50 protein-coding genes (2 of these 50 cut by a window edge) are annotated in these 57,396 nt (G+C 68.8%); 36 read left to right on the top strand and 14 right to left on the bottom strand.

Annotated features, from left to right (window positions below; translation table 11 throughout):
* The 11 genes from rplC to ACFXIV_RS32040 all read left to right on the top strand — a co-directional run.
* A protein-coding gene (rplC, locus tag ACFXIV_RS32090) for a 50S ribosomal protein L3 (protein ID WP_379394427.1) crosses the window boundary here: on the top strand, positions 1-41 show its end. Its footprint begins 625 nt before the window's first position; only the last 41 of its 666 coding nucleotides appear in the window; its start codon lies beyond the left edge, outside the window; its stop codon occupies positions 39-41.
* Positions 38-709, top strand: coding sequence for a 50S ribosomal protein L4 (gene rplD / locus ACFXIV_RS32085; protein WP_356996883.1), 672 nt, complete (start codon positions 38-40; stop codon positions 707-709). Before rplC ends, rplD begins: the two co-directional genes overlap by 4 nt.
* Positions 706-1,011, top strand: coding sequence for a 50S ribosomal protein L23 (rplW, locus tag ACFXIV_RS32080; protein WP_014981657.1), 306 nt, complete (start codon positions 706-708; stop codon positions 1,009-1,011). Before rplD ends, rplW begins: the two co-directional genes overlap by 4 nt.
* 33 nt (positions 1,012-1,044) lie before the next feature.
* Positions 1,045-1,875: a 50S ribosomal protein L2 gene (gene rplB, locus ACFXIV_RS32075; protein WP_379381512.1), complete on the top strand. Its 831-nt coding sequence runs from the start codon at positions 1,045-1,047 to the stop codon at positions 1,873-1,875.
* 14 nt (positions 1,876-1,889) lie between these two features.
* Positions 1,890-2,171, top strand: a complete 282-nt coding sequence (gene rpsS, locus ACFXIV_RS32070; protein ID WP_019931198.1) for a 30S ribosomal protein S19 — start codon at positions 1,890-1,892, stop codon at positions 2,169-2,171.
* Complete coding sequence (gene rplV / locus ACFXIV_RS32065) at positions 2,168-2,569, top strand: 50S ribosomal protein L22 (protein ID WP_040855202.1); 402 nt, start codon at positions 2,168-2,170, stop codon at positions 2,567-2,569. The genes rpsS and rplV overlap by 4 nt, the downstream gene beginning before the upstream one ends.
* A complete protein-coding gene (gene rpsC, locus ACFXIV_RS32060; protein ID WP_354830580.1) occupies positions 2,570-3,376 on the top strand; it encodes a 30S ribosomal protein S3 in 807 nt (268 codons plus the stop codon).
* A 3-nt stretch (positions 3,377-3,379) separates the two neighbouring features.
* Positions 3,380-3,796: a 50S ribosomal protein L16 gene (gene rplP / locus ACFXIV_RS32055; protein WP_040804212.1), complete on the top strand. Its 417-nt coding sequence runs from the start codon at positions 3,380-3,382 to the stop codon at positions 3,794-3,796.
* Positions 3,796-4,035 (top strand): 50S ribosomal protein L29, encoded by a 240-nt coding sequence (rpmC, locus tag ACFXIV_RS32050; RefSeq protein WP_040855205.1) that lies wholly within the window; start codon positions 3,796-3,798, stop codon positions 4,033-4,035. The genes rplP and rpmC overlap by 1 nt, the downstream gene beginning before the upstream one ends.
* Entirely contained in the window at positions 4,032-4,328 is a 297-nt protein-coding gene (rpsQ, locus tag ACFXIV_RS32045) for a 30S ribosomal protein S17 (RefSeq protein ID WP_354830578.1), read from the top strand. Before rpmC ends, rpsQ begins: the two co-directional genes overlap by 4 nt.
* A gap of 201 nt (positions 4,329-4,529) precedes the next feature.
* Complete coding sequence (locus tag ACFXIV_RS32040; protein ID WP_379394429.1) at positions 4,530-5,120, top strand: hypothetical protein; 591 nt, start codon at positions 4,530-4,532, stop codon at positions 5,118-5,120.
* Positions 5,121-5,186: 66 nt separating this feature from the next.
* Here the strand turns inward: ACFXIV_RS32040 and ACFXIV_RS32035 are convergent, their stop codons facing one another.
* The 4 genes from ACFXIV_RS32035 to ACFXIV_RS32020 form a co-directional block, all read right to left on the bottom strand.
* Positions 5,187-5,582, bottom strand: coding sequence for an extradiol dioxygenase (locus ACFXIV_RS32035; protein WP_379394431.1), 396 nt, complete (start codon positions 5,580-5,582; stop codon positions 5,187-5,189).
* A gap of 101 nt (positions 5,583-5,683) precedes the next feature.
* On the bottom strand, positions 5,684-7,942 hold the full coding sequence (locus ACFXIV_RS32030; RefSeq protein ID WP_379394433.1) for a caspase domain-containing protein: 2,259 nt from the start codon (positions 7,940-7,942) through the stop codon (positions 5,684-5,686).
* 5 nt (positions 7,943-7,947) lie between these two features.
* Complete coding sequence (locus ACFXIV_RS32025; RefSeq protein WP_379394435.1) at positions 7,948-8,364, bottom strand: hypothetical protein; 417 nt, start codon at positions 8,362-8,364, stop codon at positions 7,948-7,950.
* Positions 8,365-8,675: 311 nt separating this feature from the next.
* Complete coding sequence (locus ACFXIV_RS32020; RefSeq protein WP_379394437.1) at positions 8,676-9,134, bottom strand: MarR family winged helix-turn-helix transcriptional regulator; 459 nt, start codon at positions 9,132-9,134, stop codon at positions 8,676-8,678.
* Between the two features lie 139 nt (positions 9,135-9,273).
* Here ACFXIV_RS32020 and ACFXIV_RS32015 point away from each other — a divergent pair, with 139 nt between their 5' ends.
* Together ACFXIV_RS32015 and ACFXIV_RS32010 are read left to right on the top strand one after the other, a co-directional pair.
* Positions 9,274-10,473: an MFS transporter gene (locus ACFXIV_RS32015; RefSeq protein WP_379394439.1), complete on the top strand. Its 1,200-nt coding sequence runs from the start codon at positions 9,274-9,276 to the stop codon at positions 10,471-10,473.
* 79 nt (positions 10,474-10,552) lie between these two features.
* Entirely contained in the window at positions 10,553-13,927 is a 3,375-nt protein-coding gene (locus tag ACFXIV_RS32010; RefSeq protein WP_379394441.1) for an FAD/NAD(P)-binding protein, read from the top strand.
* A gap of 59 nt (positions 13,928-13,986) precedes the next feature.
* Here ACFXIV_RS32010 and ACFXIV_RS32005 read toward each other — a convergent pair whose 3' ends face one another.
* Positions 13,987-14,406 (bottom strand): DUF5997 family protein, encoded by a 420-nt coding sequence (locus ACFXIV_RS32005; protein WP_379394443.1) that lies wholly within the window; start codon positions 14,404-14,406, stop codon positions 13,987-13,989.
* A 60-nt stretch (positions 14,407-14,466) separates the two neighbouring features.
* Here ACFXIV_RS32005 and ACFXIV_RS32000 point away from each other — a divergent pair, with 60 nt between their 5' ends.
* From ACFXIV_RS32000 to ACFXIV_RS31985, 4 genes are all read left to right on the top strand, one after another.
* Entirely contained in the window at positions 14,467-15,453 is a 987-nt protein-coding gene (locus tag ACFXIV_RS32000; protein ID WP_379394445.1) for a LysR family transcriptional regulator, read from the top strand.
* Positions 15,454-15,722: 269 nt separating this feature from the next.
* Positions 15,723-16,280 (top strand): EXLDI protein, encoded by a 558-nt coding sequence (locus tag ACFXIV_RS31995; RefSeq protein ID WP_379394447.1) that lies wholly within the window; start codon positions 15,723-15,725, stop codon positions 16,278-16,280.
* Between the two features lie 35 nt (positions 16,281-16,315).
* On the top strand, positions 16,316-18,478 hold the full coding sequence (locus ACFXIV_RS31990; RefSeq protein ID WP_379394449.1) for an MMPL family transporter: 2,163 nt from the start codon (positions 16,316-16,318) through the stop codon (positions 18,476-18,478).
* A gap of 211 nt (positions 18,479-18,689) precedes the next feature.
* On the top strand, positions 18,690-19,100 hold the full coding sequence (locus ACFXIV_RS31985; protein WP_379394451.1) for a hypothetical protein: 411 nt from the start codon (positions 18,690-18,692) through the stop codon (positions 19,098-19,100).
* Positions 19,101-19,232: 132 nt separating this feature from the next.
* On the opposite strand, the gene ACFXIV_RS31980 is transcribed toward ACFXIV_RS31985, so the two are convergent.
* Both ACFXIV_RS31980 and ACFXIV_RS31975 read right to left on the bottom strand, forming a co-directional pair.
* Complete coding sequence (locus ACFXIV_RS31980; RefSeq protein ID WP_379394453.1) at positions 19,233-19,997, bottom strand: CPBP family intramembrane glutamic endopeptidase; 765 nt, start codon at positions 19,995-19,997, stop codon at positions 19,233-19,235.
* 55 nt (positions 19,998-20,052) lie between these two features.
* A complete protein-coding gene (locus tag ACFXIV_RS31975; RefSeq protein ID WP_379394455.1) occupies positions 20,053-21,012 on the bottom strand; it encodes an RluA family pseudouridine synthase in 960 nt (319 codons plus the stop codon).
* Between the two features lie 94 nt (positions 21,013-21,106).
* Here ACFXIV_RS31975 and ACFXIV_RS31970 point away from each other — a divergent pair, with 94 nt between their 5' ends.
* The 3 genes from ACFXIV_RS31970 (at position 21,107) to ACFXIV_RS31960 (ending at position 25,786) form a co-directional block, all read left to right on the top strand.
* Positions 21,107-21,964 carry a DUF4190 domain-containing protein gene (locus ACFXIV_RS31970; RefSeq protein ID WP_379394457.1) on the top strand — a complete coding sequence of 286 codons (858 nt, stop codon included), beginning with the start codon at positions 21,107-21,109 and terminating at the stop codon, positions 21,962-21,964.
* A 94-nt stretch (positions 21,965-22,058) separates the two neighbouring features.
* A complete protein-coding gene (locus ACFXIV_RS31965) occupies positions 22,059-24,053 on the top strand; it encodes an ABC transporter ATP-binding protein (protein WP_379394459.1) in 1,995 nt (664 codons plus the stop codon).
* The gene (locus tag ACFXIV_RS31960) at positions 24,050-25,786 is read left to right on the top strand and encodes an ABC transporter ATP-binding protein (protein ID WP_379394461.1); all 1,737 of its coding nucleotides are present in this window, start codon (positions 24,050-24,052) and stop codon (positions 25,784-25,786) included. The genes ACFXIV_RS31965 and ACFXIV_RS31960 overlap by 4 nt, the downstream gene beginning before the upstream one ends.
* Positions 25,787-25,867: 81 nt before the next feature.
* Here the strand turns inward: ACFXIV_RS31960 and ACFXIV_RS31955 are convergent, their stop codons facing one another.
* Positions 25,868-26,332 carry a hypothetical protein gene (locus ACFXIV_RS31955; protein WP_379394463.1) on the bottom strand — a complete coding sequence of 155 codons (465 nt, stop codon included), beginning with the start codon at positions 26,330-26,332 and terminating at the stop codon, positions 25,868-25,870.
* Positions 26,333-26,468: 136 nt separating this feature from the next.
* Here ACFXIV_RS31955 and ACFXIV_RS31950 point away from each other — a divergent pair, with 136 nt between their 5' ends.
* A complete protein-coding gene (locus tag ACFXIV_RS31950; RefSeq protein WP_379394465.1) occupies positions 26,469-27,785 on the top strand; it encodes a SidA/IucD/PvdA family monooxygenase in 1,317 nt (438 codons plus the stop codon).
* Here the strand turns inward: ACFXIV_RS31950 and ACFXIV_RS31945 are convergent.
* Positions 27,740-28,396 (bottom strand): GNAT family N-acetyltransferase, encoded by a 657-nt coding sequence (locus ACFXIV_RS31945; protein WP_379394467.1) that lies wholly within the window; start codon positions 28,394-28,396, stop codon positions 27,740-27,742. The genes ACFXIV_RS31950 and ACFXIV_RS31945 overlap by 46 nt on opposite strands.
* Positions 28,397-28,554: 158 nt before the next feature.
* Here ACFXIV_RS31945 and ACFXIV_RS31940 point away from each other — a divergent pair, with 158 nt between their 5' ends.
* The 5 genes from ACFXIV_RS31940 to ACFXIV_RS31920 are packed head-to-tail and all read left to right on the top strand — an operon-like array spanning position 28,555 to position 43,442.
* Positions 28,555-29,310 (top strand): thioesterase II family protein, encoded by a 756-nt coding sequence (locus tag ACFXIV_RS31940; RefSeq protein WP_379394469.1) that lies wholly within the window; start codon positions 28,555-28,557, stop codon positions 29,308-29,310.
* Positions 29,311-29,315: 5 nt separating this feature from the next.
* Positions 29,316-30,623, top strand: coding sequence for a polyketide synthase (locus ACFXIV_RS31935; protein WP_379394960.1), 1,308 nt, complete (start codon positions 29,316-29,318; stop codon positions 30,621-30,623).
* Complete coding sequence (gene nbtC, locus ACFXIV_RS31930) at positions 30,616-33,774, top strand: nocobactin polyketide synthase NbtC (protein ID WP_379394471.1); 3,159 nt, start codon at positions 30,616-30,618, stop codon at positions 33,772-33,774. The genes ACFXIV_RS31935 and nbtC overlap by 8 nt, the downstream gene beginning before the upstream one ends.
* Before the next feature lie 18 nt (positions 33,775-33,792).
* On the top strand, positions 33,793-38,853 hold the full coding sequence (locus ACFXIV_RS31925; RefSeq protein WP_379394473.1) for an amino acid adenylation domain-containing protein: 5,061 nt from the start codon (positions 33,793-33,795) through the stop codon (positions 38,851-38,853).
* On the top strand, positions 38,850-43,442 hold the full coding sequence (locus ACFXIV_RS31920) for an amino acid adenylation domain-containing protein (RefSeq protein ID WP_379394475.1): 4,593 nt from the start codon (positions 38,850-38,852) through the stop codon (positions 43,440-43,442). Before ACFXIV_RS31925 ends, ACFXIV_RS31920 begins: the two co-directional genes overlap by 4 nt.
* A 98-nt stretch (positions 43,443-43,540) precedes the next feature.
* On the opposite strand, the gene ACFXIV_RS31915 is transcribed toward ACFXIV_RS31920, so the two are convergent.
* Complete coding sequence (locus ACFXIV_RS31915; protein WP_379394477.1) at positions 43,541-44,635, bottom strand: AMP-binding protein; 1,095 nt, start codon at positions 44,633-44,635, stop codon at positions 43,541-43,543.
* Between the two features lie 190 nt (positions 44,636-44,825).
* Between ACFXIV_RS31915 and ACFXIV_RS31910 the strand changes: the two genes are divergently transcribed.
* The 3 genes from ACFXIV_RS31910 to ACFXIV_RS31900 are packed head-to-tail and all read left to right on the top strand — an operon-like array spanning position 44,826 to position 47,547.
* Positions 44,826-45,815 (top strand): ABC transporter substrate-binding protein, encoded by a 990-nt coding sequence (locus ACFXIV_RS31910; RefSeq protein ID WP_379394479.1) that lies wholly within the window; start codon positions 44,826-44,828, stop codon positions 45,813-45,815.
* Positions 45,812-47,176 carry a SagB family peptide dehydrogenase gene (locus ACFXIV_RS31905; protein ID WP_379394481.1) on the top strand — a complete coding sequence of 455 codons (1,365 nt, stop codon included), beginning with the start codon at positions 45,812-45,814 and terminating at the stop codon, positions 47,174-47,176. Before ACFXIV_RS31910 ends, ACFXIV_RS31905 begins: the two co-directional genes overlap by 4 nt.
* A gap of 35 nt (positions 47,177-47,211) precedes the next feature.
* Positions 47,212-47,547: an MmcQ/YjbR family DNA-binding protein gene (locus tag ACFXIV_RS31900; RefSeq protein WP_379394483.1), complete on the top strand. Its 336-nt coding sequence runs from the start codon at positions 47,212-47,214 to the stop codon at positions 47,545-47,547.
* Positions 47,548-47,577: 30 nt separating this feature from the next.
* Here the strand turns inward: ACFXIV_RS31900 and ACFXIV_RS31895 are convergent, their stop codons facing one another.
* Together ACFXIV_RS31895 and ACFXIV_RS31890 are read right to left on the bottom strand one after the other, a co-directional pair.
* Positions 47,578-49,632, bottom strand: coding sequence for a M13 family metallopeptidase (locus tag ACFXIV_RS31895; RefSeq protein WP_379394485.1), 2,055 nt, complete (start codon positions 49,630-49,632; stop codon positions 47,578-47,580).
* 78 nt (positions 49,633-49,710) lie between these two features.
* Complete coding sequence (locus ACFXIV_RS31890) at positions 49,711-51,750, bottom strand: M13 family metallopeptidase (protein ID WP_379394487.1); 2,040 nt, start codon at positions 51,748-51,750, stop codon at positions 49,711-49,713.
* A gap of 345 nt (positions 51,751-52,095) precedes the next feature.
* On the opposite strand from ACFXIV_RS31890, the gene rplN reads away from it, so the two are divergent.
* From rplN to ACFXIV_RS31870, 4 genes are read left to right on the top strand one after another with little or no spacing between them, the layout of a single operon-like run.
* On the top strand, positions 52,096-52,464 hold the full coding sequence (gene rplN / locus ACFXIV_RS31885) for a 50S ribosomal protein L14 (RefSeq protein WP_033090674.1): 369 nt from the start codon (positions 52,096-52,098) through the stop codon (positions 52,462-52,464).
* 2 nt (positions 52,465-52,466) lie between these two features.
* Positions 52,467-52,781 carry a 50S ribosomal protein L24 gene (rplX, locus tag ACFXIV_RS31880; RefSeq protein ID WP_040804283.1) on the top strand — a complete coding sequence of 105 codons (315 nt, stop codon included), beginning with the start codon at positions 52,467-52,469 and terminating at the stop codon, positions 52,779-52,781.
* A 1-nt stretch (position 52,782) separates the two neighbouring features.
* A complete protein-coding gene (rplE, locus tag ACFXIV_RS31875) occupies positions 52,783-53,349 on the top strand; it encodes a 50S ribosomal protein L5 (protein WP_354830525.1) in 567 nt (188 codons plus the stop codon).
* Between the two features lie 3 nt (positions 53,350-53,352).
* Positions 53,353-53,538 carry a type Z 30S ribosomal protein S14 gene (locus ACFXIV_RS31870; RefSeq protein ID WP_029923637.1) on the top strand — a complete coding sequence of 62 codons (186 nt, stop codon included), beginning with the start codon at positions 53,353-53,355 and terminating at the stop codon, positions 53,536-53,538.
* Between the two features lie 125 nt (positions 53,539-53,663).
* On the opposite strand, the gene ACFXIV_RS31865 is transcribed toward ACFXIV_RS31870, so the two are convergent.
* Entirely contained in the window at positions 53,664-54,209 is a 546-nt protein-coding gene (locus ACFXIV_RS31865) for a type II toxin-antitoxin system VapC family toxin (protein WP_379394489.1), read from the bottom strand.
* A 262-nt stretch (positions 54,210-54,471) separates the two neighbouring features.
* Between ACFXIV_RS31865 and ACFXIV_RS31860 the strand changes: the two genes are divergently transcribed.
* Complete coding sequence (locus ACFXIV_RS31860) at positions 54,472-55,206, top strand: helix-turn-helix transcriptional regulator (protein WP_379394491.1); 735 nt, start codon at positions 54,472-54,474, stop codon at positions 55,204-55,206.
* Here ACFXIV_RS31860 and ACFXIV_RS31855 read toward each other — a convergent pair whose 3' ends face one another.
* Entirely contained in the window at positions 55,207-56,016 is an 810-nt protein-coding gene (locus ACFXIV_RS31855; RefSeq protein ID WP_379394493.1) for an alpha/beta fold hydrolase, read from the bottom strand.
* A 172-nt stretch (positions 56,017-56,188) separates the two neighbouring features.
* On the opposite strand from ACFXIV_RS31855, the gene ACFXIV_RS31850 reads away from it, so the two are divergent.
* Both ACFXIV_RS31850 and rpsH read left to right on the top strand, forming a co-directional pair.
* Positions 56,189-56,965, top strand: coding sequence for a hypothetical protein (locus tag ACFXIV_RS31850; RefSeq protein ID WP_379394495.1), 777 nt, complete (start codon positions 56,189-56,191; stop codon positions 56,963-56,965).
* Between the two features lie 263 nt (positions 56,966-57,228).
* Positions 57,229-57,396, top strand: the 5' portion of a protein-coding gene (gene rpsH, locus ACFXIV_RS31845) for a 30S ribosomal protein S8 (protein WP_364605592.1). It continues 231 nt past the right edge of the window; 168 of the gene's 399 nt are visible here — the first part of the coding sequence; it begins with the start codon at positions 57,229-57,231; its stop codon lies beyond the right edge, outside the window.

Here is a 57,396-nt window from a genome sequence, read left to right as displayed (position 1 = left end):
TGATCGTCAAGAGTGCAGTGAAGGGTGGTGCCCGGGCATGAGCACCGAGACCAAGACCAACCTGACGCTCACGGTCAAGGCCGCTGGCGGCAAGACCGAGGGCACCGTCGAGCTCCCCGCGGAGATCTTCGACGTGACCGCGAACATCGCGCTGATGCACCAGGTCGTCGTGGCCCAGCAGGCCGCGGCTCGCCAGGGCACGCACGCCACCAAGACCCGCGGCATGGTCCGCGGTGGTGGCAAGAAGCCGTACCGCCAGAAGGGCACCGGCCGTGCGCGCCAGGGTTCGACCCGTGCGCCGCAGTTCGCCGGCGGTGGCACCGTCCACGGCCCGCAGCCGCGTGACTACACCCAGCGCCTGCCCAAGAAGATGAAGGTCGCCGCGCTGCGTGGCGCTCTGTCGGACCGGGCTCGCAACGAGCGCATCCACGTGATCACCGAACTGGTTTCGGGACAGACCCCGTCGACCAAGTCGGCCAAGTCCTTCCTCGCCGAGCTGTCGGAGCGGAAGAACATCCTGGTCGTCGTCGGCCGTGAAGATGTCACCGCGTGGAAGAGCGTGGCGAACCTGCAGGGCGTGCACCCGATCGCCCCGGACCAGCTGAACACCTACGACGTTCTCAAGAGCGACGAAATCGTGTTCTCGGTCGAGGCGCTCAACGCCTTCGTGCACGGCCCCGCCGAAGCTGCACAGGAGGAGAGCAAGTGACCACCATCGCCGATCCCCGCGACATCCTGCTCGCGCCGGTGATCTCCGAGAAGTCCTACGGACTGATCGAAGAAGGCACCTACACCTTCCTGGTGCACCCGGACTCGAACAAGACGCAGATCAAGATCGCCGTTGAGAAGGTTTTCGGTGTGAAGGTCACGAGCGTCAACACCGCCAACCGTCAGGGCAAGCGCAAGCGGACCCGCTTCGGTTACGGCAAGCGCAAGGACACCAAGCGCGCGCTCGTGACCATCTCGGCCGACAGCAAGCCCATCGAGATCTTCGGAGGCCCGGTCGCGTAAGCGGCTGGAGCTCCAGAAAGTAGAGAAGAACTCATGGCAATCCGTAAGTACAAGCCGACAACCCCGGGTCGCCGCGGTGCCTCGGTCTCGGACTTCGCCGAGATCACCCGCACGACCCCCGAGAAGTCGCTGCTGCGTCCGCTCACCAAGACCGGTGGCCGTAACGCGCAGGGCCGCATCACCACTCGTCACAAGGGTGGCGGCCACAAGCGCGCCTACCGTCTGATCGACTTCCGTCGACTGGACAAGGACGGCATCCCGGCCAAGGTCGCGCACATCGAGTACGACCCCAACCGCACCGCCAACATCGCGCTGCTGCACTTCGCCGACGGCGAGAAGCGCTACATCATCGCGCCCAAGGGCATCGCCCAGGGCACGAAGATCGAGTCGGGCGCCGGCGCGGACATCAAGCCGGGCAACAACCTGCCGCTGCGTTCCATCCCGACCGGTACCACCGTCCACGCGGTGGAGCTGCGTCCGGGCGGCGGCGCCAAGCTGGCTCGTGCCGCGGGCATGTCCATCCAGCTGCTGGGTAAGGAAGGCGCCTACGCCGTCCTGCGTATGCCCTCCGGTGAGATCCGTCGCGTCGATGTGCGCTGCCGCGCCACCATCGGCGAGGTCGGCAACGCCGAGCAGTCGAACATCAACTGGGGTAAGGCCGGCCGTATGCGGTGGAAGGGCGTTCGCCCGACCGTCCGTGGTGTGGTCATGAACCCGGTCGACCACCCGCACGGTGGTGGTGAGGGTAAGACCTCCGGTGGTCGCCACCCGGTCTCCCCGTGGGGCAAGCCCGAGGGCCGCACCCGTAAGCCCAACCGTCCCAGCGACAAGCTCATCGTCCGCCGCCGCGGCAAGAAGCGTTAAGGAGGAGGTTAGACATGCCACGCAGCCTGAAGAAGGGCCCGTTCGTCGACGAACACCTCCTCAAGAAGGTGGACGTCCAGAACGAGAAGGGCACGAAGCAGGTCATCAAGACCTGGTCGCGTCGTTCCACCATCATCCCGGATTTCATCGGCCACACGTTCTCGGTCCACGACGGCCGCAAGCACGTGCCGGTGTTCGTGTCCGAGAACATGGTTGGACACAAGCTCGGTGAATTCGCGCCGACTCGTACGTTCAAGAGCCACGTCAAGGAAGATCGGAAGAGCAAGCGGCGATGAGCACTGAAACTCAGAACCCGACCGCGCGCGCGACCGCCAAGCACGTTCGCGTGACGCCGATGAAGGCCCGCCGAGTCGTGGACCTGGTCCGTGGCCGCCGTGTCGAGGATGCGCTGAACATCCTGAAGTTCGCGCCGCAGGCCGCGAGCGAGCCGGTCGCCAAGGTGGTGGCCTCGGCCGCCGCCAACGCGGAGAACAACCTCGGCCTGAACCCGGCCACGCTGGTCATCTCGACCGCGTACGTCGACGAGGGCGCGACCATGAAGCGTTTCCAGCCGCGTGCCCAGGGCCGCGCGTTCCGGATCCGCAAGCGCACCAGCCACATCACCATCGAGGTCGAGAGCGTGCCCACCGCCGGCGCTGCCACTCGTAGCCGCCGGAAGGGAGGGGCAAAGTAAATGGGACAGAAGATCAATCCCCATGGCTTCCGCCTCGGTATCACCACCGACTGGAAGTCGCGTTGGTACGCGGACAAGCAGTACGCGGACTACGTGAAGGAAGACGTCGCGATCCGCAAGCTCCTCGCCACCGGCATGGAGCGGGCCGGCATCTCGAAGGTCGAGATCGAGCGCACCCGTGACCGCGTGCGTGTGGACATCCACACCGCGCGTCCGGGCATCGTGATCGGCCGTCGTGGCGCCGAGGCCGACCGCATTCGCGCCGAGCTGGAGAAGCTCACCAAGAAGCAGGTTCAGCTGAACATCCTCGAGGTCAAGAACCCCGAGTCGGATGCGCAGCTGGTTGCTCAGGGTGTGGCCGAGCAGCTCTCGAACCGTGTGGCGTTCCGTCGCGCGATGCGCAAGGCCATCCAGTCGGCCATGCGTTCGCCGAACGTCAAGGGCATCCGTGTGCAGTGCTCCGGCCGTCTCGGTGGCGCGGAAATGTCGCGCTCGGAGTTCTACCGTGAGGGTCGGGTGCCGCTGCACACGCTGCGCGCCGACATCGACTACGGCCTGTACGAGGCGAAGACCACCTTCGGCCGCATCGGCGTGAAGGTCTGGATCTACAAGGGCGACATCGTCGGCGGCAAGCGTGAGGTCACCGCGGTGGCCCCGTCCGGCCGCGAGCGTGACGACCGCCCGCGTCGCGAGCGTCCGAGCCGTCCCCGTCGCAGCGGTGCCCAGGGCACCACCGCGACCAGCACTGAGGCCGGGCGTGCCGCGACTGCTGTCGCGGAGGCTCCGGCAGAGAACCAGGAGGGCTGACCTATGTTGATGCCCCGCAAGGTCAAGCACCGTAAGCAGCACCACCCGAAGCGCTCCGGTATGGCCAAGGGCGGCACCGCGGTTTCGTTCGGCGAGTTCGGCATCCAGGCCCTGGAGCCCGCCTACGTGACCAACCGTCAGATCGAGTCCGCTCGTATCGCGATGACCCGCCACATCAAGCGTGGCGGCAAGGTCTGGATCAACATCTACCCGGACCGCCCGCTCACCAAGAAGCCGGCCGAAACCCGAATGGGTTCCGGTAAGGGTTCGCCGGAGTGGTGGATCGCGAACGTGAAGCCCGGTCGGGTCATGTTCGAGCTTTCTTACCCGAACGAGGAGACCGCTCGTGAGGCCCTGCGCCGCGCGATGCACAAGCTCCCGATGAAGTGCAGGATCGTGACCCGAGAGGAGCAGTTCTGATGGCTACTGCCAATCCGGCCGCAGAGCTCCGCGAGCTCGACAATGACGCGCTCGTCGCGAAACTGCGCGAATCCAAGGAAGAGCTGTTCAACCTGCGCTTCCAGATGGCGACCGGCCAGTTGCAGAACAACCGGCGCCTGCGTGTGGTCCGCCACGAGATCGCGCGCATCTACACGGTCATGCGTGAGCGCGAGCTCGGCCTGGCCTCCGGTCCTGAAGGCAAGGGAGACGCGGCATGAGTGACGCCAAGGGCCCGGCCAAGACGCCGGCCAAGCAGGAGGAGCGGGGCCAGCGCAAGGTGCGCATCGGCTACGTCGTCTCCGACAAGATGACCAAGACCATCGTGGTCGAGCTGGAAGATCGCGTGAAGCACAAGCTTTACGGCAAGATCATCCGCACCACCTCGAAGGTGAAGGCCCACGACGAGAACGAGATCGCCGGTGTCGGCGACCGCGTGCAGCTGATGGAGACCCGTCCGCTGTCCGCCACCAAGCGGTGGCGTCTGGTCGAGGTCCTGGAGAAGGCCAAGTAAGCCTGCTCCTCGACTGAAACGGTCGTAAGCGTAAGGCCCGCTTCCCATTCGGGAAGCGGGCCTTATCTCTTTTTTCCAAGTGTTTTTCTGTGGGTCGATAGGTTCTATGCGTGCCCGCGCCCGAGTGTGATCAAACCGAAACCCGGTATATCCGAACGGAATTGGCGTGTCGCCCCGGTGAAGCGCTAGTTTTGTCTGGCTATGAGGGATGCTGCGACAACTTCCGGGGCTTGGCGGATCGACGACCGGACCGCGGTGACATTCCGCGATGCGGCGGTGGGCTGGGCTCTGGCCGCCCACGAGGTGCTGGCCGAATGCGCCTCCGGCTACGGCCATTTCGTGACCATCAATGAGCTGGCCGAGCGGGTGCAGGAGATGTCGGGCATCCGTACCGACGCCCCCACCCGCACCTGGATGGACGCCATCCTGCGCAAGGTCGCCCGCCGCTGCCACAATGCCGGCGAGCCGCCGCTGACGGCATTGTGCGTCAAGCAGAACCACAAGGTCAGCGACAGCTACAAGTACGTGCTGGAGCTGGCGCACCTGCCCGTCCCGGCCGACCTCGAGGTGCATGCCGCCTACGCCCGCTGGCAGTGCTACGCCGCCTACGGCGCGGACATCCCCTCCGACGGCGGCATCCCGCCCCTGATTCCGCGCAATGGCGGCGCGCCCCGCCGGGTCACTCCCGCCGGCCCGGTCTTCACCCCGAAGCCGGAACCCGAGGCCCGCAAGGCGGTCTGCAACTCCTGCTTCACCGAACTCCCGGCCAACGGTGTCTGCTACTACTGCTGACGCGCGGTCGAACCGAAACTCGTAGGCCCGCTTCCCCCGGAGCGGGCCTACGCGTCTCCAGAGCCCTCACGCGTCCTTGTGGCAGACCGCCTCCAGCATGATCCCGTCGAAGCCGGTCCAGAACGTCGCGTAATAGGGCGGCGGGTACTGCGGGAATTCCTGTGGCGCGTGCAGGATTTCGTCTCCGCGCCCGGCCGCCCACTCGTGCACTCGCCGTACCGCCGCGCGCGTGGGCACCATGAACGCCAGGTGCTGAAGTCCCGGCAGCGCCCGCGAATACTCGCCCGACGCCGCCGGGTAGAAGAACACGTAGGTACCGATCTTCTGCGCCGCGGGCCAGTAGGCGAACTGGGTGTCGTCGGCGAGCAGCGGTTCATAGTCCAGCAGCGGCATCAGCTCGTCGTAGTACATCCGCGCACCCGCCAGATCGCTGACATTGATCCCGAGATGTCCGAGAGGCATGCCCCGAACCTACGTCCGGAACTTGTTGCGGGCGTCCCGAATTGGTCGTACTACCGCCGCTGCAGATACCGACTCATGTGAGTCCCGGTGCCGTTGCGGTACTAGCCTGCCTCTTTCTGGAACCAGGCGAGCAGCTCTGGTTCGGTGGTGATCGCGGTCGGGGGTGCTCCCGCGGCCTTGGCGCAGTACAGGGCCACGACGGGGTGGCCGTCGAGGGCCGCGAGCAGGCAGGGCTGGTGGTCGTCGGGGTGGATCGGGTCGCCGGGGAACGGATAACAGGTAAACCGGCCGATCGGTTGGTTGTTTCGGGTCCAGATGCTGTCCTGTCCCGGCCGACCGTCACAGGCGTGGCCCGAATGCAGGTTGACCACGGTTTGGTACAGCGTTCTCGCTGCGTTGGCGGTGGGATAGCTCAGGAACCCTGCGCTGGGGTAGTTCACCGGTGTGTCACAGTCGATTTCCGCGTTCGCGGGTTGTGATGGGTCTGCGTGTCGGCAGTTCGTGGGGGTGAAGTCCTGCCCGAGAAGCGGCAGCAGGTTTCTGTCGGCGTCGGTGAATACGTCCGGGTCGTTCGCCACGTCCGGCGCCAGGAACTGTCGGTAGCCCCGGGCCGCCTCGTAGTCGCGTAATTGTTCGGCGAGAGGTGCTGTCCAGTCGGTAGGCAGGTAGGCGAAAATGGCGATCGCGAGGTCGGGTTCGTCCGTCACGCTCAGCACCGACGCGGCCGGGCTGACCGAATGATCGAGGCCGCAGGTCTTGCGCCCTACCAGTTTGTGCAGATTGTCGAAGACGGGCGCGTCTGGTCCTGGCGGGTCGCCCGGGCAGTTGCTGGTATGCAATGTCCGACCGATCGTTTGGAAGAAGTCGGTGAGTTTGTCGGCGTTGGAGAATCGGTAGAACTGCGTAAAGGGCGCGCCCGCTGCCTTGGTGGTTTCACAGGCGATATGCGCGATCTGGCCCGGGTCCGGGTCGATGTGGAAGCAGTTGCGGCGGTGACTGCCGTTCGAGCCGATCAGTTTGAGCAAGTCGATGTCGGGCCCTCGGAGTGCTGTTTGTCCGGCGATGGGGTGCCCGGCCACGCCGGTTTGGGCGAGGTGCCAGCCGCCCACCGCGACTACACAAGCGATCGTCGCAGCGGCGGCTGTCATCGGTATGGCCCATTTCCGGGGTATGACCCATTTCCGGTCGCGGAGCCTGCGTCGGGCACTGCTGTCGCAGCGTTCGATTGTCCGGTGTTCCGGTGAGAGAGGCGGCCCGGGTTCACTGAACACCTGGGCGATGGTCGGCGCGTCTTCGTGTTCCGCGGCGTCGGTGCCGCGCCCCGGCGGCGTTGCCGGGATGGTCTCGCCGACCGGGCAGGGGTCGGGCTTCATGGCTGTGTCGGTGCCGTCACCGGCCGGCGGCGTTGCCGTGCCGGTGGGGTTGGTGTCGAGCCAGTGGGCGGCCGCTGCGGCGATGGCGCGGCTGTCGTCGTCCAGGAGTCGGGTGATGGCGTCGCGGACGCGGGACCGGACAATGGCGCCGCCGGTGCGGTGCAGCTGGTCCAGGTCATCGAGCGCGTTGCGCCGATCACGGACGGCCGGACTGTCGAGTGCGGTTCGAATATGTTGCGGTACTTGCCAATTGCGGTTGCGGGCCAGGAGGGTGCGGCCTTCGATATTGTCTTGTTTCTTGGGCCGCTGGCGGGGGCGTTCGGCGACGACATGGTCGTGGACGTAGCTGTAGAGCTCGTCGACGGTGATGTCGCCGTCCTGGTCGAGGTCGGCGCCGCCGTCGCGCAGACCGGCGACGAGGTGCCGGGTGAACACCGACTGCGTCGCCTGTCCGTGCGGAGTGTTGCCCTCGAAGGCGAACTGGGTGGCGTCGGAGGCGGTGAGCACGGTCCGGCCGCGGCCGCTGAAGGTTTCCAGGGCATGGACCTGGTCGTCGGCCTTGGCGATGGTGCCGACGGGGAAGGCGCCGCTGTAGCAGCAGTCCAGGATCAGCACCTGATGGTTGGAGTCGCATCCGGTCATGGCGTAGTCGATCTGATCCGCGGGGACCGAGGTGAACAGGGGGTTGAGCGTGCGGGTGTCGGTCATGGCGAGGTAGAGCTTGCCGGCGTCGTCCTTGAGTCCGTGCCCGCTGAAGTACAACAGCGTCAGATCATCGCGCCGCCGGTCCGAGAAGAAATCGCCGATCGCCGCACCGACCACGTGGTGCGGCTCGTTGATCAAGGTGGTGACCTCGAACCCGCCGATCGCGGGGTCGGCCAGCACCTCGGCGAGTGCCTCGGCATCGTGCGCGGGCGCGGTCAACTGCCGCAATCCGGGATCGTGGAACGTGTAGGTCGCCACTACCAGGGCGAATCGGCCGGTCATTGCCGTCACCCCGCCGCGACGCCGCCGTGGCGGCGAATATAGGCGTCGACCAGTGCGCGCTGCTGGTCACCGCTCGCGGCCTCGAGTTCGATGCTCTCGCCGTCGATCGTGACCGTCACCCGGTGGGTGCCCGGGTGGCGGCCCAGCCAGTCCCGCACCGTCTCGATCAGGGTGGTGAACACCCCGCCGGAAGCACTCAGCGCCAGCACGATCGCGCCGATCGTGACGGGGTCGGCCACCTTCGTACCCGGTGCCGTTCCGGCGCTGTCCCGTGCCAGCGCGGCCGATTCGACGCCGTCCATCGCGGCCAGCTCCGCCCGCAGCATCCGGGTCTGCCGGTCCAAACGCTCGTCGTCGATCTCCGTGGCGGCCATCGATACTCGAACTGTCACGCCGCGGTGGTCGTTCTGCGCGATACCCATCGGAAACCTCTTTCCCGCCTGGACGGCCGACGCCGACCAGGATGCGAATCGACAAGACCGATTCTCATCGCTGGTATCCGGCGTCTCACGGGTACGCGACTACCCGAACCTGGCAAAACGGGCAATGCGGCTCGCGCAATGCCATCGCCCGCAGCGGGATGGTGCTGGTCATCGCCCGCGCGGCGGACCGAGTCCGTTGTGGCACAACAAGATCGACAACCCACGAGTCGACCCTTCGCTGCGTGATGTAGGTAGCCGACTACTTGCGGACAGCTATCGCAGGCTTCCGCGACGCGGGTCGGTCCCGGGAATCAGGCTGGGGTGCGGAGGGATTCGAGGGTGTGGACGAGCGGCGCCAGTTCGGGATTGCGGGAGGCCGTGGTGAGCGCCTCCCGGAGGGCGATGGCATTGGTGGGGCGGGCCGCCTCCAGGAGCTCGTGGCCGGCGTCGGTGACCTTGGTGTAGATGCCGCGGCGGTCGTGGGGGCAGAGGTAACGCGTGAGGAGGCCGCGGTCCTCGAGCCGGGTGACCAAACGGGTGGTGGCGGATTGGGAGAGGACGACGGCGTCGGCCACCTGTTTCATCTGGAGCATGCCGCCGTCGCCGTCGTGCTGGCGGGAGAGGACGTCGAGCAGGGAGTACTCGCGGACGCTGAGGTCGTGGGCCGACTGGAGGGCGCGTTCGATGTGGGCCTCGATCGTGCCGTGCAGCAGGGAGAGGGCACACCAGCCCTGGGCCAGGGCGGTCATGGCGGGATCGGTGGCTGTCATCGCGTTTCCTCGGGTCGGAGGGACTCCCACCAGGATAGACCAACTCTGCAATAGCCAGCGTTTGCAAGTAATGTGCGTCTGCAACTATTGTTGGCGCACGTAAAGTGCTCTTGCAACTCTTTGCTCGGAAGGTGTGTCCATGCCACTCGCGCTGCTCGCCCTCGCTATCGGGGCCTTCGGGATCGGCACCACGGAATTCGTGATCATGGGCCTGCTGCCCGAGGTCGCCGCGGACTTCGGCGTCTCCATCCCGGCCGCCGGCTGGCTGGTCACCGGCTATGCACTGGGCGTCATGCTCGGTGCGCCGGTGATGACCGCGCTCGGCACCAAGATCTCCCGCAAGCGCATGCTCATGCTGCTGATGGGATTGTTCATCGCCGGAAACCTGTTGTCCGCCATCGCCCCGGTCTTCGGGGTCATGCTGCTGGGCCGGGTGGTCGCCTCGCTCGCGCACGGCGCGTTCTTCGGCATCGGCTCGGTGGTGGCCGCCGATCTGGTGGCGCCGGACAAGAAGGCCGGGGCCATCGCCCTGATGTTCACCGGCCTCACCGTCGCCAATGTGGTGGGCGTGCCGCTGGGCACCCTGGTGGGCCAGACCGTCGGCTGGCGCAGCACGTTCACGGTGGTCGCCGCGCTGGGCGTGGCCGGGCTGGTGGGCGTGGCCAAGCTGGTGCCGGACCTGCCCAGGCCGGAGGGCGTGCACCTGCGGCACGAACTGGCCGCCTTCAAGAACATTCAGGTACTGCTGGCCATGGCCATGACGGTGCTGGGTTTCGGCGGCGTGTTCGCGGCCATCACCTATATCGCCCCGATGATGACCGAGGTGACCGGTTTCGCCGACGGGTCGGTGACCTGGCTCCTGGTGCTGTTCGGCCTCGGCATGTTCGCCGGAAACCTGGTGGGCGGCAGGTTCGCCGACCGGGCGCCGATGCTCATGCTGGTCGCGCCGCTGGCGGGGCTCGCGGTGGCGCTGGGTCTGTTCACGGTCACCGCGCACGACAGGATCGGGGCCGCCGTGACGATCTTCGTGATCGGCGTGCTCGGCTTCGCGACCGTGCCGTCGTTGCAGAAACGGGTGCTCGATCAGGCGCACGCGGCGCCGACGCTGGCCTCGGCCATGAATATCGGTGCGTTCAACCTGGGCAATGCCATCTCGGCGTGGCTGGGCGGGCTGGTGATCGCGGCCGGATTCGGTTACACCGCCCCGAACTGGGTCGGTGCCGCGCTGGCGGTTTCGGCGCTGCTGCTGGCCTGCCTGTCGGAGGCGCTGGAGCGCCGTGCCGCACAGCAGTTTTCGACATTCCAGACGAACCAGGCGTACCGTACCGTCCATTCTTGAGCGCTTGTCCGCGCCGCGCTAACCTCGCCGACGTGCCCGGATTCGGGCACGGCTAATCGAGCGCGATCGGTGAGTTTGCATGCTCGACAATGTTTTACGGATCGCCATTGTTGGAGTGGGACCGCGGGGTCTGAATGTTTTCGAACGTATTTGCGCCAACGCTCGGCAGTTAGGCATCTCGGCCGGCGTCGAACTGGTGCTCATCGATGCGACGCGGGTCGGTACCGGCGCGGTCTGGCGCACCGGCCAGCCCGCGCACCTGCTCATGAACACGGTCGCCGAGCAGGTCACCATATTCACCGACGACACCGTCGAGATGGCGGGCCCGGTGGAACGCGGGCCCAGCCTCTACGAATGGTCGAACTTTCTGGCGAAGATCGGCAATTTCGCGAGCCTGCCCAGCGATGCTTTCGGTGCGGCCCTGCGGATTTCCCCGGAGAGCTATCCACCACGCGCCTTCTACGGCCATTACCTGCGCTGGGCCTTCGAGCGCACCCGCGACAGATACGCCGATTGGGTGCGGGTGAGCGAAATCGTGGCAACCGTGGTGGATATGTGCGACGGCCCCGGCGGATTCCAGGAACTGGAACTCGATACCGGCGAACACGTGCGCGGATTGCACGCGGTGGTGCTCACCCAGGGCCACCTGGCCGAAGCGCCGCCCGGCACGTGCGGTTCGCTCGCCGACACCGCGGATCGCCTGGGCCTCACCTACATTCCGCCCGGCAATGCCGCCGATGTGGATCTGGACCGCATTCCCGAGGGGGACCCGGTCATCATTCGCGGCCTGGGCCTGACCTTCTTCGACTACCTCGCCCTGCTGACGGTGGGTCGCGGCGGCCGGTTCAAGGAGTCCGAGGCCGGGCTGGAGTACGTCGCCTCGGGCCGGGAGCCGCTCATCGTCACCGGCTGCCGCCGCGGCGTCCCGCATCACGCGCGCGGCGAGCATCAGAAGGGGGTGGCCGGCCGCTACGAGCCGCTGCTGCTCAACGCCGACCGCATTGCCCGATTACGCCACCGCGCACGGAAATTCGGCGACGTCTCCTTCCGCCGCGACGTCTGGCCGCATATCGCGCGCGAGGTCGAATCGGTCTACTACACCCGCCTGATCGCGGACCGGGTGAGCCCGCACCGCCTGGCCTCCTTCCGCGACCGCTACCTGATCGCCCCGACTGCAGCGGACGCCGAGGAACTGCTGAACCGCTTCGGCGTGCCCTCGCAGGACCGCTGGGACTGGAGCGCACTCGCCGATCCCACCGGCGGTCGCTGCTTCACCGATCCCGCGGATTTCCACGCCTGGCTGCTGGCCTACCTCGACGCCGATGTGCAGCAGGCCCGCCTGGGCAATGTGCACGGCCCGGTGAAGGCGGCCCTGGATGTCCTGCGCGACCTGCGCAATGAGGTCCGGCTGGTGGTCGACCACGGCGGCATCACGGGCTCCTCCTACCGCGACGACCTGGATCGCTGGTACACGCCGATGAACGCCTTCCTGTCCATCGGGCCACCGGCGCACCGGATTTCGGAACTGGCGGCATTGATTCGCGCGGGTGTGGTGCGAGTCGCCGGTCCCGGCATGCGGGTCCGGGCGGACACCAGGCACGAGTGCTTCGTCGCCGATTCACCCCTGGTGGGTGATTCGGTGGCGTCGGCACAGACTCTCATCGATGCCTGGATGCCCGCACCGGACCTGCATCGCACCGCGGATCCGTTGCTGCGCAACCTGTTGCACCGCGAGGAGGTGCGCGGCTACGTCATCGCCTCCCCGGACGGCAGCCGCTACCGCACCGGCGGCCTGGCGCTCGCGCCGGGTTCGTTCCATCCGGTGGACACGATCGGGCGAATCCACCCGCGCCGCTACGCCTTCGGAGTGCCGACCGAGGCGGTGCGCTGGGTGACGGCGGCGGGCGCGCGCCCCGGGGTCAATTCGGTGACGCTGGCCGACGGCGATGCCATCGCCCGCGAGATCCTCACCGCCCACCGGTACGAGGGCCCGGCGATCCCGCCGGATCAGCATGGGGTGCAGCGGCATTTCGAACTCCAGCACGACAGTGAAAGGCACGATGACATGGCGCTGGAATGTGGTCTGCTGGCCCCCGTCGGGGTGGGCACGCCGGTGGAGTCCCTGCTGAGCGACGACGCCTGGATCGAGGCCATGCTGGAGGTGGAGCTGGCGCTGGCGCGCGCCGAGGCCCGACTGGGCATGGTGCCCGACACCGTCACCGATCATCTGGCGGTGGCGGTGCGCGAGCACGCGTTCGACGCCCGCGAGATCGCGCAGGCCTCGCGCGGCGCCGCGAATCCGGTGGTGACCTTCGTGGAGCGCCTGCACGACGCGGTGGCGGACGTGGATCCGGTGAGTGCGAACTACGTGCACTACGGCTCCACCAGCCAGGACATTCTCGATACCGCGACCATGGTGATCGCCGCCCGGGTGCTGTCCGTGCTCATCGCGGACCTGGACACCATGGTCGGCTCCCTGGCCGAGCTGGCCCACCGCCACCGCACCACCCCGATCGCCGGCCGCACCCTCGCCATGCACGCGGTGCCGACGACCTTCGGCGCGAAGGTGGCGGTGTGGATGCAGGGCCTGCTCGACGCCCGCGAACGCCTGGACCGCGTGCGCGGCACACTGCCGGTCCAATTGGGAGGCGCGGCGGGCACTTTGGCGTCCTATATCGAATGCGCGCGCTGCGCGGATTCGGAACTGTCGCGGGCGCCCGCCGGCGAGATCATGGAGCGCCTCACCCGCGAGTTCGCCGCGGAACTCTCCCTCACCGTGAGCGCCACCCCCTGGCACACCGCGCGCACCCCGATCGCCGATCTGGCCGCGGCGCTGGCCCTGACCTCCGGCACCCTGGGCAAGCTGGCCGTGGACGTGATCTCCCAGTCCCGCAACGAGACCGCCGAACTGCTCGAGCCCGCCGCCCCGGGCCGCGGCGAATCCTCGGCCATGCCGCAGAAGCGAAACCCGGTGCTGAGCACCATGATTCGTGCGGCGGCGCTGCAGGTCCCCGCGCTGGCCTCGACGCTGTTCGGCGCGCTGCTGGCCGAGGACGAGCGTCCCGCCGGCGCCTGGCACGCCGAATGGCAGCCGCTGCGCGAATGCCTGCTCCTGGTCGGCGGCGCCGCCCACACCGCGGTCGAACTCGCCGCGGGCCTGATGGCCGATGCCGACCGCATGACCGAGAACCTCTCGCTCACCGAGGGTCAGATCGTCGCCGAACGCCTCTCGATTCGCCTGGCCCCCTTGCTCGGCAAGCCGATCGCCAAGAAGGCCCTGCAGGCGGCCTCTTTCGAGGCGCGGACCACTACCCGGCCGCTGGCCGACATCCTCGCCGAATGCCCCGATATCGCCCTGCACCTGACCAAACCCGAACTGGCCGAACTCCTCCGCCCCGAGAACTATCTCGGCGCGGCCCCCGACCTGGTCGACCGGGTGCTGCGCCGGATCTGATCCGATTCGGCGGTGGCGGAAGGGAGTTCAGCGCAGATGACCGGGCCGGGGCGTCGTGTTCAGTTGCCGAAGCGGTTCTTGGGCGGGCGGTTGGAGGCGGCGCGGCGGGCGGCCTCCTTCTCCTTGACGCGCTCGGCTTCCTTGCGGACCGCGACCAGATTCTCCCGTTCGCGGAGCAGCCATTCGGGCGGGTCGGCCAGCAGGGCCGCGATCTCGTCCGCGGTGAGGGCGTCGGCGACGGCGGCACGGGCCAGACCGGAGTTGGAGATGCCCAGCTTGCGGGCCACCACATCGCGCGGGAAGGGGCCGTTGGCCCGCAGCTCGAGCAGCCACTGCGGGGGATCGGTGCGCAGTTCCTCGAGCTGGGCGCGGGTGACGGGTGAGTTCCGGAACTCCGCGGGGGTTGCCGGGAGGTAGATGCCGAGTTTGTTCGCCGCGGTGAGCGGCTTCATGGTCTGGGGGTTCTTGTCCGGGCTCACCGATCAAGGGTATCGGGCGGGTGGGGTGAACCTGCTGGCCGGTGCAATACCGTGGACGCCATGAGCCGGTTGGAGTCCATCGATCTGACGCGCCTGCGCTGGTTCGTCGCGGTTGCCGAGGAATTGCATTTCGCCCGGGCGGCGCGTGGCCTCGGTATTTCGCGGCAGCGCTTGAGCGGGACGGTCATCGAGCTGGAGGAAGAGCTCGAAACCAGACTGTTCGTGCCGGGCGCGCAGCCCACCCAGCTGAGCGAGGACGGGCGGGTGCTGCTGGACGAGGCCCGCGCCCTCATCGCGGCCGCCGCGGCCGCGGAGCCGGAGCCGGCACCGGCCGCGGCGGACCGCCTGCGCGTCGGCTTCGTCCCGGGCGTGACCGTCACCAAATGGGAGCGCATCTGGCGCGAGCGGTTCCCCGAGGTCGCGCTGGAGCTGACGCCGATCCCGATGAAGGAGCAGGAGCAGGCCCTGCGCACGGACGCGGTCGACATGTGTTTCGTGCGGCTACCCATCGATCGCGATGGGGTGAGCGCGATTCCGCTCTACCGCGAGGTCCCGGTCGTGGTCGTCCCCAAGGATCATCCGATCGCCCTGTTCGATCAGGTCGCCACGGCCGATCTGGCCGATGAGCGCATGCAGGACGCGGCCGACCTGGACGACGCCGCCATGACCATGGAGCTGGTGGCCGCGGTGAGCGGGGCGGCCATCGTGCCGCACTCGATCGCCCGCCTGCACCACCGCAAGGACCTGGTCTACCGGACCGTCACCGATGTGCCCGAGACCGAGATCGCGCTGGCCTGGCCCGCCGACCGCACCACCGAGCTGGTGGAGGAGTTCGTGGGTGTGGTGCGCGGCCGCTCCCAGCGCAGTTCCCGTTCGCCGTCCGGGCAGCAGCCGGACAAGCCTGCGCGGCAACAGAATTCGCCCAAGCGGACGGGTGTGGCCAAGGCGGGCGGGACGCGCAGTCAGGCCGGGGGGAAGAAGCCGCAGACCGCCGCGAAGCCGAAGCAGGGCGGTGCGAAGAAGCCGGGCAAGCGGCGCGGGCGCTAGCGCGCAGCTCCGCGCGGACGACCCACGAGGGCCCGCCTCCCGTTCGGGAGGCGGGCTCTTTCGTGTCCGGATGCTCAGGGAAGCATCTGGAGAAAGTTCAGGGTCGAGTCAGGGTTGCGCTATACGTATACGTCTACTTATAGTGGCTGAAGACGGGGAATGACCGTCCGGAACCCTGAGAAGTGCAGCGGCACAGCGGGTATCGACCCACAGCGCCGTGCTGTACATGCATGCCGATATGCGCATTCACTGATGATTTGGAGCACCCCATGGCCCTCGATATGGACAAGTCCAACGACGCCGACCCGCAGGACGCCCCGGAGGCCCCGGCCGCCACCGGCACCGATCTGGTGCCGGACCCGCTGCCCGAGGGCATGCGCGAGATCACGCTGCGCGTCGGCCCCGGCGGTGGCCGCACCCAGCGCTTCGTCGGCCGGTTGCTGGCCGAGGCCCAGCATGTGACCAAGGAGGGCAGCGAGTCCGTGCAGGTCTTCCTGAGCCGCAAGGGCAAGCTGGTGGTCCACCGGCACTATGTCGAGTGGTCGGATTTCGCCCAGGCCTCCAAGAACGCCGCGCGCGAGCGGAAGGAGGAGTTCCTCACCGCCCGGCACAGTTCCGACCAGTCGGATCTTGCGGTATTCACGGACTGGGCCAAGGGATTTAAGAACTGGCGCGAATTCCTCGGCCTGGGCGAGGATGGTTACGGCGACTTCACATTGGAGATCGTGGACTCGCTCACGGAACTGCGCGACCGCATTCCGGCGAAGGTCTATCGCATCGTCGCCGACGTGGTGGAGAACCCCTCCTCGCAGGTCCTCGACATCTGAATAACGCGGCCGAACCCGGAAAGGACTTCTCCCGCATGTTCTCCCGCTTGGGGCGCTTCGTCGTCCGATTCCCGTGGCTGGTGATCGCCGCGTGGCTGATCGCCATTGTCGCGGTCGTCGCCACCGCGCCGAAGCTCACCGCCACCACCGACCAATCCGACTTCCTGCCTTCGCATTACGAATCCATCCAGGCAGCGAAGTTGCAGCAGCAGGCATTTCCCAACAGCAATACCCCCGCTGCGCTCATCGTCTTCGAACGCTCCGACGGAGCCCCGATGACCGATGCCGACTCGACCGCGGTGGCCGCCGCCGCGACCAAGCTGTCGGAACGGAACATCAAGGATGTCACCGGAATCCAGGTGGTACCCCCGGCGGAGAACCGGGCGGTCGAGGTGGTCGCGGTGCAGATGACCAAGGTCACCAGCGCCAATGACACCCACCAGTCCGACGCGGTGAAGTCCCTCCGGGACGCGCTGAAGGAACAGGTGAACGGCACCGACCTGAAGGCCGGCATCACCGGCACCGCCGCCCAGACCCTGGATCAGCAGGATTCCAGTACCAAGGGCCTGATCATCATCGGTGTGGCGACCGTGGTGCTGATCCTGGTGTTGCTGCTGCTCATCTTCCGCAGCCCGATCATCGCGCTGCTGCCCATCCTGGTCATCTTCATCGCGGTGTCCCCGCTGGCCAGCGGTCTGATCGCGATCGCCAGCAACACCTTCGACCTCAAGATCGACAGCTCGGTGCAGTCGCTGCTGGTCGTGGTGCTCTTCGGCGTCGGCACCGACTACATCCTCTTCCTGATGTTCCGCTTCCGGGAGCGCCTGCGCGCCGGTGAGGACGCCAAGACGGCCGTGGTCAGCGCGGTCACCCGGGTCGGTGAGGCCATCACCTCGGCGGCCGCGGCGGTGATCATCGCCTTCGGCGCGCTGACGCTGTCCACCCTGGGCATGTTCCGGTCCATGGGTATCGCCCTGGCCATTGCGGTCGCGGTGGCGCTGCTGGCCGGGCTCACGCTCATCCCCGCGATCGTTTCCCTGTTGGGCACCAAGGTTTTCTGGCCCTCGAAGGCCTGGCAGGTGGAGCCGACCGGGGCTCGGTTCGCGGCCGTGGGTGGCGCGCTGGGCAAGCGGCCGGGCCTGTTCGCCGTGGCGTCCGGTGGTGTCCTGATCGCCCTGGGCGTCTTCGCATTCGGCTTCAATCCGACCTTCGACCTGAGCTCGGGTTCGACCTCGGGCAGCTCCGAATCCGTGGTCTACGGCAAGGAATTGCTCAAAGGCATGCCCGCGGGCAGCACCCAGCCCTCGCAGGTGTATCTGCGCAGCGAGCACGGCGCGCTGAGTGCCGACGAGCTGAACGCCTTCGGAGCGGCACTGCACGTCCACGGTGTGGGCGAGGTGGGTCCGCGGCCGGCACTGTCGGCCGACAAGACGGTCGCCGAATATCAGGTGACGCTGTCCGACAAGCCGGAATCCGATGCGGCCCTGAAGACCGTGAAGGGTCCGCTCCGGGATGCCGCGCATGCGGCGGCCCCGGTCGGTACCTCGGCGGTGGTGGGCGGCATGACCTCGGTGTTCGTCGACTTCCAGCACGCCATGAACCGGGACTACATGGTGGTGTTCCCGGTGGCGGCCATCCTGATCATGATCGTGCTGGCCCTGCTGCTGCGCAGCGTGGTGGCGCCCTGGTACCTGATGGCCTCGGTGTTCCTCGGCTTCGCCGCGACGCTGGGTTCGGCGGTGCTGGTCTTCCAGCATCTGCAGGGGGATTCGGGTCTGATCTTCACGCTGCCGCTGATCATGTACCTGTTCGTGGTCGCCCTCGGGACGGACTACAACATCCTGATGGTCGCCCGGTTGCGGGAGGAGGCGCGAGAGGGCCACGACCCGCACCGCGCGGCCGCCCTGGCCCTGCGTCACACCGGCCCGACGGTGGCGGCGGCCGGTGTCATCCTGGCGGGTACCTTCGCCTCGATGATGCTGGCGGGCAACGACACCCTGTCGCAGATGGGCTTCGCCATCTCGGTCGGCATCGCCATCGCCGCGTTCGTCATGGCGATGTTCTTCACCCCCGCGGTGACCGCGCTGATCGGCCGCCGCGCCTGGTGGCCGGGCCACGGCGGTGATGCGGAACAGCAGCAGCCGCAGTGGGATGCGGAATGGACGCCGTCCGATGTGGTGAGTGACGCTCGCCGCTGACGATCCGAGTTTGCTCCGAACGGTTCGGCCCGCTTCTCCTCCGGGGAGGCGGGCCGATCTCGTTGCTGCGATCATGCCGCTGACCTGCATGGGACCGCGTCTGACAGAAACGTGTTTCAGTATTTTCTCAAAAGTGCCACGCAATGAACTGGACAACCGATACAGTTCGCCGGACCGCATCGAAGCGGGTTGGCACCAAGGAGTTGAAGACATGACAGTGTCCCTGAGCAAGCGCATCGCCCGGCGGGCCGGCGTCGGCCTCACCGCCGTCGCCGCGATGGCCTGTTCCGTGGGCCTGACCGCCTCCACCGCCTCGGCCGTACCCACCGGCCTGTCGGTGAACGCCCGCAATATCTACATGGGCTGCGTGTACCAGATCACCGCGACCTACGACAACTGGATCCAGGCCTGGTTCTACGACAATGGCGCGATCATCTCGGGCAGCCCGATCACCCCGAGCAACGGGCAGGCCACCATTCAGTGGACCCCGCACAGCGCGGGCACCCACACCCTGTCGACCCTGCAGGGTTCGGCCTGGGAGCTGAAGGTGAACGTCCTCGAGCCCACCCTGACCGGCAGCGCCACCTGCGGCGCGGGCCCGCTCGGTTTCCTGGGCTCGTAGCAGAGCTTCCCCCGGCTCGTAAAAGACTCGGTTCGGTGTGGGCCCGACCCGCCGAACCGTCCCGGGCCGGCTGACCATAATCCTCTGTTCCCAGGTCAGTCGGCCCCTCTGCGTTCGCGCGCCCGGCCGCGGTCAGTGCACGGTCACGTGCCAGACCACGGCCGCGGCCAGCGCGCCCGCGCCGTTCACCGCCCAGTGCAGTGCGATGGGCGCGAGCAGGCTGCCGCTGCGGCGCCGCAGCCAGGTGAAGACCACGCCCGCCCCGGCGGTCGCGAGGACCGCGAGCCCGATGCCGAGGAGCTGTCCGGCCGGGCCGCCGCCGAGGAATCCGGTCAGTCCCTTGTTCCCGCTGGTCAATCCCAGCGATGAGGCAATGTGCCAGAGCCCGAACAGCATTGATCCCGCCGCGAATACCCCGCGTGCCCCGGCCACCCGGTCCAGGGTGCCGTGCAGCACGCCGCGGAAGGCGAGCTCCTCCGGGATCGCGGTCTGCAATGGGATCACGATCATGGACGCGATGAGCGCGCCCGAGACCGCGGCGTAGCGGTCGTTCAGGAAGAAGGGGCGGGTGATCGGCAGCGCCGCGCCGATGACCACGGCCGCGAGCACCACGCCCACCGCAGCCAGCGCCCACAGCGACCCGCGCCGCCACTGTCGCGGCGACAGGCCGAGGTCCTCCCAGCCCAGCCCGCGGCGGCGCACCAGGGCGACCAGCACCAGTGCGGCAATCGGCACCGTGAAGATGCCGGCCCACCGGTTGGTGAAGTGCGCGATGAGATTCGTGCAGATCAGGACCACAACGACGACGGCCACATCCACGTAGGCGTGCAGCTTGTGGCCGGGCAGCGTGGGCGGGTCAGGGAGCACCGCGACCGCGCCGTTATCGTTTCGCGACATCCCGGCCAGTCTACGAGCGGATTCTTGGAACGGCCTTCGATTGTGGTTAATCCCGCTATGCGGAATACCCGGCGGCCGGCGCTCGTCCGCTCGCCCAGCCCTCGGGATCGTCCCAGGCCTGCAGCGTGCGCGCGGTGTCGAAGCGGCGCGGTTCCCGGGTGATCGGATCGATGAATTCCAGTGCCGAGGCCAGCAGTTGCAGTGGCCGGGTGTAGTCGTCGACCGGTTTGTCGGTGAGTTCGGGATAGAAGTCGTCACCGAGGATCGGGACCCCGAGGCTGTTCATGTGCAGCCGGATCTGATGCGTCCGCCCGGTCCGCGGCCGGAGCCGGTAGCGCCCCAATCCGTCCCGCTGCTCGGTCAATTCGACGAGGGTCTCCGCATTCGGTTCGCCCGCGGTCTCGTAGGCGCGCAGCACCTGCCGCTCCTTGACGATCCGGCTGATGATCGTGCGCGGCAGTCCGAGCTCCGGATCGAAGCGCGCGACGGCCTCGTACTCCTTGTGCACCAGCCGCTTGTGGAACATGGTCTGATACGCCCCGCGCACGGCCGGATTCACGATGAACAGCACCAGCCCGGCGGTGACCCGGTCGAGCCGGTGCGCGGGCACCAGATCGGGCAGGTCCAGGTCGCGGCGCAGTTTCACCAGGGCGGTCTGCAGAATGTGCTGCCCGCGCGGGATGGTCGAGAGGAAGTGCGGCTTGTCCGCGACGAGGATGTCGTCGTCGCGGTAGACGATGCCGATCGGGAACGGAACCTCGGTCTCGTCCGGCAGATCGCGGTGGAACCACACCGCGCCGCCGGGGGCGTACGGCGTGTCGAGGGTGATCGGGCCGTCCAGATCCACGATGCCGCCGGTGGACAGCAGTTCGTCGATGCGTTCGGGGCGTACCCGCGGCAATCGCTCCACGAGGTGGTCGCGAATGGTCGCCCAGTCGCCGTCCTCGGGTAGCCGCAACCGGGCCGGGTCCAGCCCGTGCCGCTTGGGTAGCGGTGGTTGCTGCCTGCGTCTCACTCGCCAAACCCTAGTCCCCGAGTTTGTCCGGACCAGGGGGTACGGTTGGCCAACGCCCGGAATGTCCGGGTCGAAACGAGTGATCGGGGGTCTCGTGTACCCGAACGACCAACAGCCGCAAGGGTATCCGGGCCAGCCCGGTCAGCCGGACTACGGCCAGATTCCACAACCCCCGCAACCGGAATACGGCCAGCCGCAGCCGGGATACGCTCAGCCCGCCTACGGCCAGCCGGGTCAGTGGGATTACAGCCAGGGCGGTCAGCCCGGCTACCCGCCCGGGTATCAGCCGATGCCGCCGGGCTATCCAATGGCTCCGCCGCCTCCGCAGGGCACCAATGGCCTGGCCATCGCCGCCCTGATCCTCGGCCTCCTCGGCGCGTGTCTGCTCGCCATCCCGTTCGGCATCATCGCGCTGACCCAGATCAAGCAGCGCAATCAGAACGGCAAGGGGCTGGCCATCGGTGGCCTGGTCGCCTCCGGCGTGTGGGCGCTGATCGTCGTGATCCTGTTCGCCGTGGGCGCGGTGAACAGCTCGGATACCTCTGCGTCACAGGACAATACGACCCGCGCATCGGCCCTGCCGGATTCGCCCACCTCCATCTCGGTCGACGAGGTGAAGGTCGGCGACTGCCTGCAGACCGTCGAGGAGAACAACCACATTCGCAAGGTGACGGTGCTGCCCTGCGATTCCGCGCACGATGCCGAGGTGATCGCCCAGGTGCATCTGACCGGTTCCTGGCCGGGTTCGCTGGATGCCTCGTTCCAGCAGGCCAATGACGCCTGCCTGGACGAGATCGACAAGCAGCTGAGCAAGAGCTCGATGTACGACCAGCTGGAGACCTTCATTCTCTACCCGGCCAACGAGACCCAGTGGAACAAGCTCAATGGCCGCGCGACGTGCATGGTCCACGACGCGAGCGGCAAGAAGCTGACCGGAAAGGTGCCGCGCTGACCGACGGTATGGTCGTTCAGCAAAAGTTAGCCTAACCTATCTTCTCGCCGGTGTTCGTGGGAGCGCCGGACCGAGGAAGGTGGGAGGCGGACTGATGACGGTCGAGTCACCGCCCGCGGTCGAGGCGCACGCCATCGATCCGGGCCCGGCGGCAGCCGACCCGGGCGGGCCCGACGCGAAAGCGGAGGTGAAGGCGCGCCGGCGGCGAGAGGCCGCCGCGCGCAAGGAGATTCTCGCCCCGGTGCGCGACCCGCTCACGGTGGCCGGGCTGATCGTGGCGGTCGCCGCGGTGTGCTCGGTGCTGCCGTTCCTGCTGATCGTCTCGGCCTGCCGTGAGCTGCTGCGGGATGCGCCCGGCACCGACCGGGTGTGGCGGCTGCTGTTGATCGCGGTGCTGGTGCTGGTGGCCCGGGCGGTGCTGCAGGCGGTCGCGCTGACCTGGTCGCACGCCGTGGACGCCCGCTACCAGCTGACCCTGCGCCGGCTGCTGGCCGACAAGCTGACCCGGGTGCCGCTGGGCTGGTTCGGCGCCCGCACCTCCACCGAGGTGAAGAAGTACCTCCAGGACGATGTCGAGGCGCTGCACTACCTGGTGGCGCATGCGCGGCTGGACTTCATCGGTTCGGTGACGGTCCCGCTGGTCACCCTGGTCTACCTGGCGACCGTGGACTGGCGGTTGACGCTGATCCTGCTGCTGCCGCTGGTCGTCTACGCGCTGTGCATGCGCGCGATGCTGGACGAGCCCGGCCGCGAACGCCTGCTGGCCTATAACGCCGCCGAGCAGCGCACCCGTGCCGCGACCGTCGAATTCGTGGACGGCATCCAGGTGGTGCGGGCCTTCGGGCGAGCGGGCAGGGCGCACAGCGAGTTCCGGGCCGCCGTCGAGGAGCAGACCGAGCGGCTGCGGCGGCTGAAACTGCCGGTGATGACGGTGCAGTCGATCTCGGACACAGTGGTGTCGCCGGTGTTCGTCATGCTGCTGGTCGTGGTGGCCGGGCTCGCGGGCGTGGGCCTCGAGTGGATCGAGCCGCTGGATGTGCTGCCGTTCCTGCTGGTCGGGCTCGGCCTGGGCAGTTCGCTGCTGGGTCTGGGCTACGGCACCCAGGCGCTGCGCACGGCCGGTGACGCGGCGCTGCGGCTGCACGATCTGTTGCAGACCGCCGAATTGGCGTCCGGCACGGGCGATTCCGCACCGCAGCAGGCTCCCGCCGGGCTGATCCGTTTCGAGGGCGTGAGTTTCGGCTACCGCGCCGACCATCAGGTGCTGCGCGACCTCGACCTCGAGCTGGCGCCCGGCACCATGACCGCCCTGGTGGGCCCCAGCGGTTCCGGCAAGTCGACGCTGGCCAAGCTGCTGCCGCGCTTCTACGACGTGGACGCGGGCCGGATCACCCTCGGCGGCCGCGATATTCGCGACTTCCCGAGCGAAGAGCTCTATCGCACGGTCGGATTCGTCTTCCAGGACGTCCGCCTGATCCGCGGCACCATCGCCGACAATCTGCGCCTGGCCCGCCCCGGCACCGATGCCGCGGCCCTGGAGCGCGCGGCCCGCGCGGCCCGCATCCACGACCGCATCCTGGCGCTGCCGCGCGGCTACGACTCCGAGATCGGGGTGGACGCCGTGCTGTCCGGTGGTGAGGCGCAACGGCTTTCGATCGCCCGCACCCTGCTGGCCGACACCCCGATCCTGGTGCTGGACGAGGCCACCGCCTTCGCCGACCCCGAATCCGAGGCGGCGGTGCAGGACGCGCTGGCCGAACTGGTGGCCGGTCGCACCGTGCTGGTCATCGCGCACCGGCTGCACACCATCACCGGCGTGGACCGAATCCTGGTGCTGGAGAACGGAACCCTGGTCGAACAGGGTGACCACGCCAGTCTGCACACCGCGGGCGGGGTCTACCAGCGGCTCTGGGAAATCAATGAGGCGGCCCTGGAGGCCGTCGCCGGCGCCGACCGCGCCGCCGGGAGTGCCGATCGGCCTTCGGGCGCGTGGTCGGACGGAACCGACCCGGTGGCAGGCGATCTCGGGGACGGCCGGGCCGGGACGAAGGCCGGCCTGTCCGCCGCTGCTGAGGAGGGCAATCGATGATCCGCAAGGTGCTCGGCCTCGTGCCGGGTGAGTTCGCGCGGCTGACACCGCGACTGCTGCTGGCCATCGTGGTCCAGGCGCTGTCGCAGGCCGCCGCCTATGTGCTGCTGGTGCCGGTCTTGCAGGCCCTGTTCGACAAGGATCTGGGCCGGGCCTGGTTGTGGACGTTGTGGCTGGCGCTGGCCGTGGCCGGGGTCGTGGTGTTCGGTTACCTGCAGTCGGTGCTGGGCCTGCGCGTCGGTGTGGGCATGCAGCACGGATTGCAGACCCGGCTCGGCGATCACCTGAATGCCCTGCCACTGGGCTGGTTCGACGACCGGCACGCGGGCGAGCTGTCGCGGGTGATGGTCGAGAACGTCCGCGAGGTGCAGGGCCTGATCGCCTATCTGCTGGCGAAAATGCTGACCGGCGTGCTGGTTCCGCTCGGTGTGGCGGTGGGCATGCTGGTCGTCGACTGGCGTATTTCGCTGGCCATGCTGGTGACGGCCCCGGTGCTGTTCCTGGTGAATCTGTGGGCCAACCGCTCCTATGTCGCCGCCGATGAGCGCATGCACGAGGCCGCCGCCGAGGCGAACGCCCGGGTGCTGGAATTCGCGCAGGCGCAACCGGTGCTGCGTTCGCTGGGCGCGGTCGGCGCGGGTAATCGCGCGCTGGACGCGGCATTGGCCCGCCAGCGCCGGGCCGCCGATGGCCTGCTGATCGCCGCGGTGCCCGGCCTGATCGTGTTCTCGCTGGTGGTGCAGGCCGTCTTCCTGGTGCTGGTCTACCTGGTGGCAGGCCGGGCCACCGACGGCGCACTCTCCGCCGCCGCGGCGATCGCCCTGATCGCGGTGAGCTCCCGTTTCATCGAGCCGCTGACCCAGGCCGCGCAGCTGGGTGGCGCCCTGCGCTCCGCCGCCGCAGCGGCCGACCGGGTGAGCGCGCTGCTGACGGAACCGGCACTGCCGCAGCCGGATTCACCGGTGCCGCCGGGTGCCCCGCAGGTGGAGTTCGATCGGGTCAGCTTCGGCTACGGCCCGGACAGGACGGTGCTGCAGGACATCTCGTTCACTGCGGCACCCGGCACCACGACCGCCATCGTGGGCCCCAGCGGCGCGGGCAAATCCACGCTGCTGCGCCTGGCCGCCCGCTTCCACGACACCGATTCCGGTCGTGTCATGGTCGGCGGTCACGATGTCCGTGAGCAGCCGGCGGCGACCCTGCTGAACCAGCTGGCGCTGGTCTTCCAGAACGTCTACCTCTTCGATCGCTCTGTGCTGGAGAACATCCGGGCGGGCCGTCCGGACGCGACCGAGGCCGAGGTCCTCGCGGCCGCCCGGGTCGCGCGGGTGGACGAGATCGCCGACCGGCTGCCCGACGGCTGGCAGACCGCGGTCGGCGAGGGCGGCTCCGCGTTGTCCGGTGGTGAGCGCCAGCGTGTTTCGATTGCCCGCGCCCTGGTCAAGGCTGCTCCGATCGTGCTGCTGGACGAGGCCACGAGCGCCCTCGACCCGCACAACGAGGCGGCGGTGGTGCGCGGTGTGCACGAACTCACCCGTGGCAGAACCGTTCTCGTGGTGGCGCATCGGCTCGCGACCATCGCGCACGCCGATCAGATCCTGTTCATGGACGGCGGTCGCATCGTCGAGCGCGGTACGCACGCCGAGCTGCTCGCGCTCGGCGGCCGCTATGCCGCCTTCTGGACCGAGCGCACCCGTGCCTCCGGCTGGCGTCTGGCGCCGGTACCCGCGTAGCCGGACGGCCCCGGATTCCGCGCGAGTCCGGGGCCGTTCGGAGTGGGTCACTCTCGAATTGTGAGAGTCATTGTCGACGGGTCAGAGGCTGCAGGGCAGCATGGCGACGCTCGCGACGGTGCACTCGCCCTCGCGGGACAGCTTCCAATCGCCGTCGACGAGCTTCCAGGTCAGCGGGAAGGTGAACGGATCGAAACCGTCCACGGCCGTCTGCAGCGTGGCCGAGAGGGTGTCGCCGTTCTCGGTGACCGGGCCCAGGATGGTCCAGCGGAAGCTCGGCGGGGCGGCGTTCATGGCGGTGCCGATCTGGTCCAGCAGCGGCAGTCCGGCCTCGCCGGCCTCGAGCTCGGCGGCCCGGGTGCCGGCCGGGGCGCCGGTGTTGAGGGCCGTCTGCAGCTTGGCCTTCAGGTCGCCGGTGCTCGGGGCGGCGGTGTGAACGGGGGCGAAAGCCGGTGCGGCCGTGGCGGTGACGGCGCTGACGCCGGTTCCGGCGAGCAGGGCGGCGGTGGCGAGGGCGGCACCGAGGAGGCGCGAGGTACGGGGCATGGTTTCCAGTCCAATCGTTTTCGTCACGAGCGCTTCGCAAGCGCTGCCAAGCAATATAAGGTAAGGCTATGCAAACCTAAGGTAGTTGGTGGGTTGTGCGAGGCGGACAACAGTGAGCAACTGGGACGGAGAAGCGGTGGAGACACTTCTGGTGGTCGGTGCGGGGCCGAAAGCCCTGGCGGTAGCGGCCAAGTCGCATGTGCTGCGGGAACTCGGCCTGCCCGCACCGCGGGTGACCGTGGTCGAGGCGCAGACGGTCGGCGGCAACTGGCTACCCACCGGCGGCTGGACCGACGGCCGGCACCGCCTGGGCACCAGCCCCGAGAAGGACGTCGGCTTCCCGTACCGCTCGACCTGGGCGCGCGGCCACAACCGCGAGATCGACGCGGCCATGCGGGCTTTCGGCTGGACCGCCTTCCTGGTCGAGCACGGCACCTACGCCGAGTGGATCGACCGCGGCCGGCCCAGCCCGCAGCATCACGTGTGGGCCAAATACCTGCAGTGGGTGGCCCGGCGCATCGACCTGGATCTGGTCCAGGGCACGGTGACCGGCATCGCCGCCGCGGCCGACGGCTGGCTGGTGTCGGTCGCCGACACTGCCGGCCGCGCAGACGACACCGCCGGCCACGTGGATGAGATCGATTGCGACGCGGTCATGATCACCGGACCCGGCCGCAGCGACCGGGCCCTGGCCGAGCACCCGAAGGTGCTCAGCATCTCCGAATTCTGGGAGCTGGCGGGCCGCCGCGAACTGCCCCCGTCCTCGCGGGTGGCGGTGATCGGCGGCGGCGAGACCGCGGGTTCGGCGCTGGACGAACTGGTTCGCCACGAGATGCTCACCGTCTCGGTGATCTCACCCAAGGCGACGCTGTACACACGCGGCGAAAGCTATTTCGAGAACTCGCTCTACAGCGATCCGACCAAGTGGGCGGGCCTGGGTATGGCCGAGCGCCGCGATGTCATCCGGCGCACCGATCGCGGGGTGTTCTCGGTGCGGGTGCAGGAAAGCCTGCTGGGGGACAACCGGGTTCACCATCTGCAGGGCCGGGTGGTGAACCTCGCCGACCAGGACGACCGGGTCGCCCTCACCCTGCGCAACGACCTGCGCGCCGATCAGGTGCACACCTTCGATCTGGTGGTGGATGCCACCGGCGGTCAGCCGCTGTGGTTCCTGGATCTGTTCGATTCGGCCGCAACCGATCTGCTCGAACTGGCGGTGGGCGGCCCGTTGGAGACCGCGCGCATCGAGGCGGCCATCGGCTTCGACCTCGCGGTGTCCGGGCTGGACGCCAAGCTGTACCTGCCGAACCTGGCCGCCATGGCGCAGGGTCCGGGCTTCCCGAATCTCAGTTGCCTGGGCGAGCTTTCGGACCGGATCCTGCAGCCGGCGGTGAATCCCGCACCGCGCTACCGGATCTCGGGCAGGTCGGCGGCGCTGCGCGGCAGCGCGTAGAGCGAGATGCGCCGATCCGGCCGGATGTCGAAGTCGCCCAGGTAGTGCCACCCGATCTTCTCCAACGCTTTCCGCATGGGGGTGTTGCGATGATCGGGTTCGCACAGCAGCCGGCGGCATTCGGGTTCGGCCGCCAGGATCTCCTGCCCCAGCAGGCGCATCCAGCCCGATATGACGCCGCGGCCCAGCAGCGTCGTGTCCGCGGTGGCGATGTGGAAGCCCATGTCGCGGGCGTCGGCGTCGTAGAGGCGCGCGATCTCGTCCTTGGCGGGGCGGTACAACTCCACATAGGCCACCTCGCGGTTGCCCAGGTCGGGGCGGTCCAGCGCGGCGAAGTCGTATTCGAGAATGCATGGGCGGGAGAAGGTTCCGGCGAGCTGGGCGGCGCAGTCGGCGCGGCGGCGATCGGCGTCCCAGGCCTGTTCCCAGGTCTCGAGCAGGTGCGGCCGGTGCATCCACTCGGTGATGGTCTCCGGGTCGCGGGAGTCGACGTCCACCGGCCGCAGCGTGAACGGTGCGGCGAATTCGGGCAGCACCGGTGCGGGCGCGCGGCGGATGTGGTCGGGAAGGTCCGTGAGTTCGCGCGCGAGGACGTAGGTCGTCCGATTCATCGCTGTGGCGCTCCGTTCGTCGGTTAGCTTGATCACCCTGATTGGTAAGGCTAGCCTATACTAAGTAGGTGGTGTTACGGTTGCCCGGACATTGCAAGGGGGACAAGCGGAACCGACGCCGAATGCGGTCGGGCAGTTGCGTAGGAGAGATGCGGGAAATGCCACGGGAACTCGGCTGGATCAGGCAATTTCAGGCCCCGAGTGCGGAATCCGCGCCACCGCTGCTGATCTTCCCGCACGCCGGTGCGGGCGCCTCCGCCTATCGGGTTTTCGCCAAGACGCTGGCTACCGAATTCAATGTCGTGGTGTTCCAGTACCCGGGCCGTCAGGACCGGGCCCGCGAGGCAGCCCTGGAAACGCTGCCCGACATCGCGGCCGGAGCCTTCGCCGAATTCCGGGAATCCGCGCATGAAACCGGTGTTCCCCTCACAATTTTCGGGCACAGCATGGGCGCGGTGATCGCGTTCGAATTCGCCCGCCTGGCCGAGGCCGCGGGGCTGAGCGTGCGACTGCTGGTCGCCTCCTCGGCTGCCGCACCCGCCCGGGTCGCCGCGCTGCCGGGGCATCCCACCGAGGACGAGGCCCTGCTCGATCACATGTCGGCGCTCAACGGCACCGGTGCGGAAGTGCTGGGCAGTCGCGAGGTGCTGCGGATGGCGCTGCCGGTCATGAAGGCCGACTACCGTGCCTTCGACGCGTATTCGTGCGCGCAGGATATTGCCGTGGACACGCCGATTCTGGTGCTGGGTGGCGACGAGGACGAATTCGTCGCGCCGCGTGATCTGTACGCGTGGGAAAGTCACAGCCGCGGCGGAATTCGGGTGACCCTGTTCGCGGGCGGGCATTTCTATCTCAACGATCATGTCGACGGCATCGCCGAACTGCTGGCCGGCGAGAAGAGCGTCGTCGCGTGAGCGCGCTGGATTCCGGCGATCCCATTGTGATCGTCGGCATGGGTATCGAGGCGCCCGGTGGCATCGACACCCTGCCGGAATTCTGGGCGGCCCTGGCGTCCGGGCGGGAATTGCTCGGCCCCTTTCCCCGTGATCGGGAATGGCCGCTGGCGGAATTGCTGACCCTGGACCGGCACGAGGGCTGGGGCGCGGTGCCGGACGCCGGCGGGTTCCTCACCGGCGCCGCCGACTTCGATGCGCTGTTCTTCGGCATCACTCCGCGCGAGGCCGTGGCCATGGATCCGCAGCAGCGGGCCGGCCTGCGGGTGGCCTGGCGGGCACTCGAGCAGGCCGGGATCAATCCCGGTGCGGTGGACGGTGATTCGGGCGGATGCTGGATGGGCGCCTCGGTCATGGAGTACGGGCCGCGGGTGGCCTCGGTCAACGAGTACAGCGGGTACCGGGCCACCGGCACCGCGCTGGGCGCGGTGGCCGGGCGGATCTCGCACGGGCTGGGCCTGATCGGGCCGTCGGTCACCGTCGACACCGCGTGCGCGTCCGCGCTCACCGCCGTGCATCAGGCGGCCGCCGCCATCCGGGCGGGGGAGTGCGAGTGGGCGCTGGCGGGCGGGGTGTGCGTCATGGGTTCGCCGGGCGCGTTCTACGAGTTCTCCAAGAACAATGCGCTCGCCGCCGACGGCCACTGCCGGTCCTACTCCGCCGACGCCACCGGCACGCTGTGGGGTGAGGGAGCGGGAGTCGTTGTACTGGAACCGGAGTCGCGGGCGCGGGCGCTCGGGCATCGGGTATACGGGCGGCTGCTGGGTTCGCGCGTGAACCACAATGGCAAGGGCGCGCCGATCGCGGTGCCGAGCGCCGCGGCGCAGGAACGGCTCATCCGCGACACCCTGGCCGCGTCCGGGATTTCCGCCGGACAGGTCGGGCTCATCGAGGGGCACGGCACCGGCACTCCGGTGGGCGATCCGCTCGAATTGGCCGCGCTCGCAGCCACTTACGGTCTCCCGTCCGCCGCGGGGGCTCGGCTGGGCTCGGTGAAGTCCAATGCCGGTCACGCGCAGGCCGCCTCCGGGGTCCTGGGCCTGATCAAGGTGCTGCTGGCAGGAGTGCACGGGCAGATCCCGCCCACCCTGCACGCCGACCGGCCGACCGCCGAAATCGATTGGGCCGAGACCACTCTGCGGCTCGCCACCGAACTCGAACCCTGGCCGGCCGTGGACGGCATGCGATACGCGGCCGTGTCCTCGTTCGGTGTCGCGGGCACCAATGCCCATGCCCTCGTGAGCCTGCCCGAGCTGGAGGAAAGCGATGTGTAGCCACCGGCTGCCCGATGGCAGCATCCCCGTCCTGCTCTCGTCCGACACCGCCGACGGCGTGCGCGCCGAGGCGGCGGGCATCCTGGCCTACCTGGAGCAGCGGCCCGCCGTTGCCCCGGATGGGGTGGCGGACATGCTGTTCCGCACCCGCACGGCCCGCCGCTACCGGGCGCTGGCCATGGTCACCGGGCGCGCGGACCTGCTCGATGCCCTGCGCGCCGTCGCCGGCGGGACCTCGCATTCCGCGGTGGTGCTGGGTGACGGGCCTGCCACCGCGCGCCGGATCGGCTTCGTGTTCCCCGGTCAGGGCAGTCAGCGTCCCGGCATGGGCGCGCTGTACTACGACCAGTCCCGGCACTACCGGGCCGCGGTCGACGAGTGCGCGGCCGTGCACGCCGAGCGCTTCGGCCACGATCAGCCGCTGCACTATCTGCTCGGCACCGCGGGCGCGTACCAGGACACCGTGTGGGAGGTGCAGCCCGCCTTGATGTTCCACATGGCCGGTCTGGCCGCCATGTGGCAGGCCGCCGGCGTGCGCCCGGCCGCCACCATCGGCCACAGCCAGGGCGAGCTGGCCGCGGGCGCGGTCTCGCGGGTCATGTCGGTGCGCGACGCCGTGCTGGTGGTGACCCACCGCGCGCGCCTGGTGGAGCGCCTCTCGCCGCGCGGCTACGCCATGGCGGTGCTGGCCATGAACCGTGAGGACTGCGAGGCGCTGCTGGCCCGCCATTCGGGCTGGGCCGAGCTGTCGGTGGTGAACGCCCCGCACATCATGGCCATCTCCGGCGACCGCGACACCATCGCCGACATGGTCGCCACCGCCACCGAGCGCGGCCATTTCGCCCGCGAGATCGGCGTCGCCTACCCCGCGCACACCTCGATCGTGGCGGAGCTGCGCGCAGAATTCGAAGGCTTCCTCGGCGGCGAGCTGAGCGACCCGACCTTCATGGACACCGACATCCCTTGCTACGGCGCGACTCTCGGCACCCCCATCACCGCAGACCTGATCCAGGAACAGTACTGGTACTGGAACCTGCGCAACCGGGTCCGCTTCGACCGCGCCGTGGTCGCCGCCGCCACCGACGGCATCGACACCCTCATCGAGGTCGTCGAACACCCCGTCCTGCAACTGGCCCTCCAGGAAAACCTCGCCCTGGTCCCGCGCGACCCGTCCCGCGGCCCCCGCGACTTCAAGGTCCTCGGCACCTCCCTGCGCACCGCCACCTCCCTGCGCGAATTCACCCGCAACCTGGCCGCCATCGCCGTCCACGACCTCGCCTACGACTGGACCGCCCTGCGCACCGACGCGCCCCCGGCCCTCCCGTTGCGCGACTTCCCCCACACGGTCATGAACCCCAAGCGCCTGTGGGCCGACCCGGGCTACGCCCCCGAGGCGGTACACCCGCCGACCCCGGCCGTCCCCGAACCCCAACGCCTGGTGGAGAAGTGGACCCCCTGGGAGCGCCGCTCCCTGACCCCGCCCCGCCGCCTGGCCTTCCTCGACCCCACCGGCCTCTGCGCCGGCCAATTGTCCGCCCTCCTCGCCGCGGCAGACCGCTACGGCGCCACCGCTACCGCCCTCGAGCCGACCGCGGTCGCCTCGGGCATCGGCACCGGTCAGGCGTCGCCGCAGCAGGCGGACTTCGACAGCGTGGTGATTCTGTGGCCCGCGCTGCCCGAGTCGACCGCCGCGGACGCGGTGGCGGAGTTGACGGAGTTCTTCGTCGCGCGCGCCTGGCTGTCCGCGGTGTCGGATGTGCGTGCGGGCGGTGAGGTCTGGCTGGTGACGGTCGGGGGCGAGGTCGTGGTGCCGGAGGATGCGGTGCCGCAGTTGTTCCACGGGGCCGTGGCGTCCGGGTTCCGGTGTGTCGGAGTGGAGAAGCCCGGGGTGCTGTTCCGGCATCTGGATCTTGCGGCCGATGCGGGGGCGAGGGAGGCGAATCGGGTTGTCGCGGCGCTGCATACGGCGGGTGAGCCGGAGGTGGCGCTGCGTGGCGGAAAGGTGTTCGTCAAGCGGTTGGTCGCAGACGGGTCTGCGCCAGGGGAGGCCGCTGAACTCGATCATGTGCTGATCGTGGGTGGCACCGGCAAGCTCGGGCTGTTGTTCGCCGAGCATTTCGCTCGGCAGGGCGCCGGGCGGATCACGCTGGTGAGCCGGTCCGGCGAATCCGGTTCGGCCGCCGCGGAAGTGGCGCGACTGCGTGCGCACGGTGCCACCGAGATCGTGGTCGCGGCCTGTGATGTCAGCGATACGGACGCCGTCGCGCGCCTCGCGGCAGGGCTGGCGGAGCGGCCGGTGAGCCTGCTCGTCCATGCGGCGGTCAACTATGTGGACGCCGGGATCGAGGAGATCACCGCCGAGATGGTCGCCACCGCCGCGGCGTCGAAGGTGCTGGGCCTGGAGGCGGTGCTCGACGCGGTGCCGTTGCGTCCGAATGGCCGGGTGCTGCTGTGCTCGTCCATGGCCGCGACACTCGGCGGGCGCGGACAGATTCTGTATGCCGTCACCAACCGGATGCTGGATATTCTCGCCCGCCGCCTGCGCGAACGCGGGATCGATTGCGCCGCACTGGAGTGGGGTCTGTGGAGTGTCGCGGGTCCGCTCGACGCGGCGGGTATGGCGCGGGTCGAGGGCGCCGGGGTGTACCCCATGAATCCGGCCGACGCCATCGCCGCGGGATTTACCGGGCAGCCGACCGACGCGGTGGTGATCTCCGCCGACTGGCCGTTCCTGCGTGACGTCATGGGAGCCTTCGGCCAGGCTGCTGTGCTGTCGGAGGTGCCGGAGCCCGAGACGATTACACCATCGCGCATCGCGGATACGGCAGCTGCGGATGTGAGCGTGAATCAGCCTGTCACAGAGACGAATCCGTCAGCGCCTGCCGCTGATCACCAGCCGGTGGCGTCGGCGCCGGGCCGTCCGCTGGCGGACCAGGTGCTCGCCGAACTCGAGCGGGTGATGGGCATCGATGCCGGCGACACCATCGACCGCTCCACGCCGCTGGTCGCACTGGGCCTGGATTCGTTGCAGGCCTTGGACTTCCGCAAGCGGGTTCAGGCGTCGCTGGATCGGGAGCTGCCGGTCGCGGCGATCCTGGGCGGCGCGTCGCTGGACGATGTCGTGCTGCTGATGGCAGAGAACACCAACTAGGGCTAGGGGCCAGATTTCATGTCAGACACCGATGCCACCGTGACCGTGGCCGGAACCTCCGCCGCCGACCGCCGCCGGGAACTGCTGCGGCGCAGGCTCGCCGAGCAGGGCCTCGCCGCCGCCACCGCCGCGCCGGTGCGCCGCACCCGGGCCGGAGAGCAGCGGCCGCTGTCGGCCGGGCAGCGCCGCATGTGGTTCCTGCAGACGCGCGACCCCGAGGACACCACGCTGAACATCTGTGTGGCGTACCGGCTCACCGGCGCACTCGACGAGCAGCGCCTGCGGACCGCGGTGGCGGCGGTGTTCGCGCGGCACGACGTACTGCGCACCACCTTCGGTACCCACGCGGACGGCGAGCCGTTCCAGGTGTTCGCCGACGACATCACGCTGCCGTGGCAATCGCACGATCTGACCGACCTGGCCGAGTCCGCCCGCCCGGTGCGGGTGGAGGTGCTGGCCCGCCGGGAATTCGGCCGCCCCTTCGACCTCGCCACCGAGCTGCCCCTGCGAATCACGCTGGTGCGCACCGGAACAGCGGAGTGGGTGCTGTTGCTGGCCGCACACCACAGCTGCTGGGACGACGACGCCTGGGGCGTCTTCTTCACCGACCTCAACGCCGCCTACAACGGAGCCCGGACCGCCGCCCCAGCCGCGCAGTTCGTCGATCTCGAGGTCCTGGACGCCCCGGCCGAGGACGAGGCGGACATCGCCCACTGGCGGAACACCCTGCGCCCCTTGCCGGAACCCCTCGAACTGCCCGGCTCGGCCGTGGTCGCGCCGTCGAAGCGCGCCGACCGCTGCACCGTCGCGCTGCCCGCCGATCTCCTGAAGCGGGTGGACGTCGTCGCCCGCGAGCAGGCGGCCAGCCCGTTCATGGTGCTGCTCGCCGGCTTCGCCGCCCTGATCCAGCGCTACACCGCCGCCGACGATTTCCTGGTCTCCATCCCGGTCACCAATCGCCGGTCGGCGGCCGCCGAGCAGCTCATCGGCTACTTCGGCAACACCCTGCTGCTGCGCGAAACCTTCGACCGCGCCGAGACGTTCACCGGCCTGGTCGCGGCCACCAAGCGCACCTGCCTGGACGCCTTCGCCCATCAGGCCGTCGGCATCGACCGGGTGGTGCGCGAGGTGAACCCGGAACGCGTCGCCGGACGGGACGGCATGGATCAACTGGTGCGCCTGGGCTTCAGCGTCCGCAAGAGCGCCGACGGTTTCGCACTGGACGGCGTCACCTCGACCCAGCTGGACGAACTGGGCGCCCCCACCGCGCAGGTCCCCCTGGCCGTCGCGGTCGTGACCGAGAGCGCGCCCGGCGCGATGCTCGAGGCCGAATACCAGGTGGACGTGCTGCCCCGGCCGCTGGTGCAGCGCATGCTGGAACACTATGTGCGACTGCTGGATCGGGCGCTGAGTACCCCGGGCGGCCGGCTCGCCGACCTCGACATGCTGGGCGGCGACGATCGCCTCGCCATCCTGGAACAGTCGCGCGGCGCGGACGTGCCGGCCGGCCCGGCCACCATGGTCGACCTGTTCGAGGCCAGTGTCGCCGCCGGACCCGGCACCCTGGCCCTGGTCTCCGACGACCTCGAATTCACCTACGCCGACCTGAACCGCCGCGCGAACCGCCTGGCGCACTGGCTGATTCGCGAGGGCATCGGCAGCGAGGACATCGTCGCCCTGCGCATGAGCAACTCGATCGAGTTCATCGTGGCCGTCTACGGCGTGCTCAAGGCGGGCGCGGCCTACCTGCCCATCGACCCGGCCTACCCGGACGACCGCATCGACTACCTGATCGCCGACGCGGGGCCGCGCCTGGTGCTGGGCCGCGTCGAACTCGACGCCGCCGAGGACGCCGCCGCCGGGCTGCCGGACACCGATCCCACCGACACCGACCGCGTCCGCCCGCTGCTCCCGGCGAACCTGGCCTACGTCATCTACACCTCCGGTTCGACCGGCAAGCCCAAGGGCGTCCCGGTCTCGCACGCCGCCATCGCCGAGCACGTGGTGAGCTTCACCGCCGAATGGGGCATGACCGCCGATGACCGGCTGCTGCAATCGTCCTCGGTGAGCTTCGACGCCTCCCTGCTGGACATCTTCGTCACCCTGGCGCTGGGCGCGCGGCTGATCGTGCCGAAACCCGATGCCTTCCGCGACATCCGCTATGTCGCAGACCTGATCACCCGCCGCGGCGTGACCGTGCTGCACATGGTGCCGTCCATGCTCGGCACCTTCCTGCTGCTGCCCGAGGTGAGCGAATGGCGGGCGCTGCGCCATGTCCCGGTGGGCGGCGAGGCGCTGCCGGGTGAGGTGGCCGACCGGTTCGCCGCCGTCTTCGACGCCGAACTGCGCAATCACTACGGGCCGACCGAGGCCGTGGTGTGCGCGACCCATCAGCCGGTGGCGGGCCCGCAGGGCACCGGGATCGTGCCCATCGGCGTACCCAATCAGAACGTGCACGCCTACGTGCTCGACGAGGCCCTGCAGCTGGTGCCCGCCGGGGTGGTCGGCGAGATCTACCTGGGTGGTGCGCAATTGGCGCGCGGCTACCTGGGCCGGCCCGCACTCACCGCGAGCCGCTTCGTCGCCGACCCCTTCACCGCCGGCGCGCGACTCTACCGCACCGGAGATCTGGCCCGCCGCAACGAGTTCGGGGAACTGGACTTCGTCGGCCGCGCCGACGAGCAGGTCAAGGTGCGCGGCTTCCGCATCGAGCTCGGCGAGGTGGAGTCGGCGCTGACCGCGCATCCGAGTGTCGGGCACTGCGTGGTGATCGTGACCGAGGATCCGGCCGTGGGCGCACAGCTCGCCGCCTACCTGGTGCCCGCGGCCGATGCGACGGTCGAGGTGGACCAGGTGCGCGCCCACGCCGCCGCCGCGCTGCCGGAGTACATGGTGCCCAGCGCTTTCGCCGTCATCGACGAGATCCCGCTGACCGTCAACGGCAAGCTGGACAAGCGGGCGCTGCCCGCGCCGGCGGCCGCGGTCGAGCGGGTGCACCGCGCGCCGGCCACCGCCACCGAGCGCCGCCTGTGCGCGATCTACACCCAGCTGTTCGGGATTCCGACGGTGGGCGCGGACGATTCGTTCTTCGAACTGGGTGGGCATTCGCTGCTGGCCGCGCGCCTGGTCGCGCAGATCCGCGCCGAATTCGGTGTCGAGCTGGATGTGCGGATCGTGTTCGACACCCCGACCCCGGCCGGGCTGGCCGCCGGGCTGGTCGCGCGGTTCCGCGACGAGTTCGGCATCGACCTGGATGCCATGGACGACGACGTGGAGACGGTCGAGACCACCGTCACCGCACCGGCTTCCGGGCGTCCGGCCGTCACCGCGCGCCCGCGTCCGGACCGGCTGCCGCTGTCCTACTCGCAGCTGGCCATGTGGTTCCAGTACCGCATGGAGGGCCCGAGCGCGGTCGGCAATCTGCCCTTCGCCGTCCGCTTCGACGGCGGCATCGATATCGCCGCGCTGCGGGCCGCGCTCGCCGATGTGGCGGCCCGGCACGAGGCGCTGCGCACCGGCTTCGGTGAGCAGGACGGCGTTCCGTACCAGGTGGTGCGAGCCGCCGGGGCGGTCGAGCTCGAGATCACCGGCATCGATGCCGACCGGTTGACGGACGAGCTCGCCGAGATCGGCCGCTACCCCTTCACGGTCGAAGCCGAGCCGCTGCTGCGGGCCCGCCTGCTGGTCATCGACCCGGGCACGCACGTGCTGTCGCTGCTGGTCCATCACATCGTGGCCGACCACGCGTCGCTGGGCATCCTGCTCGAGGACCTGGTCGCCGCCTACCGTGCGCGGGTCGAGGGCGGGCGGGCGCCGCAGTGGACCCCGCCTGCGGTGCAGTACCCGGATTACGTGCTGTGGCAGCACGATGCGTTCGCCTCCGGTGCGGATGGCCTGCCCGGCGACTACGGCCGGGCGCAGCTGGACTTCTGGCGCGCCGCCCTCGCTGGTCTGCCGGACCAGATCGATGTCGCCCCTGATCGGCCGCGCCCCGCGGTCCTCGGCAAGCGCGGCGAAGTCGCCACCTTCGCGGCGCCCGCCGCCCTGCGCTCCGGGCTGGCCGCGCTCGCCGAGGCCTGCGGCGCAACGGAATTCATGGTGTACGAGGCCGCCGTCGCGACCCTGCTGCACAAGCTGGGCGGCGGCACGGACATCACCCTCGGCACCCCGGTGGCCTGCCGCGTCGACGATGCGACCGCCCCGCTCGTCGGTCTGTTCGCCAATATGGCCGTGCTGCGCAACGATCTGTCGGGCGCCCCGACCCTGCGCGACACCGTGCTGCGCGGCCGCGACGTGGTCCTGGATGCCCAAGCGCACCAGGAACTTCCGATCGAACGCCTGGTGGAGGCGCTCAACCCGCCGCGCTCGCGCTCCCGGAACCCGCTGTTCCAGAGCATGCTGCACTTCCGCGGCGCGGACTGGGCGCCCGCCACCCTGGCCGTGGCGGGCACGACCACCGCCACCGTGCTGCCGGTCGACTTCGACGTCTCCTTCCTGGACCTCAATATCTCCGTGAACGTCACCGGTGACGGCGGCCTGGCCGTGCGCGTGGTCGCCAATGCCGACCTGTACGACCCGGAGACCGTGCAGCACATCGCGACCGCGCTGGCCACCACCCTGGAGGCGTACGCCACCGCGCCCGACCGCACCGTGGCCGAGCTCGAGGTGCTGCCCGTCGACCGGCTGGAGCGGCTGCTCGCCCCGCCCGCGCCCGCCGCGGCGACCCGCGCCGCCGCCACCGGCGACCACGCCCGCACCGAACGCGCGCTCATCGAACTGCTCGAAGAGCTGCTGGATATCAGCGAGGTCGAGGCCGGCGACAACTTCTTCGCCCTCGGCGGCGACAGCGTCATCTCCATCCAGTGGTCGGCCCGCGCCACCGCACTCGGCCTGCCGCTCAGCCCGCAGCTGGTGTTCGAGCACCTCACCATCGCCGAACTCGCCGCCGCGGTCGACGCCGCCGAACCCGTTGCCGCGCAAGCCGAGTCGATTCCGCAGGAGGAATCCGCCCCCATGAGCGCCTCCGGCCTCGACGCCGCCGCCCTCGCCGCCCTCACCTCGTCCTGGCAGGCCCGATGACCACCACCGAAAACCGCACCGCGCCACCGCAGATCGAGGACGTGCTGGCGCTTAGCCCGCTGCAGGAGGGGCTGTTCTCGCTGTCGCGCCTCAGCGGCGACGGCCTCGACCTGTACACCATGCAGTTCGTGGTCGACATCGACGGACCGCTGGACACCGAGCTGCTGCGGCGCAGCGCGCAGGCCATGCTGGACCGGCATCCCAACCTGCGCGCCGCCTTCTGGGACGAGAACGTGCCGCGACCGGTGCAGATCGTGCCCGCACAGGCCGAACTGCCCTGGACCGAGAAGCCGTCGCGGCCGGCGGAATTCGACGCCATCGCCGCGGCCGAACGCCACGCGCCGTTCGACCTGAGCCGCGGTCCGGCCCTGCGCATCCTGCTGCTCACCGTGCCGGACACCGGCACCCGGCGCATGATCCTCACCGCCCACCACATCCTGATGGACGGCTGGGCGGTGGCGGTGTTCTTCACCGAACTGCTCGCCGTCTACCGGTCCGGCGGATCCGTTGCGGCACTGCCGAAACCGCGCCCCTACCGCGACTACATCGCATGGCTGGGCGCACAGGACAGCGCCGCGGTCACCCGGCGCTGGGTCGACTACCTCGCGGGGGTGAGCGGTCCGCTCATGCTGGCGGACGGCGCGCCGGTCGGCCCGAACGCCGTGCCGGAGAAGACCCGCCTGCTGCTGTCCGCTGCCGACACCGACCGGGTCCGTACCTGGGCAGGTGCGCACGGGCTGACCCTCAACACCGCCGTGCAATTCGCCTGGACGGTGCTGCTCGGGCGGCTCACCGATCGCCGCGACATCGTGTACGGCACCACCATCTCCGGTCGGCCCGACCAGCTTCCGGGCGTGGAGGGCATGGTCGGGTTGTTCATCAACACCGTGCCCGTCGCCCACCATCTGGACTCCGGCACCTCCATCGCCGACCAGTGCGCCCGCCTGCAGCGCGAGTGCGCCGCCATGCGCGACATCGGCTTCCTGAGCCTGTCGGCCGTGCAGCGCGCCGCCGGGCACGGCACCCTCTTCGACACGCTGTTCGTCTTCGAGAACGCCCCCATCGACGACGCCATCCGCACCGTCACGGCCCCCGACGGCGCCTGCTTCCGTCCGATCGAGATGGAGAGCCTCGCGCACTACCCGCTCACGGTGGTCGCGCACATGAGCGGCGACGAGCTGCTGGTCCAGCTCGAGGTGATGCCCGCCGCGCTGCCCTACTTCCCGGCCGCGGACCTGGGCGAGCGGCTGCTCGCGCTGCTGCGGCAACTACCGGAAACCGGCACGGCCACACCCGATTCGCTCAGCGTGCTCACCGCGTCGGAGCAGGAGATGTCCGCAGCGCCGATCAGCCCCGTCTCGCCCGCCGCGATGACGGAAGGGTCCACGACCGCGGTCGCCGACGCTGCCTCGGTCTGGGAGTTGTTCGAGCGGCAGGTGGCCGCCACGCCGGAAGCCGTTGCACTCCAGGACAGCTCCGGCTCCCGGTACACCTATCGCGCCCTGCACGACGCGGCCGTCCGGCTGGGCGCCGAGTTCGCCGCGCAGGGTGTCGGCCCGGAAACAGTGGTAGCGCTGGTGCTTCCACGCACCGTGCGATCGATCGTCGCGGTGCTCGCGGCCTTCGCAGCGGGCGGAGCCTATGTGCCGGTGGATATCACGCTGCCGGCCGCACGCATCGAATCGATCCTCCGGCAGGCGCGGCCGACGCTGGTGGTCACCGACGACAACACCCGCGGCCTGCTCGAAACCGCCGGTGCCCCACAGTCCGGCACAGGTGTCATTGTCGTCGGTGAGCAGCGGGTGCCGGTGCTGCTCCTCGGCGATCCCCTTGCCGCCGAACAGCCCTCGGCCGCCCCTGTCGAACTCCCGCGCGTCGTCCGCCACCCGGACCAGCTCGCGTACCTCATCTTCACCTCCGGCTCGACGGGCGAACCCAAGGGCGTCGCCGGAACCAATGCCGCCCTCATGGCCTACTTCGCCGACCATCGCGACCGGGTCTATCGGCCCGCCATGGCCCGCCTGGGCCGGCCGCTGCGCATCGCGCACGCCTGGTCGCTGAGCTTCGACGCCTCCTGGCAGCCCATGGTGGGCCTGCTCGCCGGGCAGACCATCCACCTGTTCGACGCCACGGAAATGCGTGACGCGCAGCGCTTGTGCGCGGGCATGATCGCCCACGACATCGACATGATCGACACCACCCCGTCGATGTTCGCGCAGCTCAACGCCGCCGGGCTGGTGGACCGGGAGCTGCCCGTGCTGGCGCTGGGCGGTGAGGCCATCGACGCCGCGCTGTGGGCGCGGCTGCGCGCGCTGGCCCCGTCCGAAGGCCGGTCCGGCACCGCGGTCTACAACTGCTACGGACCCACCGAGACCACCGTCGAGGCCGTGGTGGCCCCGGTCGCGGACTTCGACACCCCGACCATCGGCACCGCGAACGCCGGAATGTCCGGCTACGTCCTGGATTCCAGGCTGCGCCCGGTGCCCGGCGGCGTCGTCGGCGAGCTGTACCTGTCCGGGCCGCAGCTGGCCCGCGGCTATATCGGCCGCGCCGCAACCACATCCGACCGCTTCGTCGCCGACCCCTTCCGGCCCGGCCGCCGCATGTACCGCACCGGCGATCTGGTCCGCCGCCTGCCCCACGGCGGCTTCGGCTACCTGGGCCGCGCCGACGCGCAGGTGAAGGTGCGCGGCTACCGCATCGAGATCGGCGAGATCGAGACCGCCCTGCGACGACTGCCCGGCGTGGACACCGCCGCCGTCACCGTGGTGCGCCGCGCGGGCGGGGCGAGCCTGGTCGGTTTCGTCGTGGGGGAGCGGGGCGAGTCCGTCGATCCCGCGCGCACCCGCGCCGCGCTCGCGGAACGCCTGCCCGCCTACATGATTCCGGCCCGGGTGCTCGCCCTGCCGCGGCTGCCGGTGAACGCCAACGGCAAACTCGACGGCCCCGAGCTGACGCGGCTCGGCGAAGCCGCCCTCGCCGATACCGGATCGGGCGCCGCGCCGAGCACCGCCACCGAGAAGGAGCTCGCCGAGGTCCTCGCCGAACTCTTCGACGGCCGCAGCCCCGGCCTCGACGACGACTTCTTCGCCCTCGGCGTGGACAGCATCGTCGCCATATCCCTGGTCAACAAGGCCCGCCGCCGCGGCCTCACCCTCACCCCGCGCATGGTGCTGGCCACCCCGACCCTGCGCGAACTCGCCGCCGCCCTCGACGCCGCGGACTCGACCATCACGGAGCGGGTGGCGGATTACGGTGCAGTGCAGCCGCTTCCGGTCGTCTACTGGATGTACGAGTACGGCAACTACCGTCGCTTCACCCAGACCGCCCTGCTCCGGCTGCCCGACGGCATCGACCGCGACACCCTCGAGGCTTCGCTGCAGACCGTTCTCGACGGCTACGACACCCTGCGCTCACGCCTCGTCGACACCGACGACGGCCCGCGCCTGGTCACCGCCGCGCCGGGCACCGTCCGCGCGGCCGACATCCTCACGCACACAGTCGATCCCGCCGACACCGCTGCGGCCGTCCACGCCGCGGCCCGGACGGTCATGGACCAGATCGACCCGCGCACCGGCGATATGGTGCGCGCCGTCTGGTTCTCCGGCACCGAGCACGGCGATGTCCTGCTGCTCACCATCCACCACCTGGCGGTGGACGTGGTCTCCTGGCACCTGCTCATCGCCGCCCTGAACGAGGGCGCCGCCCTCCCCGAATCCACCTCGTACCGCGAGTTCTCCCGCCGCATGGCGGAGCGGGCCGAGTCCGCGGAAGTCCGTGCACAGCAGGACTATTGGCGCGACCAGCTCGCCGCCCCCGACCCCGCCATCGGCCGCCGCATCCCCTACCCGCACACCGACACCTGGTCCGCCCTCCGGGTCGCCACCGCCGTGACGCCGGTCGAGGTCACCGCCCGCCTGCTCGCCGCGCTCACCCGCGACGAGGGTGCGCGCGAACTACTGCTCACCGCCCTGACCATCACCCTGGCGAGCTGGCGGCGTGAGCGCGCCCAGGATCCTTCCCACGGCGCCCTGCTCGCCCTGGAGGGCCACGGCCGCGCCGACGACCTGCTCGGCACCGACACCAGCAACACCCTCGGCTGGTTCACCACCGTGTTCCCGATCCGCCTCGGCGCGGGCGAGACGGTGGATGCCGAACGGGCGGAACAGGATCCGGCCGCGGCCCGCGCCCTTCTGGAGTCGGTGACCGCGCACCTGTCCGCCATCCCCGGCCAGGGGCTGGACTACGGCCTGCTCCGCTACACCGCCCGCGTGCCCGAACTGGCCGCCGCGCGGCACCCCCAGATCGAGTTCAACTACCTCGGCCGAGTCGACCTCAGCGGGCAGGACCCCCGATCCTGGTCCCTGCTCACCGGCCCGCTCAACGAGGCACTGCCCCTGGACCCCGAACCCGACCTACCCCTGCGCTACGCGCTGGATGTCATCGCGGGCATCGGCTCGACCCCGGAGGGACCGCAGCTCACCACCAATTGGCGCTGGAGCGAAACCCTGTTCACCGCAGCGGAAGCCAGCCGCCTGACCGAACTCTGGCAGCGCAGCCTGGCCGCCCTGGCAGTCGCCGTGTCCTGATCACCCGGGCGGTAAGTGCCGTCCGCCGCAGGAGAGCAGGCGGGCGGCCGGTACCGCGGGAGAAGCTGCGCGGTCGGCCGAGGATACGTGCGGGGTCGTCAGGCCGCGGCGTAGCCGGTGGTGTCGTCCCGGCCCGGCGCGGGGATCGGCTCGGTGGCCGAAGGCGCTGCGGGAGACACGGATTCGATCATGTCCAGCAGCAGCCAGCCGTCGGCGGTCCAGCCGCCGTGCGTGTCGGTGCGCACCAGCCTGCCGCCGGGCACGAACGGGTCGTCCACGAAACCCTCGGCGGCACCGTCCAATTCCAGTGCCAGCGCGGAACCACCCATGTACACCCGCCCGGAGTGTCCCGGCGGCACCAGCCGCAGCGACTCGTCCAACACCAGCAGCCGCGCGCCTGGAATCGGCCGCACCCGGCCGGAGCCGTCCAGCGGTCCGCGTGCCGCGACGCCCGCGTATTCCGGTGTGGTGTAGGCGAATCCGGCGCACGACCCGGGGGCCAGTTCGCGAAGCAGGGCGGAAAGCGCGGCCGGGCAGTCATTTCCGAACACATCCCAGCGCCGCACGGTCGGCAGAGCGGGGGAGGGCAGGAAGGCCAGGTTCGCGAGGGTCCCGGCGTCGGCCACCACATGGGTCGAGGCGCTCAGGGCGATCAGCTCGGCCAGGGCGGCCGCGTCCGCGCGCTGGGCGGCGGTGGCCAGTACCAGGGTCGCGCCGTCGGCCAGCGTGGCCAGCAGTTCCACCGCGGCGTCGGTGGTGTCCCAGCGGATGGCCAGCAGCCGCACATCCGGCGAGCCGTAGGCCCGGTCGATCGGGCAGGAGCGCTGATCGGCGGCAACCGCGCGGCGATCGTCGGCGGCCGCGGCCACCGCGACCGGCTTCATACCGGTGCCGTCCGGCCCGAGTTCGGCCAGCACCGCGCCGAATTCGGCGGCCGCGGCGATATCGCACAGCACGCGGGCCAGATCGTCGAGCGTGGGCCCGGCGGTCCCGGTGACGCCGCCGTCGAGGCGTTCGAAGAGTTCGGCATAGGTGAGGATGTGATCGCCGCAGCGCACGGCGGTCCGCAGCGAGGGCACGCGGCGCCCGCACTCGATGAGCATGGAGACCGACGGCACGTCGTACAGTTCGACGCCATTGGCCCATTCGTCCACGAGCCGATGACGCTCGACGGCGGACAAGATTTCCGGCACCGCTCGCTCCATCGTTCCAAACCCCCGGGTTCTAACTTATGCAACCCTAACCTAATCGATCGAGGGCACGATCGACCACCCCTTAGGGGATCGAATCGGCGACAACGGTCCCCACCCGTCGAGAAAATTAGGCTAGGCTCACCTACCGCTCACTCCGAACGGGCGGGCATCGGCAGACAGGAGAGTCACGATGAAGTCGGCGTTCACCGCGCGTAGCGGGCGATCGATCACCGCGCGAGCCGCCATTGCGGCCGTGGTGAGCGTGCTCGCCGTCGCGGCCTGCGGATCGAAGTCCGACGACTCTGCCGCCGGCGGCGGCGAACCGGTCACCATCACCCACGCCCTCGGGCAGACCACCGTGAACGGGACCCCGTCCCGCATCGTGGCGCTGGGCAATCAGTGGCTCGACACCGCGCAGGCGCTCGGCGTCACCCCGGTCGGCTACATCGACAACATCGCGGTGCTCAGCAAGGGCGCACCGCCGTGGGAACCGGCCGCGCTGGCAAAGTCCACCGCACTGCAGACCACCGGCAACCTCGCCGAACAGGTGGCCGCGCTGAACCCGGACCTGATCCTGGCCGATCCGTTCATCGCCGACGCCAAGACCTACGGCGACCTGTCCAAGGTCGCGCCCACCCTGCCCGGGCTCACCGAGGAGGCCGTCACGCCCTGGGCCGACCAGGTACGCGCGCTCGGCCGGGTGCTGCACAAGACCGACGCCGCCGACAAGCTCGTCGCCGACCTGAACGGCCGCATCGACGGTATCGCGCAACGCAATCCGGGCCTGAAGAACAAGACCTTCATCAGCTCCTGGCTGGCCGGGCCGTCGCAGCTCATGGTGCTCACCGACCCCAAGGACGGGTCCAGCCGCCTGTTCACCCAGCTCGGCATGACCATCCCGCAGCACCTGGTGGACCAGGGCGGCTCCGGCGGCCGCCTGGCCCTCTCGCCCGAACGCCTCGACGAACTCGACTCCGACCTGCTGCTGGCCGGCTACTCGCCAGGCATGGACGAGAAGTACCGCGGCCTGCCGGGATTCGGCGCGCTGCCCTCGGTCGAGAAGAACTCGGCGGTCTTCCTCACCGTCCAGGAGATCAGCGCCATCAACCAGCCCACCCCGCTGGCCCTGCCCTACCTGCTCGACAAGCTCGAACCGGCTCTCGCCAACGCCGCCAAATGATCCGCACCGACGACATCCGCTACGCCCTCCGCCCCGGCGTCACCTGCCTGACCGTCCCCGGCGGCGCGGTCCTGTTGAACCCGCCGCACAACGAGAAGCTGACCGGGCTGACCCCGGCCCAGAGCCAGGCGCTGAAGACCCTCAATCAGGGTCCGGCGACGACGAGCGAGCTCGCGTCCGAATCCGACTCGGTGGCAACCCTTCTCGACCGGCTCGCCGGGGCGGGCTGGCTGGAGATCACCGTACGCGACGGCGACCGGGACCTCTACACCCTGCGCCCCTTCACCACCCCGCCCGCCCGTCCGAGCGCAGGAGGCGGGTCGCGCACGGTCCTCTCGAAATTCACTGTCATCCACCGTGATCCGGACGGCCTGGTCCTGGAACACCCCACCTCGTGGTGCGACCTCCGCGTCCACGACCCCCGCCTGCTGGCCCTCGCCGCCGGCGCCGATCCCACCGAACTCGGCCTGCCCGAGTCCCTTTCGGCCCGCATCACCGCCGACCTGCGCTGGGGCGGCTTCACCGCCGACCCCACCGCCGAGGACCGCGACTTCACCACCCGCAGCTGGAGCGCCCCCGACCTCTGGTTCCACCGGCGCAGCACCCTCGGCTCCCGCACCGTCACCTGGGACAACTTCGGCCCCACGGCATGGGCGAAGGACGAATTCCCGCAACGCCCGGCGCAGCGCGCGCCCTACCCGGGCGCCCCGATCGCGCTCCCGGCGCCGGACCTCGCCACCCTCCGCGCCACCGACCCGGCCCTCACCGCCGTCCTCGAGGACCGTCGCTCCTGCCGGTCCTTCGACGACGCCCGGCCGATCACCATCGCCCAGCTGGCCGAACTGCTCTACCGCAGTGCCCGCACCCGCTCGGTGGAGTCCACCCGGGATGGCAGCGAACTCCCTTCCCGTCCTTACCCTTCCGGCGGCAGCGTCCACGAACTGGAGCTGTATCCGGTGGTCCGCACTGTCGAGGGCCTGGCCCCCGGCATGTACCACTACGACTCCTTCGAGCATGCCCTGCGCCCCGTCGCCCCCGCCGAATCCCCCGCGGTCCAGCGACTCCTGCGCACCACCACGGCCACCCTCGCCAACGCCGCCGAACCCCAACTGCTGCTGCTGATCTCGGCTCGAGCAGGCCGGGTCATGTGGTCCTACGAGTCGGTCGCCTACGCCAATATCCTCAAACACGTCGGGGTCCTCATGCAGACCCTCTACCTCACCGCCACCGCCATGAACCTCGGCGCGGTGGCCCAGGGCTTCTCCGACACCGCCGCCTTCACCGCCGCCACCGGTGCCGACGAACTGGAGGAATGCAATGTGGGCAGCATGATCCTCGGCACCCCGGCCGGGGACCGCTAGTCCGGGTGTCATACGGGGCTGGGAGCATCGAGATCATGACGGCGACCGGGGATCAGGTGCGGGCGGTGGCGCTCGCGCTGGCGCGCACCACCGAGCAGTTCGAATGGCAGATGCCCACATTCCGGGTGGCCGGGAAATTGTTCCTGACCCTGCCCGAGAACGAGGCCTCCATGGCGGTCCGGTGCCCCATCGTGGATCGGGACGAACTGGTGCAGGCCGAGCCGGAGAAATTCTGGATCGCCCCGCACGAGGCCGGGAACGCGTGGGTGCGGGTCCGACTCGCCGCCCTGGACGACCACGACGAACTGACGGCCATCGTCACCGACTCCTGGCGTCTGGCCGCACCCCGGGAACTGCTGGATCCGGCCTGAACGACCGGATCCCGCCGCGATCGGGGTGGGTCAGAAGGTGACGCGCTGGTCCTCGGCCAGGAAGAGTTTGTCGCCGTCCTTGGTCGTGAAGGCCGCGTGGTACTCGGCCTGGTTGCGGACCACCTGGTTGGCGCGGAACTCGTCGGGCGAGTGGGAGTCGTTGGCGAGCAGATTCTCGGTGTACTGCGGGGTCTGCTTGGACCGCCAGTTGCGGCCCCAGGATTCGAGCATGGGCTGATAGTCGGGGTTCTCGACGCCGGCGCGCTTCTGATTGATGCGATAGGCGGCGAAGGCCATCTGCAGGCCGCGGTTGTCGGCCACGTTCTCGCTGAGGGTGAGGGTGCCGTCGACGTGGTGCGCGGGGTCGAGACCCGGGGGGACCAGGCCGTTGTACTGGTCGACGAGCTTCTTGGTGCGGGCGTCGAACTTCGCCCGGTCCTCGGCGGTCCACCAGTCCTTCAGGTTGCCGTCGGCGTCGTACTTGGAGCCCTGATCGTCGAAGCCGTGGCCGATCTCGTGACCGATGACCGCGCCGCCCGCGCCGTAGTTGACCGCCGCCTCGGCCTTCGGGTCGAAGAACGGCGGCTGCAAAAAGGCTGCGGGGAACACGATTTCATTGTTGACCGGCTGGTAGTAGGCGTTCACCGTCTGCGGCGTCATACCCCACTCGGTCTTGTCGACCGGCTTGTCCAGCTTGTCGAACATCTTCTTGGCGCCGAAAACATTGGCGGCGCGCAGGGATTGAATGAGCTGGCCGCGGGTGATCTTCAGCCCGGTGTAGTCCTCCCACTTGTCCGGATAACCGATCTTCACGCCCATCTTGCCCAGCTTGACCAGCGCGGCGTCCCGGGTGGGCTGCGACATCCACGTCGAATTGGTGAAGTTGTCCCGGTAGGCCGCGACCAGGTCGGCCACCATGTCCATCGCCCGATTCTTGGCCTCGGGCGGGAAATGCTTGGCCACGTACAGCTTTCCGAGCTGCTCGCCCACCGTGCTGTCGACGGTGCCGACCGCCGACTTCCACCGCTCCGGCCGCTGCTGCTGCCCGCTCATCACGGTGCCGAAGAATTCGAAGTTGGCGTCGGAGAGCGTCTTCGGCAGGAACCGGGCGAACTCCCGCACCAGCGCCAGTTTCAAGTAGTCCCGCCACACCGCGATATCCACGTCGTGCCACAGCTGCCCCGCCGCCGTGACGAACGAAGGCTCGCCGACGATTACCGTCGCGAACAGGCTCTTGGGCCGATCGGTATTCCCGGAAAGCCAGGGATCCCAATCGAATTGCGGCGCCAGCGCCACCATGTCAGTCCACGACATCCTGTTGTAGCTGGCCTCGGTGTCGTGCAGTTTGATGTTGTCCCAGAATCCGGCCGCGATCCGCTTCTCCAGATCCAGTACCCGGCCCGCCATGGCCACCGGGTCCGGGAATCCGGCCCCGGTCGCGATCTTCTCCAGATAGGCCTTGTAGCCGGCCAGCTTGTCGGCGTATTCGGGCTTGCGATAGTACTGCTCGCTCAAGCCGATTCCGGACTGACCGACCGAGGCGATGTACGCGCTGGAGTTCTTCCGATCCACCGAGACGCCCAGCCCGATCAGCCCGCCGATCGGCAGCGCGCCCATCACCTTGGCCAGCTCCGGCTTGCCCGCGGCCTTGTCGATGTCGGCGAACATGTCGGCGAGCGGCGTGAGGCCCAGCTGCTCGATGGTGTCGACATCCATCCGGGCGTCGTACAGATCGCGGATCTGCTGCTCGGGTGTGTCCGGCTTGGGATCCTTGATGTCCTCGATGATCTCGCGCAGCTGGCCCTGGACCCGATCCGCGACATCGTCGAAGGTCCCGAACGACACCTTGTCCGCCGGCAGCTGGTACTCCTGCAGCCACTTGCCGTTGACGAACCGGTACAGGTCGTCCTGCGGCCGCACCGTCGCGTCCGACCCGGACATGTCGGGGCCGGTGAGCTGGGTCGAGGTGACCGTGTTCTTCGTATCGCTGCTACACGCCGCCAGCGTGGCGACGGCCGGCGCGAGACCGAGCGCGATCAGAAAACGACGACGGTCCATACCGGCCGGACGATCCGACGAACTCACAGGCACTACCTCTCCCCGAAGCTGCGATACCGACGCGAGGCTACCGGGGACGGCGGCCTCGCGCGGGTTGTCGGATTCTCAGAGGGTGACGCGCTGGTCCGGCGGCAGGTATTCCTTGTCGCCGTCCTTCAGGTGATAGGTGCTGTAGAACTCGCCCAGATTCCGAACCACCTGATTGCACCGGAATTCGGCCGGGGAGTGCGGATCGGACGCGATCTGACTCTGCAGCGCCTCGGTGGTCATCTTGGTGCGCCAGGTCCGGCCCCAGGATTCGAACATCGGCCGATAGTCGGGAGTATCCGTCCCCTTGCGCTTCTCGGCCATCCGATAGGCCGACAGGGAAATCTCGAGTCCCCGCAGATCCGCCAGATTCTCGCCGACCGTGAGCTCGCCGTTGACGTGCTGATCGGGCGGCAGGCCCGCCGGCACCAGCGCGTTGTACTGCGCGATCAGCTGATTGGTCTTGGCTGCGAAGGCCGCCTTGTCCTCCGGTGTCCACCAATCCTTCAGATTGCCGTCCCCGTCGTACTTGGAGCCCTGATCGTCGAACCCGTGGCCGATCTCGTGCCCGATCACCGCACCGCCCGCACCGTAGTTCACCGCGGGCTGGGCATCCGGATCGAAGAACGGCGGCTGCAGAAAGGCCGCGGGGAACACGATTTCATTGCCGCTGGGGTTGTAGTAGGCGTTCACCGTCTGCGGCGGCATGATCCATTCCGACTTGTCCACCGGCGTCCCCAGCCGATCGAACATCCGCTTCGCCTCGAAAGCGTCCGAGGCGCGCAGGGATTCGACCAGCCTGCCCCTGGTGACCGTGAGTTTGGAGTAATCCTCCCACTTGTCCGGGTAGCCGATCTTGGCATTGATCTTCCCGAGTTTCGCGATGGCCGCGTCCCGGGTGGGTGGCGACATCCACGTCGAATTCTGGAAGTTGTCCCGGTACGCCGCGCGCAGATCGTCGACCATCTCGAGTGCCCGCTTCTTTGCCTCGGCCGGGAAATGCTTGTCCACGTACTGCTTTCCGAGCGCTTCGCCCACGGCGTCGTTGACCGTTTCCACGGCCCGCCGCCACTGCTCCGGCTGTTCCCGCAGCCCCTTGACCACCTTGCCCATGAAATCGAAATTGGCGTCGGCGATCGCCTTGGGCAGATAGGGCGCGTACGCGCGCACCAGGCTCAGCTTCAGGTACTCGCGCCAGGCGGCGAGGTCGACGTCGGCCCACAGCTGCCCCGCGCCGGTCATGAACGACGGCTCAGCGACATCGACCTTGTCGAACATGGTCTTCGGCCGGTCTGTGCTCCCCGAAAGCCAAGGGTCCCAGTCGAATTGCGGTCCCAGCGTGGTCAGCTCGGTCCAGGTCATCAGGTTGTAGGTCGCGTCGGTATCGCGGGTTCTGACATTGTCCCAATGGAATCCGGCGATGCGGGTCTCCAGGTCCACCACCCGGTCGGCCAGCGCGGTCGGGTCCGGGAACCCGGCTCCGGCGGCGAGGCGCTGCATGAACGTCCGGTACGCGGCGAGCCGGGCGGCGTATTCGGGCTTGCGGTAGTACTGCTCGCCCATACCGAGCCCGGACTGCTCGACCGAGGGCAGATAGGCATTGGAGTTCTTCGGGTCCGGGCCCACGCTCAGGCCGATGAGACCCACATTGGTGAATCCGCCCATCACATGCGCGAGATCCGGTTTGGTCGCCGCCTTGTCGATCTGATCGAACAGATCCTGCAGCGGCGTCATGCCGAGCGTCTCGATCTCGTCCAGGTTCATCCGCGCGTCGTAGAGGTCGCGGATCTTCTGCTCGTCCGACCCGGCCTTGGGATCGCGGATCCCCTCGATGATCTCCCTCAGCTGCCCCTGGACCCGCTCCTGCACGTCGTCGAAGGTCCCGAACGACGACTTGTCCGGCGGCAGCTGATACTCCTGCAGCCACTTCCCGTTGACGAACCGGTACAGATCGTCCTGCGGCCGCACCGTCGGATCCGACCCGGACATGTCCGAGCCCGTCGGCGGTTTCGACGACTGGGAGTCCGGGGAGCAGGCGGGCAATACGGCCACTGCGGGCGCCAGGCCCAGGGCGATCAGGAACGTACGGCGGTCGAGAGCGATGGGGCGCTCGGACAACGCGAATCTCCTCTACCGGATGATCGGAACAGCTCGGACGTTGCTCGCGCCGACGCTAGTTGACCCGACTGAGGAAAATCTGAATCCGCGCCGAGCCATCTGCTCCGCCCCCGATTTCACCCTGAACAGGGTCTTCGCTAAACTGTTCCGGTTGCCTGCGGGAGCTATGCCCGCACTTCGGCCGCGAACCCACAGTGGTTGTTCTCCTGTTCGGTGAAAAACCGCTGGCAGGCGCTGCCCCGCGTACCCGCGGAGCGGGCCATTGGCTCAGCTGAAGGGCAACTGACCATGCCCGTCGGGTCGGCAATCCGGCGTGCATATCGTCCAGGTCTAGGAGGAGCTGAAGTGATTCAGCAGGAGTCGCGGCTGCGCGTCGCCGACAACACGGGTGCCAAGGAGATCCTCTGCATCCGCGTTCTCGGTGGTTCGTCGCGCCGCTATGCCGGCATCGGTGACATCATCGTCGCCACTGTCAAGGACGCCATCCCCGGCGGCAACGTCAAGAAGGGCGAGGTCGTCAAGGCCGTCGTCGTGCGCACCGTCAAGGAGCGTCGTCGCCCGGATGGCTCGTACATCAAGTTCGACGAGAACGCTGCGGTGCTGATCAAGGCGGACAACGATCCGCGTGGCACCCGCATCTTCGGCCCGGTCGGCCGTGAGCTGCGTGAGAAGCGCTTCATGAAGATCGTCTCGCTGGCCCCGGAGGTGCTGTAACCATGAAGGTGCACAAGGGCGACACGGTCATCGTGATCTCGGGCAAGGACAAGGGCGCCAAGGGCAAGGTCATCCAGGCCTACCCGGCGACCGGCAAGGTCCTCGTCGAGGGCGTGAACCGCATCAAGAAGCACGTCGCGAACTCCGCGAACCAGCGTGGCGCCAGCTCGGGCGGCATCGTCACCCAGGAAGCGCCGATCCAGGCCTCCAACGTGATGGTCGTCGACTCCGACGGCAAGCCGACCCGCGTGGGCTACCGCACCGATGAGAACGGCAAGCGGGTCCGCATCTCCCGTCGCAACGGGAAGGACATCTGAGATGACTTCTACTGAGAACAAGGTGCAGCCGCGCCTGAAGACCCGCTACCGCGAGGAAATCAAGCCGGCCCTGAACAACGAGTTCAACTACGCCAACGTGATGCAGATCCCGGGCGTGGTGAAGGTCGTCGTCAACATGGGTGTCGGCGACGCCGCCCGTGACGCCAAGCTGATCAACGGTGCGGTCGCCGACCTCACCCTGATCACCGGCCAGAAGCCCGAGATCCGCAAGGCGACCAAGTCCATCGCGCAGTTCAAGCTGCGTGAGGGCATGCCGATCGGTGCGAAGGTCACCCTGCGCGGCGACCGGATGTGGGAGTTCCTGGACCGTCTGATCTCGATCGCGCTGCCGCGTATCCGCGACTTCCGCGGTCTGTCGCCGAAGCAGTTCGACGGCAACGGCAACTACACCTTCGGTCTCTCCGAGCAGTCCATGTTCCACGAGATCGACGTCGACAAGATCGACCGTCCGCGTGGTATGGACATCACCGTGGTGACCACCGCCACCAACAACGAAGAAGGCCGGGCCCTGCTCAAGCACCTCGGCTTCCCGTTCAAGGAGAACTGATCCATGGCTAAGAAGGCTCTGATCAACAAGGCCAACGCCAAGCCGAAGTTCGCGGTGCGCGCCTACACCCGCTGCCAGCGCTGCGGCCGCCCGCACGCCGTCTACCGCAAGTTCGGCCTGTGCCGCGTGTGCCTGCGTGAGATGGCCCACCGCGGCGAACTCCCGGGCGTCCACAAGTCGTCCTGGTGACTTGCCGGTCCTGGTGACCTGGTAATACCGAACCCGAAGGCCCCCACCGAGTTCCGACTCGGCGGGGGCCTTCGGCGTTCTTCGCGCCAACGTTGCTTGGGCAACGCTTCCGGCTCCATCGCCACCTACACCGGTACGACGGTCAGCAGCGGTTCCAATCCTTTGAAATCGTCGGCATTGCGGGTGAACAGAGGCAGGTCATTCGCCGAGGCGATGGCCGCGATCATCAAATCCATTTTGCGGGGTTTTGAGCTACGGCCTGATGCGACAACGAGTTTCGCCATTGAGGTGAACCGTCGAGCGGACGCGGTGCAGAACGGCAGCGCGTCGAAGCCGTGTTCGATCGCTAGTAGACGCTCCGTTTGCAGGGCCAGTGCTCGAGGTGTGGTCGCGAGAGCTATCCCCAAACCGAGTTCGGCCAGGGTCACCGTACTGATCCGCGGTCGCACAGGCAGCTTGGAATCCTCGATGAGATATACGTCGATGAGAACGCGCGTATCCAACAGTCCTTCGGGGAACTGTCCGGCTGATGTCGGATCAATCATCGAGGCGCAGCGCAGGCGTCGCCGACCTCCTGGTCGCGGTGACCCGCCGCAGCCCAGAACCTGACCATCCTCCACTGCGACCGTGATTTCGAAACCGTCGCCGAGGTGACCGGTCAGCCCACCCAATGGATCTCGGCACCCGGCTCAATCTCCTGACCCCCGCGATTCTCGCTACGGTGCCGGTCCCCTGCAGCCGCCGGTGGTTCGAATGAGGGCGAAACCTGACCGTCCCCTCCAAAGTGCGGCCAGAGCATCGCCGGGAACCAATCTTTCCAATGCGGCGATTGCTCCAGCAAGATCATGGGCTGTCCCAACCTGGTGGTAGCCTCGGGCGCTCTACCCCCAATCCGGGGGAGTCGAGTCTCTCACCGGTGCAAAGGGTTCACAGATGCAGTTGGGCGATGAGACCGAGGTCGAGATGCCGACGCTGGCTGCGTTCGTGAAGCAACTGCGGCTGCGGCGTGGGTGGACGCAGCGGGAGTTCGCGCAGCACGCGCACCTCGGCCTCGGCACCGTGCAGAAGCTCGAGCAGGGCGACAAGGTCAGTGTCGGAGATCGGGCGCTGTCCGCCCTCGCCGACGCGGTCTGCGACGACGAACACGAGCGAGAGCACCTGCGGGCGCTGGGCGGGCGGCCCGGGTTCACCCTCGGTGAGGCCGCCTCGGCCCAGGACGTGGCGACGCTGCTCGACCAGCTCACCTCGATTCCGGCGGCCTGGGTGGTGAATTGGGGCGTCGCCGCCGCGAACGATCGCTATCGCCGGCTGATGCCGGGGCTGGCCGAGGCAAGATCCATGCCGCACTGGCTGTTCGGCGATCCGCGCGCCAAATTGGTGCTGCCCGGTTGGCAATTCGAGGCCACGGTCGTCGTGGGCCTGCTGCGCCACTACTCCGCCGTCGCCCCCGAAGCCGGTATCACCGCCGAGATCATCCGGGAACTCCTGGCGAGCCATGGCGACTTTCGCCGGCTCTGGGCATCGGGCGCCGTTTATGTCCGGCGGCCCGAGAGCACCCGTCGGATCTGGTCGCCGGCCACCGGGACCATGACTGTGGTACGGGAATCGGTGATTCCGGCCGCCTCGGGCTGGCTGGCCATCGGCTTCCCGGCCGGCGACGGAGACTGATCAGGCGGGCAGGCCGTCCAGGAATTCGCTGATCTCGGGATTCACCAGCTCGGGATGGGTGAGGTTGCAGATATGGGTGACCGTGTCGGCAGAAATCGTCCGCATCCGTGTCGGACCACCCAATCCTGTTGCGAGACTCTGCAGGTGCCCATGGTTGAAGGCCTGGTCGCCGATGCCACGGAGCAGCAGCGCGGGCACCGTGATCTCCGGGAGCAACTCCGTGATGGCCTCGCGATCGATGAGGCAGCGCGCGGCCTGCGCGAGCCGCCCGCGGTCACTCGCCCGCCACTTCTCCACCCACGGCCGCTGATGCCGATCCCGGTCGCCCCCGATCATCACCGCGGCCATCGGCAGCGCGATGTCGTCGATCGGCACCGCGCCCCCGACCCAGCTCTTGACGATGACCCGCTCGTAGCCCTCCCGTTCCTGCTCGGTGTAGGCGGCCGCGGTGGTGCCGATCAGTACAAGCCCGCGCGTGCGCGCCGGCTGCAGCAGCGCCATCCGCAACGCGGTGAATCCACCCTGCGAGAGTCCGCCGAGGACAGGGCGATCCAGGCCGAGCGCATCCACGACCTTCCACGCATCCCAGGCGAGATCCCAATAGGTGAACGGATTCCCGGCATCCTCGGTCCCGCCGTGCCCGCGCGCATCCACCGCGATCACCCGATACCGGTCGGCCAGCGCGTCCAGCTGCGGCCGCCACATCTCGGCGTCCATGAAGAACCCGTGCCCCAGCAGCAGCGCCGGCCCGTCGGTCTCGGTGTCCAGATAGTGGACCTTGGTTCCGTCGTCGGTGGTCACGTAGGGCACCGGCCCAACTCCCTTGCCATTTCATCGAATTCGCATGCTGAATCGTCAGATTAACCGCACTCCACCCGGCCGGGCGGGGTGGAGCGGCGTTCGGCGATTGGTGGTCGTAGCCGCAGAACGCTACGGTGGCGATTCGTCGTGATCGACGGTTTGAATCGGGGGAGGATTCCGAATGCGTTGGGTGGTGGCCGTTTCGGCGCTGCTGTTGGCATTGTTCACGAGCGGGTGCGGTCTGATCGGCGGTTCCGCGAGCGCCGTCCAGCAGGGCGATTGCCTGAAGAAGGCCGGCGACGACGGTTTCGACAAGGTCTCCTGCTCTTCGTCGGACGCCGGATTCGTCGTGCTCGACCGAGCCGGCACCGGCAAGACCCACGACCGCTGCGTGGACGTCGCGGGCACCGAATACGTCTACACCGACAAGGGAAGCGGCTCCATCTGCGTGGGCATCAAGGGCGCCGACCCGGCACACGCCGCGAACGCGGCCCAGAAGGGCGACTGCCTCACCGACACCGGCGGCAGCACGGTGCAGAAGGTGGACTGCGGCGACCGCACGGCCGTCTACCGCGTCCTGGCCCGCCCCGACGGGTCCGAGTTCATGACCGACATGGCCTGCAAGAACGTCCCCGGCACCCAGACCACCTACAGCTACCTGCTGAAGGCCAAGAAGGGTATCGGAGCATTCGGCACCGGCATCGTCTTCTGCCTGATCGCAAAGGATTCCGACGCGACCCGCACCGTCGACAACGCCAAGGAAGGCGACTGCCTGCGGAAGTCGGGCGCCAACGATGTCGAACTGACCCCCTGCGCCGGCCCCGACGCCGAATACAAACTCCTGGCCTCGCTCCTCGACAAGTCCATGTGCGACCACATCAAGGGCTCCATCGCCACCTACTCCTACGAACGCCCCGGAGACATCCCCCGGGCCCTCTGCCTCGGCGCAGCCCACTGATCTGCGGCGTCGGGTACGGGCGCCGGCGGGTGTGACGGGGGCCTCGATTTGGCCGCTGATCAGCCCTTGTCTACACTAGACCGGTTGCTCGGGCACACCTGTGTCCGCACGCGCCTCGCGTGCGCGGCTTTTTGCTCCGGGCGCAAGCGTTTTCTCCAGTCGGGCGTTCCCGGCTGGACCGCCCCGAATTGTCGTAGGCCCACGACCGCCGATCTCAGACGGTGCTGAATGGGAACCGCGGCAGGAAGGTACCGGTCAAACACATGACCATGACTGATCCGATCGCAGACTTTCTGACCCGTCTGCGCAACGCCAACTCGGCGTACCACGATCAGGTGAAGGCTCCGCACTCGAAGCTCAAGGCGAACATCGCCGAGATCCTCAAGCGTGAGGGCTACATCGCCGACTTCCGCACCGAAGATGCGACCGTC

Source organism: Nocardia sp. NPDC059236 (assembly GCF_042754085.1).
GTDB lineage: Bacteria > Actinomycetota > Actinomycetes > Mycobacteriales > Mycobacteriaceae > Nocardia.
Note: the sequence above shows the minus strand (reverse complement) of the source record. Positions and strands in the feature narration are given on the sequence as shown.

Excerpts from the sequence above, each read along its gene's own strand:
- rplD (WP_356996883.1), top strand. The coding sequence starts at position 38 with ATGAGCACCGAGACCAAGACCAACCTGACGCTCACGGTCAAGGCCGCT.
- rplB (WP_379381512.1), top strand. The coding sequence starts at position 1,045 with ATGGCAATCCGTAAGTACAAGCCGACAACCCCGGGTCGCCGCGGTGCC.
- rpsS (WP_019931198.1), top strand. The coding sequence starts at position 1,890 with ATGCCACGCAGCCTGAAGAAGGGCCCGTTCGTCGACGAACACCTCCTC.
- rplV (WP_040855202.1), top strand. The coding sequence starts at position 2,168 with ATGAGCACTGAAACTCAGAACCCGACCGCGCGCGCGACCGCCAAGCAC.
- rpsC (WP_354830580.1), top strand. The coding sequence starts at position 2,570 with ATGGGACAGAAGATCAATCCCCATGGCTTCCGCCTCGGTATCACCACC.
- rplP (WP_040804212.1), top strand. The coding sequence starts at position 3,380 with ATGTTGATGCCCCGCAAGGTCAAGCACCGTAAGCAGCACCACCCGAAG.
- rpmC (WP_040855205.1), top strand. The coding sequence starts at position 3,796 with ATGGCTACTGCCAATCCGGCCGCAGAGCTCCGCGAGCTCGACAATGAC.
- rpsQ (WP_354830578.1), top strand. The coding sequence starts at position 4,032 with ATGAGTGACGCCAAGGGCCCGGCCAAGACGCCGGCCAAGCAGGAGGAG.
- ACFXIV_RS32040 (WP_379394429.1), top strand. The coding sequence starts at position 4,530 with ATGAGGGATGCTGCGACAACTTCCGGGGCTTGGCGGATCGACGACCGG.
- ACFXIV_RS32035 (WP_379394431.1), bottom strand. The coding sequence starts at position 5,582 with ATGCCTCTCGGACATCTCGGGATCAATGTCAGCGATCTGGCGGGTGCG.
- ACFXIV_RS32030 (WP_379394433.1), bottom strand. The coding sequence starts at position 7,942 with ATGACCGGCCGATTCGCCCTGGTAGTGGCGACCTACACGTTCCACGAT.
- ACFXIV_RS32025 (WP_379394435.1), bottom strand. The coding sequence starts at position 8,364 with ATGGGTATCGCGCAGAACGACCACCGCGGCGTGACAGTTCGAGTATCG.
- ACFXIV_RS32020 (WP_379394437.1), bottom strand. The coding sequence starts at position 9,134 with ATGACAGCCACCGATCCCGCCATGACCGCCCTGGCCCAGGGCTGGTGT.
- ACFXIV_RS32015 (WP_379394439.1), top strand. The coding sequence starts at position 9,274 with ATGCCACTCGCGCTGCTCGCCCTCGCTATCGGGGCCTTCGGGATCGGC.
- ACFXIV_RS32010 (WP_379394441.1), top strand. The coding sequence starts at position 10,553 with ATGCTCGACAATGTTTTACGGATCGCCATTGTTGGAGTGGGACCGCGG.
- ACFXIV_RS32000 (WP_379394445.1), top strand. The coding sequence starts at position 14,467 with ATGAGCCGGTTGGAGTCCATCGATCTGACGCGCCTGCGCTGGTTCGTC.
- ACFXIV_RS31995 (WP_379394447.1), top strand. The coding sequence starts at position 15,723 with ATGGCCCTCGATATGGACAAGTCCAACGACGCCGACCCGCAGGACGCC.
- ACFXIV_RS31990 (WP_379394449.1), top strand. The coding sequence starts at position 16,316 with ATGTTCTCCCGCTTGGGGCGCTTCGTCGTCCGATTCCCGTGGCTGGTG.
- ACFXIV_RS31985 (WP_379394451.1), top strand. The coding sequence starts at position 18,690 with ATGACAGTGTCCCTGAGCAAGCGCATCGCCCGGCGGGCCGGCGTCGGC.
- ACFXIV_RS31980 (WP_379394453.1), bottom strand. The coding sequence starts at position 19,997 with ATGTCGCGAAACGATAACGGCGCGGTCGCGGTGCTCCCTGACCCGCCC.
- ACFXIV_RS31965 (WP_379394459.1), top strand. The coding sequence starts at position 22,059 with ATGACGGTCGAGTCACCGCCCGCGGTCGAGGCGCACGCCATCGATCCG.
- ACFXIV_RS31960 (WP_379394461.1), top strand. The coding sequence starts at position 24,050 with ATGATCCGCAAGGTGCTCGGCCTCGTGCCGGGTGAGTTCGCGCGGCTG.
- ACFXIV_RS31955 (WP_379394463.1), bottom strand. The coding sequence starts at position 26,332 with ATGCCCCGTACCTCGCGCCTCCTCGGTGCCGCCCTCGCCACCGCCGCC.
- ACFXIV_RS31945 (WP_379394467.1), bottom strand. The coding sequence starts at position 28,396 with ATGAATCGGACGACCTACGTCCTCGCGCGCGAACTCACGGACCTTCCC.
- ACFXIV_RS31940 (WP_379394469.1), top strand. The coding sequence starts at position 28,555 with ATGCCACGGGAACTCGGCTGGATCAGGCAATTTCAGGCCCCGAGTGCG.
- nbtC (WP_379394471.1), top strand. The coding sequence starts at position 30,616 with ATGTGTAGCCACCGGCTGCCCGATGGCAGCATCCCCGTCCTGCTCTCG.
- ACFXIV_RS31925 (WP_379394473.1), top strand. The coding sequence starts at position 33,793 with ATGTCAGACACCGATGCCACCGTGACCGTGGCCGGAACCTCCGCCGCC.
- ACFXIV_RS31920 (WP_379394475.1), top strand. The coding sequence starts at position 38,850 with ATGACCACCACCGAAAACCGCACCGCGCCACCGCAGATCGAGGACGTG.
- ACFXIV_RS31910 (WP_379394479.1), top strand. The coding sequence starts at position 44,826 with ATGAAGTCGGCGTTCACCGCGCGTAGCGGGCGATCGATCACCGCGCGA.
- ACFXIV_RS31905 (WP_379394481.1), top strand. The coding sequence starts at position 45,812 with ATGATCCGCACCGACGACATCCGCTACGCCCTCCGCCCCGGCGTCACC.
- ACFXIV_RS31900 (WP_379394483.1), top strand. The coding sequence starts at position 47,212 with ATGACGGCGACCGGGGATCAGGTGCGGGCGGTGGCGCTCGCGCTGGCG.
- rplX (WP_040804283.1), top strand. The coding sequence starts at position 52,467 with ATGAAGGTGCACAAGGGCGACACGGTCATCGTGATCTCGGGCAAGGAC.
- rplE (WP_354830525.1), top strand. The coding sequence starts at position 52,783 with ATGACTTCTACTGAGAACAAGGTGCAGCCGCGCCTGAAGACCCGCTAC.
- ACFXIV_RS31870 (WP_029923637.1), top strand. The coding sequence starts at position 53,353 with ATGGCTAAGAAGGCTCTGATCAACAAGGCCAACGCCAAGCCGAAGTTC.
- ACFXIV_RS31860 (WP_379394491.1), top strand. The coding sequence starts at position 54,472 with ATGCAGTTGGGCGATGAGACCGAGGTCGAGATGCCGACGCTGGCTGCG.
- ACFXIV_RS31850 (WP_379394495.1), top strand. The coding sequence starts at position 56,189 with ATGCGTTGGGTGGTGGCCGTTTCGGCGCTGCTGTTGGCATTGTTCACG.